Source organism: Staphylococcus sp. HMSC067F07 (assembly GCF_001837405.1).
In the GTDB taxonomy this organism is placed as follows: domain Bacteria; phylum Bacillota; class Bacilli; order Staphylococcales; family Staphylococcaceae; genus Staphylococcus; species Staphylococcus capitis.
The window spans coordinates 802,969-860,639 of sequence record NZ_KV832237.1 but is presented as its reverse complement, the minus strand read 5'-3'; the positions used below and the strand labels follow the sequence as shown (position 1 = coordinate 860,639).

Below are 57,671 nucleotides of genomic sequence, written 5' to 3'. Positions count from 1 at the left end.
CTATGATTCGTGTTGATATGAGTGAATTTATGGAGAAACATGCTGTGAGTCGTTTAGTTGGAGCACCTCCAGGCTACGTAGGTCATGATGATGGTGGTCAATTAACTGAAAAAGTTAGACGCAAACCTTACTCAGTTATTTTATTTGATGAAATTGAAAAAGCCCACCCTGACGTATTTAATATCTTGCTACAAGTATTAGACGATGGTCATCTAACTGATACTAAAGGTCGTACTGTAGATTTCCGTAACACAGTCATTATTATGACATCAAATGTTGGTGCGCAAGAATTACAAGACCAACGATTTGCAGGATTTGGCGGTGCTTCAGAGGGTAATGACTACGAAACAATTCGCAAAACAATGATGAAAGAACTCAAAAATTCATTCCGTCCTGAATTCTTAAACCGTGTGGATGATATCATCGTATTCCATAAACTATCTAAAGAAGAATTGAAAGAAATTGTTACTATGATGGTTAAGAAACTTACTGATCGATTATCTGAACAAAACATCAATATTTCTGTAACTGATAAAGCTAAAGAAAAAATCGCAGAAGAAGGTTACGATCCAGAATACGGTGCTAGACCATTAATTAGAGCCATCCAAAAAACTGTAGAAGATAATCTTAGTGAATTAATTTTAGATGGTAATCAAATTGAAGGTAAAGAAGTCACAATCGATCATGATGGCGATGAATTCAAATATGATATCCATGAAAAGTCAGATGATAAAGAAACCACTGAAGCTTAATTGATTATTACTAATATATTGAATAACTAAAGTAATGTTTGCTATTTGCATCATTAATAAATGACATCTCTCGCTGTTTGAGGGATGTCATTTTTTTACATATTTTTCAATTTGTTTAAAACTGATGATGGGATATTCATTTTCCGGAAAATAAAAAACAATACACTAGCGATTATACAAAATTGCAGAAATTAAAATAGACAAAAATAAAATTATTTATAAAAAATCATAGTTTAATAACCACATAAAAATAGACTATATCATAATCATTTACATTTAATTTGTCATAATCAAAATGTCAGTTTAAAATAGATTTGTTCATAATAATTTGGAGGTGCAGAAGTGGCCAAGAAAAAAGTAATATTTGAGTGTATGGCATGTGGCTATCAATCTCCTAAATGGATGGGGAAATGTCCAAACTGTGGTGCATGGAACCAGATGGAAGAAATTGTAGAGAAAGCTGCAAACCCTAAACATGGAGTGAAATCTAAAGAAGCAGCTGGAAAAGTTCAAAAATTGGATAATGTTAAACATGAATCTACCCCTAGAATTCTAACGGATTCTAAAGAATTTAACAGAGTCCTTGGTGGAGGGATTGTCAGTGGATCACTCGTACTTATAGGTGGCGATCCTGGTATTGGGAAGTCTACGTTGCTTCTTCAAATATGTGCGGCATTATCTCAAAATAAGAATGTCTTATATATTACAGGTGAGGAATCTATCAATCAGACTAAACTACGTGCCGATCGCTTAGAAGAAGATTCTAGTCAACTCAATGTATTAGCAGAGACTGATTTAGAAGTCATTCATCAAACAGTTAAGGATGAACGCCCAGATTTACTTGTAGTAGATTCAATTCAAACTATTTATCATCCTGAAATCAGTTCTGCACCGGGTTCTGTATCTCAAGTAAGAGAAAGTACCCAAAGTCTAATGAATATCGCAAAGCAAATGGATATCGCAACGTTCATCGTCGGTCATGTTACGAAAGAAGGACAAATTGCCGGTCCAAGATTACTTGAACATATGGTGGATACCGTGCTTTACTTTGAAGGTGATGAACATCATGCTTATCGAATTTTACGTGCGGTTAAAAACCGTTTTGGCTCCACGAATGAGATGGGTATTTTCGAAATGAAGCAAAGTGGTTTGAAAGGTGTCTTAAATCCGTCTGAAATGTTCTTAGAAGAACGTTCTACAAACGTGCCAGGTTCAACAATTGTACCGACTATGGAAGGTACAAGACCATTATTAATAGAGGTCCAAGCGTTAGTCACACCGACCACTTTCAACAATCCAAGACGTATGGCTACGGGCATAGATCATAATCGATTAAGTTTGCTTATGGCAGTTTTAGAGAAGAAGGAGAATTATTTACTTCAACAACAAGATGCTTATATCAAAGTTGCTGGTGGTGTGAAATTAACAGAACCAGCCGTTGACTTAAGTATTATTGTTGCGACAGCTTCAAGCTTTAAGGATAAAGCGGTAGACGGTTTAGATTGCTTTGTTGGAGAGGTTGGTCTAACAGGTGAAGTTCGACGTGTGTCACGCATTGAACAACGCGTGCAAGAGGCGGCTAAACTTGGATTCAAACGAGCGATTATACCTCAGACTAATATTGGTGGGTGGACTTTCCCGGAAGGTATTCAAGTCATAGGAGTGTCTTCTGTGCATGAGGCTTTAAAATATGCGCTTCATTCTTCATAATCCTCCCTCATAGTAGTTAGTGAGTTTTAAGATTTAAACGCATATAGTTTTTTAATTTAGTTTTCACAAATTTCATTATAATTATGTTAAATAAGTGATTTACATACAATGAATAGACAGCCATGAGAGGAGGATAAGATTGAATATCATTAGATTAATGGTGGTAATTATTTATATCATTATCGGTGCTGCACTAGGGATTATCATCATCCCAGAAGTAGTATCTGATTTAGGGATTAACACTTACCCAATTATCACTAATCATTACATAGATGGATTAATAGGGATCATATTGTTCTTCATTATATTTGGATTTTTCTTAAAAAAGGTCACATACGCTTTTAAAGAACTAGAACAAATTATAATGCGCCGCAGTGCGGTTGAAATCTTGTTCGCAACAATTGGTTTGATTATTGGATTATTTATTTCTGTGATGGTTTCTTTCATCTTAGAACTAATAGGAAATTCAATGCTCAATCATTTTATCCCAATTATAATAACAATTATTTTATGTTATCTTGGATTCCAATTTGGTTTAAAGAAACGTGATGAGATGTTAATGTTTTTGCCTGAAAATATGGCACGCTCAATGTCCTACAACACACGTAAAGCAATCCCTAAAATCATCGATACAAGCGCAATTATTGATGGGCGTATATTAGATATTATTCGTTGTGGATTTATTGATGGAGATATTCTTATCCCTCAAGGTGTTATAAATGAATTACAAGTCGTAGCTGATGCGAATGATAGTGTAAAAAGAGAAAAGGGTCAGCGTGGATTAGACATTCTTAATCAACTTTATGATTTAGACTATCCTACTCGAGTCATAAATCCAACGAAATCTCATAATGATATTGATACTTTATTAATCAAATTAGCACAACATTACCACGCTCACGTTATTACAACGGATTTTAATTTAAATAAAGTGTGTCATGTCCAAGGCATTATGGCACTTAATGTTAATGATTTATCTGAAGCTATTAAGCCTAACGTACATCAAGGTGACCACCTCAATATCCTTTTAACTAAAATGGGGAAAGAGCCTGGTCAAGGCGTTGGGTATTTAGATGATGGCACAATGGTCGTTGTTGATAACGCTAAGAAATTAGTGGGCCAACATGTTAACTTAGAAGTCATCAGTTTACTACAAACTTCATCTGGTAGAATCGTTTTTGCGAAACATGTCGATGACAATAGTTCTGATTTTGAAAATTAATTCTAAAAAGAGGTTTCATGTGAAACTACATATTTTATAATTAAGTATGTATTTTACATGAAACCTTTTCTCATATAAAAAACTATTAACTATGAAAGACTGTTAAAACAATAGACTTATCAAAGGCGTGTTTAAGTGCTACAATATTATTGAATGTTATGTAAGAATGAATAATCAATGTTTCACGAAAGTTATTCACAAAGTAATGGTTAAACACATCATAAACTTTTGAATAACTTTTTTTAAAATTGAATTAAACTACTGAAAACATGAAAGCTTACATGCTTAATGGTTTGAAACATGACTTGAAAATATTAAATGCGATTGCTTCATAAAATGAGTTATCATAGGTCATTTATTTTCAATCAGTTCATCAACCACATAAATAATAATCGTAGGAGTGAATATAATGAGTGAACGCATCAGAGTAAGATATGCGCCAAGTCCAACAGGCTACTTGCATATTGGTAATGCTAGAACAGCATTATTTAACTATTTATTTGCGAAACATTATGATGGAGATTTTGTAGTTCGTATAGAAGATACGGACAGTAAACGTAATTTAGAAGATGGTGAATCTTCACAATTTGATAACTTAAAATGGTTAGGTTTAGACTGGGATGAATCTATCGATAAAGATAAAGGTTTTGGTCCATATCGTCAGTCTGAACGTGCTGATATTTATAATCCACTTATTCAACAATTACTTGATGAAGATAGAGCATACAAGTGTTACATGACTGAGGAAGAATTAGAAGAAGAACGTGAAGCGCAAATTGCTCGTGGAGAAATGCCTCGTTATGGCGGACAACACGCACATTTATCAGAAGAACAACGCAAACAGTTCGAAGCTGAAGGACGTAAACCATCTATTCGCTTCCGCGTGCCTAAAGATAAAACTTATAGTTTCAAAGATATGGTAAAAGGTGAAATTTCTTTTGATTCAAATAATATGGGTGATTGGGTCATTGTTAAGAAAGATGGCGTTCCAACGTATAACTTTGCAGTTGCTGTAGACGATCATTATATGAAAATTTCAGATGTTATTCGTGGTGATGACCATGTTTCTAACACACCTAAACAATTGATGATATATGAAGCGTTCGGTTGGGAACCACCACGCTTTGGTCATATGTCATTAATCGTTAATGAAGAACGTAAAAAGTTAAGTAAACGTGACGGTCAAATTTTACAATTTATTGAGCAATACCGTGATTTAGGTTACTTACCAGAAGCACTATTTAACTTTATTACTTTATTAGGTTGGTCACCTGAAGGTGAAGAAGAAATCTTTTCTAAAGAAGAATTTATTAAAATCTTCGATGAAAAACGTTTATCTAAATCACCAGCTATGTTCGACAGACAAAAGTTAGCTTGGGTAAATAACCAATATATGAAAACGAAAGACACTGATACAGTATTTGAATTAGCATTACCGCATTTAATCAAAGCAAATCTTATCCCAGAAAATCCTTCTGAAGAAGATAAAGAATGGGGTAGAAAACTTGTTGCTTTATATCAAAAAGAAATGAGTTACGCAGGTGAAATTGTTCCATTATCAGAAATGTTCTTCCACGAAATGCCAGAACTTGGTGAAGAGGAGCAAGAAGTTATAAATGGTGAACAAGTTCCTGAGTTAATGAATCATTTATACGGTAAATTAGAAGCTTTAGAACCATTTGAAGCAGCAGAAATTAAGAAAACAATTAAAGAAGTTCAAAAAGAGACAGGTATTAAAGGTAAACAATTGTTCATGCCAATTCGTGTAGCCGTTACAGGTCAAATGCATGGACCAGAATTACCAAATACGATTGAAGTTTTAGGTAAAGAAAAAGTATTATCACGATTACAAAAGTATGTATAGTAAATTAATAACGAAGTTTAGCTTTATCTAGTGCAGTATGATTAAAAAACGTGTGTTTCGACTTGAAATTTCACAATTAACGACCTATTATTATAACTATAAAAATGAATCAAAGGATTAGTAATTAATTATTACATGACTCAGAGAGTGTGCGGTCGCTGTGAGCACATCATTAATATTAATGAATGCACCTTTGTTGAACTAAGATGAATAATACAAATGAGAGTAACGCTAACATTTTAAAGTTTCGTTACTAAATGAAGAGTGGAACCGTGCTAAGAGCGCCTCTAACATCAGTTGTTAGAGGTGCTTTTTTAATAACATTAATTTTAAAATTGTGCATGACGGTCGAAAAATTATTTCATGTAAAGAACAGATATCTTAATGATTGAACCAAGGGGGAGAAGATCTTGTTAAGAAGAATGAGAGACGATATAAAAATGGTGTTTGAACAGGATCCAGCAGCACGCTCAACTTTAGAAGTAGTTACTACCTATGCAGGATTACATGCGGTATGGAGTCATTTGATAGCCCATAAATTATATAATAAGAAACGTTATACAGCAGCGAGAGTCATCTCACAAGTGTCACGCTTTTTTACGGGTATAGAAATTCATCCCGGAGCAAAAATTGGTAAACGATTATTTATTGATCACGGTATGGGTGTTGTAATTGGTGAGACATGTACAATTGGGGATAACGTCACGATTTACCAAGGTGTTACTTTAGGTGGTACAGGTAAAGAAAAAGGTAAGCGTCACCCGGACATTGGAGATAATGTTTTAATTGCAGCTGGTTCTAAGGTGTTGGGGAATATTCAAATTGAATCAAATGTAAATATTGGTGCGAATTCAGTTGTACTACAATCTGTACCAAGCTATACCACTGTTGTAGGTATACCGGGTCATATCGTTAAACAAGAAGGTAAGCGTATCGGTAAAACATTTGACCATCGCAACTTACCTGATCCACTTTTCGAACAAATCAAACATTTAGAACGACAACTTGAAAAAGCTAAGAATGGAGAGATTCAAGATGATTACATTATATAATACGTTAACACGTCGGAAAGAAACATTTGAGCCGATTGAACCAGGCAAGGTGAAAATGTATGTTTGTGGTCCGACAGTTTACAATTATATACACATCGGAAATGCAAGACCTGCTATTAACTATGATGTTGTTAGAAGATATTTTGAATACAAAGGTTATGAAGTGATTTACGTTTCCAATTTCACTGATGTGGATGATAAATTAATTAATCGCTCTAAAGAACTAAATGAAAGTGTTCCTGAAATTGCAGAAAAGTACATCAAAGCATTCTATGAAGACGTAGGTGCATTGAACGTTAAGAAAGCAACATCCAATCCGCGTGTGATGAACCATATGCAAGAAATTATAGATTTCATTAAAGAATTAGTAGATGAAGGGTATGCTTATGAGAGTGATGGAGATGTGTACTTTAGAACGCGTCAATTTGATGGATATGGTAAATTAAGTCATCAATCTCTAGATGACCTCAAAGTAGGCGCGCGTATTGAAGCGGGAGAACAAAAAGAAGATGCGCTCGATTTTACTTTATGGAAAAAAGCGAAACCTGGCGAAATCAGTTGGGATAGTCCATTTGGTAAAGGTCGTCCAGGCTGGCATATCGAATGCTCAGTTATGGCTTATCATGAATTAGGAGCGACAATCGATATTCATGCAGGAGGGTCAGATTTACAATTCCCTCACCATGAAAATGAAATTGCCCAGTCAGAAGCACACAATCATGCACCATTTGCGAATTACTGGATGCACAATGGATTCATAAATATAGATAACGAAAAAATGAGTAAATCATTAGGTAACTTCATTTTAGTACACGACATTATTAAAGAAATAGATCCAGATGTACTACGTTTCTTTATGATTAGTGTCCATTACCGTAGCCCGATTAATTATAATTTAGAACTAGTAGGAGCTGCGAGAAGCGGTTTAGAACGTATACGCAATAGTTATAAATTGATTGAAGAACGTGAAGCCATTGCTACAGATTTAGAAGAACATTCTGAATACATTGATCAAATAGAAACGATTCTCCGACAATTTGAAGCGGTTATGGATGATGACTTTAATACAGCTAATGCTGTCACTGCTTGGTATGATTTAGCCAAACTTGCGAATAAATATGTTCTAGAGAACACAACGTCTACGAAGGTACTTCATAGATTTAAAGAAGTATATCAAATCTTCAGTGATGTTCTTGGCGTCCCACTTAAAGGTGAAAATGAAAACGAGTTACTAGATGAGGATATTGAAAAGCTTATAGAAGAACGTAATGAAGCTCGTAAAAATAAAGATTTCGCACGTGCTGATGAAATTCGAGACATGTTGAAAGAACGTAACATTATTTTAGAAGATACGCCACAAGGTGTCAGATTTAAGCGTGGCTAAATAATGAATGTTAAATTATTAAATCCATTGACGCTTGCTTATATGGGCGATGCCGTATTAGATCAACATGTACGAGAATATATTGTTCTTAAATTACAAAGTAAACCGAATCGTCTACACCAGGTATCAAAACAATATGTTTCTGCTAAAAGCCAAGCTCAGACATTAGAGTATTTAATATCTAATGATTGGTTTACTGAAGAAGAGTTAAATGTTTTGAGAAGGGGACGTAATGCTAAAAGCTATACCAAAGCTAAAAATACTGATGTTCAAACATATCGAAAAAGTTCAGCCTTGGAAGCAGTTATAGGTTTTTTATATTTAGATCATCAACATGCGCGTTTAGAAGAATTACTTCAAACTATTGTTGAAATAGTAAATGAAAGGTAGTGAGAACGTGGAAGATACTGTCATAGTAGGAAGACATGCAGTTAAAGAAGCGATTGTTTCGGGGCATGCTATAAATAAGATTTTGATTCAAGATGGTATAAAAAAACAACAGATTAATGAAATTTTAAAAAATGCAAAAGCTCAAAAATTGATAGTTCAAACCGTGCCAAAATCTAAATTAGATTTTTTATCAAATGCACCTCATCAAGGGGTTGCTGCATTAGTCGCTCCATATGAATATGAAGATTTTGATGAATTTTTACAAAGCCAGAAGAATAAAGATGGCTTTTCTACAATATTAATTTTAGATGGTCTAGAAGATCCGCATAATCTTGGTTCTATATTAAGGACTGCTGATGCAACTGGAGTAGACGGAGTCATTATTCCTAAAAGACGTTCAGTAGCGCTCACGCAGACTGTTGCAAAAGCTTCAACTGGAGCTATTCAACATGTTCCAGTTATACGCGTTACGAACCTTTCTAAGACAATCGATGAATTAAAAGAAAATGGTTTTTGGGTCGCAGGTACCGAAGCAAGTAATGCTACGGATTATCGTGACTTACAGGCGGATATGTCTTTAGCTATCGTGATAGGAAGCGAAGGACAAGGAATGAGTCGCTTAGTGAGCGATAAATGTGATTTTTACATTAAAATACCTATGGTTGGACATGTTAATAGTCTCAATGCTTCTGTAGCAGCAAGCTTGATGATGTATGAAGTATTTCGTAAAAGAGATGAGACTGGAGAGATGTCATGAAGGAAAGATATCTAATTATCGATGGCTATAATATGATAGGTCAATCTTCAGCATTAAGTGCGATTGCTAAAGAGAGTTTAGAAGAAGCAAGAGAGCAACTTTTGGATGCCATAGCAAACTATAATGCACTTATTGCTGATGAAATTGTGTGTGTATTTGATGCATATGAACAATCCGGAATTGAAAGAGAATACGTATACCATGGCGTTAGAACGGTGTTTACTAAAGAGAAAGAAACAGCAGATAGTTTTATCGAACGTTATGTATATGAGTTATATGATAAACATACAACGCATATCACCGTTGTTACGAGTGATATGAGTGAGCAACATGCCATTTTTGGATCTGGGGCATACCGCATATCTTCGAGGGAAATGTGGCGCGATTTAAAAGAAAATGAAATCACAGTGAGCAAATCAATTGATGATTTTAGTGAAAAGAAACCCAGAACTCGAATTCAGTTATCAAATGAGATACTAGAAGAATTTGAAAAAATCAGACGTGGAAACCATCGAAATGATTAATACAGTGGTATTGATAAATTTAATCTAAGTCATATAAACTAACCTAACAATAAAGGAAGGTTAGGTATACGTGATTGAATCAAAGACATCAAGATGAATTAACACAGTATCATTTCAACATCGAAACTGAAGATATCGAGCGTATATTTGAGACGCTACTTAGAGAGTTGAGACCACTCATTTTTAGAAAAATTGGATACATAACATCGAATCAATTTGATATTGAGGATATGTATCAAGAGATTATCATAAAAATGTATCGAGCACTTCAACATTATGACTTTAGTAGAGCAATTCCATTTAAAAGATATTTGTACTTTCTCATTCGCTCTGTTAAGTATGACTACTTAAGAAAGAGTAGAGCTGAACGTCATCGACATGTGATGCTTATCAACGAGTACGTTGTAGATTATCATTGTGCATTAGCACTTGATGAAGTTGAAAGGTCATTTTTAAGAGAAGAATTATCAAAGGAAATTATGAGCCAAGCATTTACATTAAGCGGATTGGAAAGAGACGTCTTAAAACTAATTATTAAAGAATATAAACCGAGAGAAATTGCACAAGCATTAGAAATTAAAGATAAAGACGTTTACAATGCCATACAACGTTGTAAAATGAAAATGAAACGACAATTAAGGAAATGAAATTGTCTGTATTATTCCCTAGTAATTAGGTGATTATAGCAAAGAATGTATGTTTGACATTTATTACGACATTTATGTATAGTATATTGGTATTATAATGAGTAAAGGTGAATAATCGTGAAGAAAGTACCTTTAAATTGTGAGGTTTGTGGCAATAGAAATTACAACGTCCCTAAAAAGGAAGGTTCGGCAACGAGATTAACACTGAAAAAGTATTGTCCGAAGTGTAATTCGCATACAGTTCATAAAGAATCGAAATAGATTATTAAGCTGAATGAGACTTTAAAGTTGAGGCTTAAAATGTGGAGGTCTAACTAATGGCTAAAAAAGAGAACTTCTTTAAAGGCGTTAAATCAGAAATGGAAAAGACAAGTTGGCCGACAAAAGAAGAACTATTCAAATACACTGTAATCGTTGTATTTACAGTTATATTCTTCTTAGTCTTTTTCTATGCCTTAGACGTAGGTATTAATGCATTGAAACAATTATTATTAGGTTAGGAGTGGAGACATGTCTGAAGAAGTTGGCGCAAAGCGTTGGTATGCTGTGCATACCTATTCTGGATATGAAAACAAAGTTAAAAAGAATTTAGAAAAAAGAGTAGAATCTATGAATATGACAGAGCAAATTTTTAGAGTTGTCATACCAGAAGAGGAAGAAACACAAGTTAAAGATGGTAAAGCTAAGAAACTTGTTAAAAAAACATTCCCAGGTTACGTGCTAGTTGAGCTTGTAATGACGGATCAGTCATGGTATGTCGTTCGTAACACACCAGGTGTTACAGGATTCGTAGGTTCTGCAGGTGCGGGTTCTAAACCTAATCCTCTACTTCCTGAAGAAGTGCGCTTCATTCTTAAGCAAATGGGTCTTAAAGAGAAAACTATTGATGTTGAACTTGATGTTGGTGAACAAGTTCGTATCAAATCAGGACCTTTTGCTAACCAAGTAGGCGAAGTTCAAGAAATCGAAGCGGATAAATTTAAATTAACTGTACTTGTAGATATGTTTGGTCGAGAAACACCGGTCGAAGTTGAATTCGATCAAATTGAGAAACTTTAATTTAAACGTCTATCAAAAATTTATTATAAAACTTCAACTAAAAGATGAAATTTTACTATTGATTTTTTAATAGAGCGAGTGTTAAAATAATGTGGTCGCGCTTTTAGAGCGTTCATTTCGTCACGAAATGTTTAAGAGTGGGAGGGCAAAACTGAGCCCTGTGACCACATCACGATATCAAGGAGGTGCACATCGTGGCTAAAAAAGTAGAAAAAGTAGTTAAATTACAAATTCCTGCAGGTAAAGCGAATCCAGCACCACCAGTTGGTCCAGCATTAGGTCAAGCAGGTGTGAACATCATGGGATTCTGTAAAGAGTTCAACGCACGTACGCAAGAACAAGCAGGTTTAATCATTCCGGTAGAAATCAGTGTATATGAAGATCGTTCATTTACATTCATTACTAAAACTCCACCGGCTCCAGTACTACTTAAAAAAGCAGCTGGCGTTGAAAAAGGTTCAGGTGAACCTAATAAAACAAAAGTTGCATCAGTAACTAAAGATCAAGTACGCGAAATTGCTCAAACTAAAATGCAAGACTTAAACGCTGCAGACGAAGAAGCAGCTATGCGTATTATCGAAGGTACTGCACGTAGCATGGGTATCACTGTAGAATAATTAAGCGTATTAACGAATTTAATTTTAAAAATGAACTTAATTTAGACGATAAAAGCAGGTAACAGAGAAGGTAAACAATTGATATTGTCTATGAGTAAGAGGACGGGACATAAATTATATTTCTGGACCACTCTCTTTCCACTGTTATCTGCTCTTAACTTGCGATAGGCAAGTAAATGTGGGAGGAAATTCCGCTAAAACCACTAAAGGAGGAACAATAAATGGCTAAAAAAGGTAAAAAGTATCAAGAAGCAGCTAGCAAAGTTGATCGTACTCAACACTATAGTGTTGAAGAAGCAATTAAATTAGCTAAAGAAACTAGCATTGCTAACTTTGACGCGTCTGTTGAAGTAGCTTTCCGTTTAGGAATTGATACACGTAAAAATGACCAACAAATCCGTGGTGCAGTTGTTTTACCTAACGGTACTGGTAAATCTCAACGTGTATTAGTTTTCGCTAAAGGCGATAAAATCACTGAAGCTGAAGAAGCAGGTGCAGATTATGTAGGAGAATCAGACTACGTACAAAAAATCCAACAAGGTTGGTTTGATTTCGACGTAGTTGTTGCTACTCCTGACATGATGGGCGAAGTTGGTAAATTAGGTCGTGTATTAGGACCTAAAGGTTTAATGCCTAACCCTAAAACAGGTACAGTAACAATGGATGTTAAAAAAGCTGTAGAAGAAATCAAAGCTGGTAAAGTTGAATACCGTGCTGAAAAAGCAGGTATCGTACATGCTTCAATCGGTAAAGTTTCATTCGACGATGAAAAATTAGTTGAAAACTTTAAAGCTTTACAAGACGTTTTAGCAAAAGCTAAACCATCTTCTGCTAAAGGTACTTACTTCAAATCTGTTGCTGTAACTACAACAATGGGCCCTGGAGTTAAAGTTGATACTTCATCTTTCAAACTATAAATTTTAAATAATGCAACATGATTACAGACTGAAGGAAGCAATCTTTCAGTCTGTAAATTTTTTGTTGACTTATTACAACAAAGCAGTTATATTATTAATTGTGATTATTTTACCTAAGACAGTAGGAGTTATTTATAACTTAAAACTCATCCTACCGAGGCTAAAATTGACTTGAACGTGATGATTAATGATCTTTCAAGCACTTTTTGCCGTGGGTAGAAAGTGCTTTTTTTATTGCTATTAAAAAAAGCACCGAAAAAATTTAAATGGAGGTGTCTGAATGTCTGCTATCATTGAAGCAAAAAAACAACAAGTAGATACTATTGCTGAACAACTTAAAAATTCAGTATCAACAGTTATCGTTGACTACCGTGGTTTAACAGTAGCAGAAGTTACTGAATTACGTTCACAATTACGTGAAGCAGGTGTTGAGTACAAAGTTTACAAAAACACTATGGTTCGTCGTGCAGCTGAACAAGCAGGTATCGAAGGCTTAGATGAATTCTTAACAGGTCCTACAGCTATCGCAACTTCAACTGAAGATGTTGTAGCTCCAGCGAAAGTTATCGCAGGATTTGCTAAAGAACACGAAGCTTTAGAAGTTAAAACAGGCGTTATGGAAGGTAGCGTAATCTCAGCTGAAGAAGTTAAAACTGTTGGTTCATTACCTTCACACGATGGTCTTGTATCAATGCTTTTATCAGTATTACAAGCTCCAGTACGCAACTTCGCTTATGCAGTTAAAGCCGTTGGTGAACAAAAAGAAGAAAGCGCTGAATAATCGCGCATAAAAAATTAAATTAAATGGAGGAATTTTAAAATGGCTAATCAAGAACAAATCATTGAAGCAATTAAAGAAATGTCAGTATTAGAATTAAACGATTTAGTAAAAGCAATTGAAGAAGAATTTGGTGTAACTGCAGCAGCTCCAGTAGCAGCAGCAGGTGCAGCTGGTGGCGGCGACGCAGCAGCTGAAAAAACTGAATTTGATGTTGAATTAACTTCAGCTGGATCTTCAAAAATCAAAGTTGTTAAAGCAGTTAAAGAAGCAACTGGCTTAGGATTAAAAGATGCTAAAGAATTAGTAGACGGAGCTCCTAAAGTAATTAAAGAAGCTATGCCTAAAGAAGATGCAGAAAAACTTAAAGAACAATTAGAAGAAGTTGGAGCTACTGTAGAATTAAAATAGTTTCTACTCTCTAATTAAATAGTTAGGTTGAAGAGATTTGTTCGACCAACTTTATAAGTTTTGTCGAGTCAAATACAACCTGAATTCTTTGAGAAATTAAAACCCCGTTATTGCGATAACGGGGTTTTTAATTACCTTGTAATTATATTTAGTATTATAGATTAACTAACTTAAGCATACGAATAAATTTTAATTGAGGTGTGGACATGAGTCACTACTATGATGAAAATCCTGAAGTGAAAAGCAATCAAAAGAAAATAAGTTATCATTTTGATAAGGTGCATTTAGAGTTCACGACTGACACAGGTGTGTTCTCAAAAGATAGAGTAGATTATGGTTCGGATTTGTTAATTAAAACATTTTTAAAGGTACATCCGCCTGGACCTAGTAAATATATTGCCGATGTTGGTTGCGGATATGGGCCTATCGGATTAACTATTGCTAAAGTTTCACCACATCATCAATTATATATGTTAGATGTAAATAATAGAGCATTGGCTCTTACTGGAATGAATAAAACTAAAAATCAAATTGAAAATGCTGAAATAATAGAAAGTGACTGCTTGTCAGGTGTAAGTGATCAACAATTTGATTACATTCTGACAAATCCACCTATTAGAGCTGGTAAAGATGTAGTGCATAGAATTTTTGAAGAGGCTTATGGCAAATTAAAAGATCAAGGTGCACTCTATGTTGTGATACAAAAGAAACAAGGTATGCCATCTGCAAAGAAGAAAATGCAAGAATGCTTTAACCATGTAGAAGTCGTTAATAAGAGTAAAGGATATTATATTTTGAAAAGTTTAAAAGGTTGATTTCAAAATCGTATTCTGATATAGTTATAAAATGTAAAAATTTATGTTCAATAAGTGTGTACTTTTACGTAAAAGGATAAATAAATTAAGTATAAATATAAATCGAAAATGGTGTCATCATAAGTGTTGCCGTTTTCTTTTTGTCTTTTATATTCTTTATTGTGTCCTATTTCAATGTATAAGTAAAACACACAATTTTTGAGGGGTGAATCTGTTTGGCAGGTCAAGTTGTCCAATATGGAAGACATCGTAAACGTAGAAATTACGCGAGAATTTCAGAAGTATTAGAATTACCAAACTTAATAGAAATTCAAACAAAATCTTACGATTGGTTCCTTAAAGAAGGTTTATTAGAGATGTTCAGAGACATTTCTCCAATTGAAGATTTCACAGGTAACCTATCTTTAGAATTTGTAGATTATAGATTAGGTGAACCAAAATACGATTTAGAAGAATCAAAAAATCGTGACGCTACTTATGCTGCACCTCTTCGTGTCAAAGTACGTCTTATTATTAAAGAAACAGGCGAAGTTAAAGAACAAGAAGTCTTCATGGGTGATTTCCCATTAATGACAGACACAGGTACATTTGTAATCAATGGTGCTGAACGTGTTATCGTATCTCAATTGGTACGTTCACCATCCGTTTACTTCAATGAAAAGATTGATAAAAATGGACGTGAAAACTACGATGCAACTATTATTCCTAACCGTGGTGCTTGGTTAGAATATGAAACTGACACAAAAGATGTAGTGTACGTTCGTATCGATAGAACTCGTAAATTACCATTAACTGTATTATTACGTGCACTTGGTTTTTCAAGTGATCAAGAAATCATTGATTTACTAGGAGAAAGTGAATATTTACGTAATACATTAGAAAAAGATGGTACTGAAAACACAGAACAAGCTTTATTAGAAATTTATGAACGTTTACGTCCTGGCGAACCACCAACAGTAGAAAATGCTAAAAGCTTATTATACTCACGTTTCTTTGACCCTAAACGTTATGATTTAGCAAGCGTAGGTCGTTATAAAGCTAATAAGAAATTACACTTAAAACATCGTTTATTCAATCAAAAATTAGCAGAGCCTATTGTTAACAGTGAAACAGGCGAAATTGTAGCTGAAGAAGGCACAGTACTAGATCGTCGTAAGATTGATGAAATTATGGAAGTTCTAGAAACAAACGCTAATAGCGAAGTCTTTGAACTTGAAGGTAGCGTTATTGACGAACCAGTTGAAATTCAATCAATCAAAGTATACGTACCTAATGACGAGGAAGGTCGTACAACTACTGTTATCGGTAATGCATTACCAGACTCAGAAGTTAAATGTATAACTCCAGCTGATATCATAGCTTCAATGAGTTACTTCTTTAACTTATTAAATGGCATTGGTTATACAGATGATATCGACCACTTAGGTAATCGTCGTTTACGCTCAGTTGGTGAATTATTACAAAACCAATTCCGTATCGGTTTATCAAGAATGGAACGTGTCGTGCGTGAAAGAATGTCAATCCAAGACACTGATTCAATTACACCACAACAATTAATCAATATTCGTCCAGTTATTGCATCAATTAAAGAATTCTTTGGTAGTTCTCAATTATCACAATTCATGGATCAAGCTAACCCATTAGCTGAGTTGACTCACAAACGTCGTTTATCAGCATTAGGACCTGGTGGTTTAACTCGTGAACGTGCTCAAATGGAAGTACGTGACGTTCATTACTCACACTATGGTCGTATGTGTCCAATTGAAACACCAGAGGGTCCAAATATTGGTTTAATTAACTCATTATCAAGTTATGCACGAGTAAATGAATTTGGTTTCATTGAGACACCGTATCGTAAAGTTGATTTAGATACGAACTCTATTACAGATCAAATCGATTACTTAACTGCTGATGAAGAAGATAGCTATGTAGTTGCCCAAGCCAACTCACGTTTAGACGAAAATGGTCGTTTCTTAGATGACGAGGTTGTTTGTCGTTTCCGTGGTAATAACACAGTTATGGCGAAAGAAAAAATGGATTACATGGATGTATCACCTAAACAAGTTGTATCAGCAGCTACAGCATGTATTCCATTCTTAGAAAACGATGACTCTAACCGTGCATTAATGGGTGCGAACATGCAACGTCAAGCGGTACCATTGATGAACACTGAAGCACCATTTGTTGGTACTGGTATGGAACATGTGGCTGCACGTGACTCTGGTGCTGCAATCACTGCTAAACACAGAGGTCGTGTTGAGCACGTTGAATCTAGTGAAATTTTAGTGCGTCGTTTAGTTGAGGAAAATGGCACTGAACACGAAGGTGAATTAGACCGTTATCCATTAGCTAAATTCAAACGTTCTAACACAGGTACTTGTTATAACCAACGTCCAATTGTTTCAGTTGGTGACGTGGTTGAATATAATGAAATCCTTGCCGATGGTCCTTCAATGGAATTAGGTGAAATGGCATTAGGACGAAATGTAGTTGTTGGTTTCATGACTTGGGACGGTTACAACTACGAGGATGCTGTAATTATGAGTGAACGTTTAGTTAAAGATGACGTTTACACTTCTATTCACATAGAGGAATATGAATCAGAAGCTCGTGATACTAAATTAGGACCTGAGGAAATCACTCGAGATATCCCTAACGTATCTGAAAGTGCACTTAAAAACCTAGATGATAGAGGTATCGTCTATGTAGGTGCTGAAGTTAAGGATGGCGACATTTTAGTTGGTAAAGTGACGCCTAAAGGTGTAACTGAGTTAACAGCTGAAGAAAGATTATTACATGCAATTTTCGGCGAAAAAGCTCGTGAAGTTCGCGATACTTCATTACGTGTGCCACACGGTGCAGGTGGTATTGTACTAGATGTTAAAGTGTTTAATCGTGAAGAAGGAGACGACACATTATCTCCAGGTGTAAACCAATTAGTAAGAGTTTATATTGTTCAAAAACGTAAAATTCATGTTGGGGACAAAATGTGTGGTCGTCACGGTAACAAAGGTGTTATTTCTAAAATCGTTCCTGAAGAAGATATGCCTTACTTACCAGATGGACGCCCAATTGATATCATGTTAAACCCACTTGGTGTACCATCACGTATGAACATCGGACAAGTCCTTGAGTTGCACTTAGGTATGGCTGCTAAAAACCTAGGCATCCACGTTGCATCTCCAGTATTTGATGGTGCTAACGATGAGGATGTATGGTCTACTATCGAAGAAGCAGGCATGGCTCGCGATGGTAAAACTGTATTATATGATGGACGTACAGGTGAACCATTCGATAACCGTATTTCTGTAGGTGTTATGTATATGCTTAAACTTGCTCACATGGTTGATGACAAGTTACACGCACGTTCAACTGGTCCATACTCACTTGTTACACAACAACCACTTGGTGGTAAAGCACAATTCGGTGGTCAACGTTTTGGTGAGATGGAGGTATGGGCACTTGAAGCTTATGGTGCTGCATATACTTTACAAGAAATCTTAACTTATAAATCTGACGATACTGTAGGTCGTGTAAAAACTTACGAATCTATCGTTAAAGGTGAAAACATCTCTAGACCAAGTGTTCCTGAATCATTCAGAGTATTGATGAAAGAACTACAAAGTTTAGGATTAGATGTTAAAGTGATGGATGAGCAAAACAACGAAATTGAAATGGCGGACGTTGATGATGAAGATGCAACAGAACGCAAAGTAGATTTACAACAAAAAGATGCTCCTGAATCACAAAAGAAAACAACTGATTAAAAAGCACTTAAGATAAAAGGATTCTTAAAGAGGTAATGAAATGTGAATCATTTCAACCTCTTTAAGGTATTCGATTTCAATGAAGATAAATCAATCAAATAGCACAGCTAATCTAAATTGAAGGAGGTAGGCTCCTTGATTGATGTAAATAATTTCCATTATATGAAAATAGGATTAGCTTCACCTGAAAAAATTCGTTCATGGTCTTATGGTGAAGTTAAGAAACCTGAAACAATTAACTATCGTACTTTAAAACCAGAAAAAGATGGTCTTTTCTGTGAGAGAATTTTTGGACCTACGAAAGACTGGGAATGTAGTTGTGGTAAGTACAAACGTGTACGCTACAAAGGTATGGTATGTGACAGATGTGGCGTTGAAGTAACTAAATCAAAAGTGCGTCGTGAAAGAATGGGACACATTGAATTAGCAGCACCTGTATCACATATTTGGTATTTCAAAGGAATTCCAAGTCGTATGGGTCTATTGCTAGACATGTCTCCAAGAGCATTAGAAGAAGTCATCTACTTCGCTTCTTATGTTGTAGTAGATCCAGGCCCTACTGGATTAGAGAAGAAAACATTATTATCTGAAGCAGAGTTCAGAGAATATTATGACAAATATCCTAATCAATTCGTAGCTAAAATGGGTGCTGAAGGTATTAAAGACCTATTAGAAGAAATTGATTTAGATGAAGAACTAAAACTGTTAAGAGATGAGTTAGAGTCTGCTACTGGTCAAAGACTAACTCGTGCAATTAAACGTTTAGAAGTGGTTGAATCATTCAGAAATTCAGGAAACAATCCTTCATGGATGATTTTAGATGTACTTCCAATCATCCCACCTGAAATTCGTCCAATGGTTCAATTAGACGGTGGACGTTTTGCTACAAGTGATTTAAACGACTTATATCGTCGTGTAATCAACCGTAACAATCGTTTGAAACGTTTATTAGACTTAGGTGCACCTGGCATCATCGTTCAAAACGAAAAACGTATGTTACAAGAAGCTGTAGACGCTTTAATTGATAACGGACGTCGTGGTCGTCCAGTTACTGGACCAGGTAACCGTCCATTAAAATCACTTTCACACATGTTAAAAGGTAAACAAGGTCGTTTCCGTCAAAACTTACTTGGTAAACGTGTTGACTATTCAGGTCGTTCGGTTATCGCCGTTGGGCCAAGCTTAAAAATGTATCAATGTGGATTGCCTAAAGAAATGGCACTTGAACTATTTAAACCATTCGTTATGAAGGAATTAGTTCAACGTGAAATTGCTACAAATATCAAAAATGCGAAAAGTAAAATCGAACGCATGGATGATGAAGTTTGGGATGTATTAGAAGATGTTATCACTGAACACCCAGTATTACTTAACCGTGCACCAACGCTTCATAGACTTGGTATCCAAGCATTTGAACCAACATTAGTTGAGGGTCGTGCAATCCGTCTTCATCCACTTGTAACAACAGCTTACAATGCGGACTTTGACGGTGACCAAATGGCGGTTCACGTACCATTATCAAAAGAAGCACAAGCTGAGGCACGTATGTTAATGCTTGCGGCACAAAACATCCTTAACCCGAAAGATGGTAAACCAGTTGTTACACCATCTCAGGATATGGTATTAGGTAACTACTATTTAACATTAGAACGTAAAGATGCTGTTAATACTGGTGCGATTTTCAATGACACTAATGAAGTATTAAAAGCTTATGCGAACGGTCATGTACACTTACACACTCGTATTGGTGTGCATGCAAGCTCATTCAACAACCCAACGTTCACAGATGCTCAAAATAGTAAAATCTTAGTTACTTCAGTAGGTAAAATTATTTTCAATGAAATCATTCCTGATTCATTTGCATATATTAATGAACCTAGTCAAGCAAATTTAGAAGATACTACGCCAGATAAATACTTCATAGATCCGACTCAATTAGGTGAGGGTGGCTTAAAAGAATACTTTGAAAATGAAGAACTTATTGAGCCATTCAATAAGAAATTCTTAGGAAACATCATTGCTGAAGTATTCAATAGATTTAGTATTACTGACACATCTATGATGTTAGATAGAATGAAAGACTTAGGTTTCAAATTCTCATCTAAAGCTGGTATTACTGTTGGTGTATCTGACATCGTGGTACTTCCAGACAAACAAGATATCTTAGATGAACATGAAAAATTAGTTGAACGTGTAACTAAACAATATAATCGTGGTTTAATCACTGAAGATGAACGTTATAACGCTGTTGTTGAAATTTGGACTGACGCAAAAGACCAAATTCAAGGCGAATTAATGCAATCTCTTGAGAAAACAAACCCTATTTTCATGATGAGTGATTCTGGTGCCCGTGGTAACGCATCTAACTTCACGCAATTAGCAGGTATGCGTGGATTAATGGCTGCACCATCAGGTAAAATTATCGAATTGCCAATCACATCTTCATTCCGTGAAGGTTTAACAGTATTAGAATACTTCATCTCAACTCACGGTGCTCGTAAAGGTCTTGCCGATACAGCTCTTAAAACAGCTGACTCTGGTTACCTTACTCGTCGTCTTGTTGACGTTGCGCAAGATGTTATCGTACGTGAAGAAGACTGTGGCACTGACCGTGGTTTATTAGTTTCTGATATCAAAGAAGGTACAGAAATGATTGAACCATTTATTGAACGTATCGAAGGTCGTTATTCTAAAGAAACAATTCGTCATCCTGAAACTGATGAAGTAATCATTCGTCCAGACGAATTAATTACTGCAGATATCGCTAAGAAAATTACTGATGCTGGTATTGAACAAATGTACATCCGCTCAGCGTTTACATGTAACACTCGTCACGGTGTTTGTGAAAAATGTTACGGTAAAAACCTTGCTACAGGTGAAAAAGTTGAAGTCGGTGAAGCAGTTGGTACGATTGCCGCTCAATCAATCGGTGAGCCAGGTACACAGCTTACAATGCGTACATTCCACACTGGTGGGGTAGCAGGAAGCGATATCACTCAAGGTCTTCCACGTATCCAAGAAATCTTTGAAGCACGTAACCCTAAAGGACAAGCGGTTATTACTGAAATCGAAGGTGTAGTAGAAGACATTAAATTAGCTAAAGATCGTCAACAAGAAATTGTTGTTAAAGGTGCTAACGAAACTAGATCATATCTAGCTTCAGGTACTTCAAGACTTAAAGTTGAAGTTGGTCAATCAGTGGCACGTGGTGAAGTTCTTACTGAAGGTTCAATTGAGCCTAAAAACTACTTAGCAGTAGCAGGACTTAATGCGACTGAAAGTTACCTATTAAAAGAAGTTCAAAAAGTTTACCGTATGCAAGGTGTTGAAATCGACGATAAACACGTTGAAGTTATGGTTAGACAAATGTTACGTAAAGTTCGTATCATTGAAGCTGGTGACACTAAATTATTACCAGGTTCTCTTGTGGACATTCACAGCTTTACTGATGCTAACAGAGAAGCCTTTAAACACCGTAAACGTCCAGCAACTGCTAAACCAGTATTGCTTGGTATTACAAAAGCTTCTCTTGAAACTGAAAGCTTCTTATCAGCTGCGTCATTCCAAGAAACAACACGCGTTCTTACAGATGCAGCAATTAAAGGTAAACGCGATGACTTACTTGGACTTAAAGAAAACGTTATTATCGGTAAGCTAATCCCAGCAGGTACTGGTATGAGACGTTACAGTGATGTTCAATATGATAAAACATCAGCTCCTGTAGCAGATGTAACTGAAGATGTTGAGATTACTGAATAAATTTTAACTTGAGAGTGAGGAGTTAATACCTCACTCTCTTATATATTTATTTTTAAAAGCTTAGAGTTATTGTTGACTATGTGTATTAAAAAATGTTAATATATTAAAGGTTGATGCAAGCAGAACTTTGGAGGATATGTACATGTCTAATGAAAAAGTTGCACGCTTTAACAAACAACACTATGTAGTTGGTCTTAAAGAAACGCTTAAAGCGTTAAAGAAAGATCAAGTTGCATCATTGATTATCGCTAAAGACGTTGAAGTTCATTTATTAACTCGCGTGTTAAGCTATATCAATCAAGAAAATATACCAGTGACATTTTTTTCTAGCCAGCGGGCTTTAGGAGAATATGTAGGTATCAATGTTAATGCAACTATTGTTGCGTTATTGAATGAGAATTAGTAAGTATGATGCTTACTAAATTTTATTTAACCTTAAAATGAACCACCTGGATGTGTGGGATTAAAAAATGAAGAGAGGAGGACACATTCAATGCCAACTATTAACCAATTAGTACGTAAACCAAGAAAAAGCAAAACTAAGAAATCAGATTCACCAGCTTTAAACAGAGGTTTCAATAGTAAAAAGAAACAATTTACTAACTTAAACTCACCTCAAAAACGTGGTGTTTGTACTCGTGTAGGTACTATGACACCTAAAAAACCTAACTCAGCGTTACGTAAATATGCGCGTGTGCGTTTATCAAATAACATTGAAATCAACGCATACATCCCTGGTATCGGACACAACTTACAAGAACACAGTGTAGTACTTGTACGTGGTGGACGTGTTAAAGACTTACCTGGTGTGCGTTATCATATTGTACGTGGTGCACTTGATACTTCAGGTGTTGATGGACGTAGACAAGGTCGTTCATTATACGGAACTAAAAAACCTAAAAATTAAGTTTAAGATTACGTAAATTTTAAATACATTTTTAAAGATTATACTATAATAGGAAGGGAGGATTTACATTATGCCTCGTAAAGGATCAGTACCAAAAAGAGACGTATTACCGGATCCAATTCATAACTCTAAGTTAGTTACTAAATTAATTAACAAAATTATGTTAGACGGTAAACGCGGAACAGCTCAAAGAATTCTTTATTCTGCATTCGACTTAGTTGAACAACGTAGTGGTCGTGATGCATTAGAAGTATTCGAAGAAGCAATCAATAACATTATGCCAGTATTAGAAGTTAAAGCTCGTCGTGTGGGTGGTTCTAACTACCAAGTACCAGTTGAGGTACGCCCAGAACGTCGTACTACTTTAGGATTACGTTGGTTAGTAAACTACGCTCGTCTTCGTGGTGAGAAAACTATGGAAGATCGTTTAGCTAACGAAATCTTAGACGCTGCAAATAATACAGGTGGTGCAGTCAAAAAACGTGAGGACACTCACAAAATGGCTGAAGCAAACAAAGCATTTGCTCACTACCGTTGGTAAGATGAAAGCTTTTACCCTGAGTGTGTTCCGTTATAAGGTTTACCAATAATGGCTCATGCTTAGGGCATCGCCATATCTATAGTACTTATTCAGTAAATACTGGAAGGAGAAAAACACATGGCAAGAGACTTTTCTTTGAAAAATACTCGTAACATCGGTATCATGGCTCACATTGATGCTGGTAAGACTACTACGACTGAACGTATTCTTTATTACACAGGTCGTATCCACAAAATTGGTGAAACACACGAAGGTGCTTCACAAATGGACTGGATGGAACAAGAACAAGACCGTGGTATCACAATCACATCTGCTGCAACAACAGCACAATGGGATGGCCACCGTGTCAACATTATCGATACACCTGGACACGTAGACTTCACTGTTGAAGTTGAACGTTCATTACGTGTACTTGACGGTGCGGTTACTGTACTTGATGCTCAATCAGGTGTAGAACCTCAAACTGAAACAGTTTGGCGTCAAGCAACTACTTATGGCGTACCACGTATCGTATTCGTAAACAAAATGGATAAATTAGGTGCTAACTTCGAATATTCAGTAAGCACTTTACATGATCGTTTACAAGCAAATGCTGCACCTATCCAATTACCAATTGGTGCCGAAGATGAATTCGAAGCAATCATTGACTTAGTTGAAATGAAATGCTTTAGATATACTAACGATTTAGGTACAGAAATCGATGAAATTGAAATTCCTGACGATCACAAAGAAAGAGCTGAAGAAGCTCGTGCTCAATTAATCGAAGCTGTTGCAGAAAGCAACGACGAATTAATGGAGAAATATCTTGGTGACGAAGAAATTTCTATCGATGAATTAAAAGCTGCTATCCGTAAAGCAACTACTGACGTAGAATTTTACCCAGTACTTTGTGGTACAGCATTCAAAAACAAAGGTGTTCAATTAATGCTTAATGCAGTAATTGACTACTTACCTTCACCATTAGACGTTAAACCAATCATTGGTCACCGTGCTAATGACCCTGAAGAAGAAGTTGTTGCTAAACCAGACGATTCAGCTGAATTCGCTGCATTAGCATTCAAAGTTATGACTGACCCTTATGTTGGTAAATTAACATTCTTCCGTGTGTACTCAGGTACATTAACTTCAGGTTCATACGTGAAGAACTCTACTAAAGATAAACGTGAACGTGTAGGTCGTTTATTACAAATGCACGCAAACTCACGTCAAGAAATCGATACTGTTTACTCAGGTGATATCGCTGCTGCGGTAGGTCTTAAAGAAACAGGTACTGGTGATACTTTATGTGGTGAGAAAAACGACATTATCTTGGAATCAATGGAATTCCCAGAGCCAGTTATCCACTTATCTGTTGAACCAAAATCTAAAGCTGACCAAGATAAAATGACTCAAGCTTTAGTTAAATTACAAGAAGAAGACCCAACATTCCATGCACATACTGATGAAGAAACTGGACAAGTTATCATCGGTGGTATGGGTGAATTACACTTAGACATCTTAGTTGACCGTATGAAGAAAGAATTCAACGTTGAATGTAATGTAGGTGCTCCTATGGTTTCATACCGTGAAACATTCAAGCAATCTGCACAAGTTCAAGGTAAATTCTCTCGTCAATCTGGTGGTCGTGGTCAATACGGTGATGTTCATATCGAATTCACACCTAACGAAACAGGTGGAGGTTTCGAATTCGAAAACTCTATCGTTGGTGGTGTAGTTCCACGTGAATACATTCCATCAGTTGAACAAGGTCTTAAAGATGCTATGGAAAATGGTGTCTTAGCTGGTTATCCATTAATCGATGTTAAAGCAAAATTATTTGATGGTTCTTACCACGATGTCGATTCATCTGAAATGGCCTTCAAAATTGCTGCATCATTAGCGCTTAAAGAAGCTGCTAAAAAATGTGATCCAGTTATCTTAGAACCAATGATGAAAGTAACTATCGAAATGCCTGAAGAATACATGGGCGATATCATGGGTGACGTAACTGCTCGTCGTGGACGTGTAGATGGTATGGAACCTCGTGGTAATGCACAAGTTGTAAATGCCTTTGTACCACTTTCAGAAATGTTTGGTTACGCAACTTCATTACGTTCTAACACTCAAGGTCGCGGTACTTACACTATGTACTTTGACCACTATGCAGAAGTTCCTAAATCAATCGCTGATGAAATCATCAAGAAAAATAAAGGTGAGTAATTTAACTTGTTAAGACTAGCCATGCTAGGTTAAAATACAGGTTGAGCTTATTGTTAAGCTATCACTTTTATGATTTGATTTTTAAGGGTAAATGCATTATAAAAGAATTATAAATTCTTTTAGGCTTAACTCAATCAATTATCTTCTCATGATGGTGAGAAACTATCATGAGAGATAAATTTGAAATAACTTTTACTAAGAATAGGAGAGATTTAATAATGGCAAAAGAAAAATTTGATCGCTCAAAAGAACATGCCAATATTGGTACTATCGGTCACGTTGACCATGGTAAAACAACTTTAACAGCTGCTATCGCAACTGTATTAGCTAAAAATGGTGACACTGTTGCACAATCATACGACATGATTGACAACGCTCCAGAAGAAAAAGAACGTGGTATTACAATCAATACTGCACACATCGAGTATCAAACTGACAAACGTCACTATGCTCACGTTGACTGCCCAGGACACGCTGACTATGTTAAAAACATGATCACTGGTGCTGCTCAAATGGACGGCGGTATCTTAGTAGTATCTGCTGCTGACGGTCCAATGCCACAAACTCGTGAACACATCTTATTATCACGTAACGTTGGTGTACCAGCATTAGTTGTATTCTTAAACAAAGTTGACATGGTAGACGACGAAGAATTATTAGAATTAGTTGAAATGGAAGTTCGTGACTTATTAAGCGAATATGACTTCCCAGGTGATGATGTACCTGTAATCGCTGGTTCAGCATTAAAAGCTTTAGAAGGCGATGCTCAATACGAAGAAAAAATCTTAGAATTAATGCAAGCAGTTGATGATTACATTCCAACTCCAGAACGTGATTCTGACAAACCATTCATGATGCCAGTTGAGGACGTATTCTCAATCACTGGTCGTGGTACTGTTGCTACAGGCCGTGTTGAACGTGGTCAAATCAAAGTTGGTGAAGAAGTTGAAATCATCGGTATCCACGAAACTTCTAAAACAACTGTTACTGGTGTAGAAATGTTCCGTAAATTATTAGACTACGCTGAAGCTGGTGACAACATCGGTGCTTTATTACGTGGTGTTGCTCGTGAAGACGTACAACGTGGTCAAGTATTAGCTGCTCCTGGTTCAATCACACCACACACTAAATTCAAAGCGGAAGTTTACGTTTTATCTAAAGACGAAGGTGGACGTCACACTCCATTCTTCAGTAACTACCGCCCACAATTCTATTTCCGTACTACTGACGTAACTGGTGTTGTTAACTTACCAGAAGGTACTGAAATGGTTATGCCTGGCGACAACGTTGAAATGACAGTTGAATTAATCGCTCCTATCGCTATTGAAGACGGTACTCGTTTCTCAATCCGTGAAGGTGGACGTACTGTTGGATCAGGCGTTGTAACTGAAATCTTCGAATAATATTTATTATTCATTATTTCTAAGGACTCCCAGTTTGGGAGTCTTTTTTTATTCCAATTTTTACATATATTTCCTATTTTTTTATTCAGAAAAGCTCGTTTAGCTGATAGTAAGTCAACTTAGTATTAAATTTTTAATTTTTTCTCACACAAAAAGCGTGTTCTATCTTACTTATTTAAAAGTAAGGTAGAACACGCTCTATATATTATAAATCGTTAAAATACATGTTCAATTTCTAGTATTTTAAGAAATTCGCTTGCAGCATATTTAAAAGATGATTCATCTATATCAAAGTATGGATTATGATGTGGCGCGGATATACCTTTATCCCCATTACCACAACCTGTTAAGAAAAAGGCACCTGGACGTACTTTAAGATAATGTGAAAAATCTTCGCCAATCATCATCAAATCTGATTCATTAAATCTTAAATGTAAATCATTCGCTGCTTGTTTAACAACCTCATAAGATTGCGGATGATTGTGTACAGGTAAATAGCCTTTAATATAATTCATGTCATAAGTAATATCATTAGCAACAGCTAAGCCCTGTAATAGTTTATCCATTTTATTCTTAATATGGTTTTGTAGCTCGGTGTCAAATGTACGAACAGTTCCTTTACAAAAGGCGGTATCCGGAATAACACTATCTGTTGATCCAGCTTGTACCATCCCAAATGTCACAACAGCTTCTTTAACTGGGTCTATCGTCCTAGAGACAATCTTTTGTGCACTTAAAATAAATTCAGCCATAATGACTATAGGATCAATGGTTTCATGGGGTTTAGCCCCATGTCCACCGCTACCTTTGATCGTGATACTAAACTCATCAGGTGATGCCATGATCGCACCAGGTCTAGAGTAAATAGTACCTGAAGGATAACCACTCCACAAATGTGTACCATAGATTTTATCAACATCTTGAAGACAGCCATCATCAATCATTTCCTGAGAGCCACCAGGCATAATTTCTTCCCCATATTGGAAGATGAATACAACGTTTCCTTTTAATAAATGGCGGTGTTCATTTACTATTTCAGCAACTCCAAGTAATATTGCCGTGTGACCATCATGACCACATGCATGCATACAGCCCTCGTTTTTAGAACGGTATGGGACGTCGTTTAATTCTTGAACAGGTAGGGCATCAAAGTCTGCACGAAATGCTATAGTTGGGACGTTTTCACTACCTTTAAATGTAGCTTTGATACCATTACGGCCAACTGGAGTAACAATATCACATGACAACTGGCTTAATTGATTCACGATAAAGTCATGCGTACGCTTTTCCTCAAAAGAGAGTTCGGGATATTGATGCAAATATCGTCGTAGTTGTACCATTCTTTTCTCTTTTTTGCTAGCCAATTGGAACCAATCAAACACATTTATCACTTCTTCCTTCTTATTATCGTAATTAGTATATCATTATTGATTAAGCTAAAGTAGGCTTTCATATTAATTATTTTTCAATAAAACAAGGTGATAACACCTATAAATGATAAGGCTTTCATGATTCTGAAAATTAAGGTATGATTAAAGAAAATAGACAACACAAGGGGGATTTAATTGTGGTTCAATCACTAAATGAGTTTTTAGATGAAAATATACAATATTTAAAAGACAATGGCTTATATAACGAAATTGACTCAATTGAGGGAGCAAATGGTCCTGAAATCAAAATTAATGGTAAAAACTACGTCAATTTATCATCAAATAACTACTTAGGACTTGCTACGAATGAAGATTTAAAAGAAGCAGCTAAAAAAGCAATTGATTCACACGGAGTGGGTGCAGGTGCAGTACGCTCAATTAATGGTACATTGGACTTACATGATGAGTTAGAAGATACACTTGCACAGTTTAAAGGTACTGAAGCAGCTATTGCATATCAATCAGGGTTTAATTGTAATATGGCTGCTATATCAGCTGTTATGAATAAAAATGATGCTATTTTATCTGACGAATTAAACCATGCCTCTATTATTGATGGTTGTCGCTTATCTAAAGCTAAAATTATTCGAGTAAATCATTCAGATATGGAGGATTTACGTACAAAAGCTAAAGAAGCTGTTGAGTCTGGACAATACAATAAAGTAATGTATATTACTGATGGTGTATTTAGTATGGATGGGGATGTTGCTAAGCTACCAGAAATTGTAAAAATTGCTGAAGAATTTGGTTTATTAACTTATGTTGATGACGCTCATGGTTCAGGTGTTATGGGTAAAGGTGCAGGTACAGTTAAACATTTCGGTTTACAAGATAAAATTGACATCCAAATTGGCACATTATCTAAAGCCATTGGTGTTGTAGGTGGTTATGTAGCAGGCTCTAAACAATTAATTGATTGGTTAAAAGCACAATCAAGACCGTTCTTATTCTCGACTTCATTAGCACCTGGAGATACTAAGGCTATTACTGAAGCTGTTAAAAAATTAATGGCATCTACAGAATTACATGATCAATTATGGGATAACGCACAATATTTAAAAGATGGACTCTCTAAATTAGGTTTTAATACTGGGGAATCTGAAACACCAATTACTCCAGTCATTATTGGAGATGAAAAAGATACGCAAGAGTTTAGTAAACGTCTTAAAGAAGAAGGAATCTATGTTAAGTCAATAGTATTCCCAACAGTTCCTAGAGATACCGGTCGTGTAAGAAATATGCCTACAGCTGCTCATACTAAAGATATGTTAGATAAAGCCCTTAATGCTTATGAGAAGGTTGGAAAAGAATTAAATATTATATAGATTGTTATTCTTAAGGCACTTGTCTCTTAGAGAGTGAGTGCCTTTAATTTTTCTGATTTAAAATACTTTAATATAGTGGTTTATTCATTTTACAATAATAGTGAAATGAATGGATGAGAAGAGGTATAACGGAGTGGAAGAATTAAGACAACTTACGTATAAAGATGAAGAAACATTCAACGTTTATATTCAAGAATGGTATGACAATAATGAAAAAGTTGTACCAGGAAATACGAATTTAAAAGAATATCAGTCCTTCAAAGATATGGTTGATTTTCTTAATCAAGAAAGACCAAGTAAAGATTGGGTTCCCACCACAACATTATTTTATTTTGTTGATGGAAATATTGTGGGTGCGGTGGATATTAGACACGAACTCAATCATCGATTAAGAAACATTGGGGGTCATATTGGGTATGGCGTAGCTCGATCATATAGAGGTAAAGGATATGCCTCAACCTTATTAGGACAAGCCCTTGACTACTTAAAAATACGAAATGTTGAAACAATTCTTATGACTACAAATCCATTCAATTACGCATCTCAAAATGTCATAAAAAAATATGGTGGTTATGAAATCGAACCCTATATTAAAAAGAATGGGAAAGTTGTTAATCGATATCAAATTTTGAATAAATAAAAATCACCCTTCAAAAGAAGGGTGATAGTTGTCAAAAGTTAATTAAATAGTTTTGCTAAAAAGAAGCAAAATCGCAAGGTAATGTGTTAATGCACATTGCCTTTTATTTATAAATAATAGAATAGCACGGAATTTACATTGTCACAACAAAAATTTAATAAATCCGACATTTTAGCTTCATTTATCGGATTACTTATTATTTTAATCAGAGTGTATTATTATATGAGTGAAAGTAACAATGTAAATTATAATTCAAATTTGAAACGATAGTAAAAAATATATTTAAATAATCGGGTGGTATTAATGAAGTATGTAATATATGGAATGAACCTATTTAATTATATTATTTTAATCACTTGGATCAGCCTATCTTTAAATCGTATAAGTGAAGTAGGACCAGATATAGTCTCATTTTTTGCTTTATTTAGCATTTTCTTACTTATCATTTCATTGATATTTAGTTTTATATCAAGAACTCAAGACGATATTAAGGATACGCTTAATATAAGTATTTTTATCAATTTATTTAATTTAGTGGTACTCACATCGATACTTTTAGCAATACTATTTTAATCATTCAATTATGTTAGATACTAAAATCTAAGGGAATGTTATTTAAAAGCGTCATGGTATAAAGGAGAGTTTAAAATGCGATATTTAGATGAACAAACTCAATCAGAGTTATTAAATATGAATGAAGTTATTGAAGAGGTTGGACAAGCGCTAAAAGCATTTTCAGAAGATAAAACTGAAACCCCATTGCGACATGTGTTGCCATTTAATAAACACAATCGATACTTAGTGATGCCAGCATTATCAGATGAATTAAAAATTGTCGGATTAAAAACCGTTTCATTTGCTCCTGATAATCCTAAAAAAGGTAAAGCAACAATTACAGGCTCAGTAATACTAAGCGATTATGAAACGGGGGAAACACTAGCAGTACTAGATGGTGGTTATTTAACTAAAATTAGAACAGGCGCGATTTCTGGTGTGGCTACAAAATATTTGTCTCGTGAAGATGCTAAAGTATTAACTGTCATTGGTGCCGGAGTACAAGCTGAAGGTCTCATAGAAGCTGTCATGGCTGTGAGAAATATTGAGGAAGTTCACTTTTCAAGTAGAACTAAGGAAAAAGCTGAAAAGCTTGCTGAAGCAACTCAACAAAAATATGGAGTTAAAGCCAAAACGTATGATCAAGCAGATGAAGCAATGGAGGCTGCGGATATTATAGTTACCGCTACAAATGCTTCAGAACCAGTATATTCACACACGTTACACCCAGGCGTCCATCTTAATGCAGTAGGTTCATTCAAACCTGATATGCAAGAATTACCGTCAGAGTCTATGATGATCGCTAATAAGATTGTTGTTGAATCGACCGAAGCGGCAATGGAAGAGACAGGCGATTTAAAAGTGCCTCAGGAAGAGGGTATATTAACTCACAATATGTTATATGGTGAGTTAGGTGATATTGTCTCAGGTAAGAAAGCAGGACGTGAGGACGAAAAAGAGGTAACTTTATTTAAATCAGTGGGTCTAGCCATTGTTGATATTGTAGTAGCTCAGTATTTCTATAAAAAAGCACTTGAAAGTGATAATTAATCATATTATTAATCCCGTTAAAATTAACTAGCGGGATTTTATATGGGTTCTATCATGGTCGATGTCTATAATTATATATAACCTGTTTAACACAAAGTGTAGCTAAAATTAGAAAAACGAGTAGGCTAAATGTACTTAGCATCTCAGGCACTAACTCATGTTTAGTTACAAGTACATAAATATTTTGAAAGATAAATGCTAAAAAGATTAATAAGCTAGATAGCAAACCTACTTGTCGTTGTTTATACGTTTTCAAACCACCATTCATTACGATCACCTACATTATATTTAACTTAAATTAATGATAACGTTTGCCTTTATGAATTGCAAACGTAGTTGAAGTAGTAGGAGGGCACTGTAACCTCGCACAAACGGCAGACTGCTATAAGTGGATGGAGAATTATTTCCCAAGAAATATGACTGTCACCTTTCAATGCCATCTTTTGGACTAATAGTCTCAGTATTTGAACCCCTTTTCGGGACTTACTCTAATCATTTTGATTATCTGCGATAAGCGTGAGTATCTTTTAATTTGGACTAAATTAAAAATCAACTTTGTCTTATTTAATATTTTCCGTAAGTAAATAATCTTTATGCGTTTGATTAACTATATATGTTTCTTAATAAAATAGAGTTTAATCATAAAAAAGTGACTCTGAGAATGACTATTTTATCTCAGAGTCTCTTGTATATTTAGGCTGACTTTTTGTGAGTATGATTGCTTGATTGTTTACCATTGTCTGATTTATGTGTTGATTTTTTCACTGAATCTAATTTTCCATTAATGATTCTTTCAGGATTATTAGTATTATATTCATTTAAATTGTGCTTTTGAATATAATTTCCTACGACTTCATCAAGCGAAATACCTTCCTCACGTTGTCCTCCAAACATATCGTAGCCATCACCTTTGTTAGCGGTAAAATCATTGGTAGCAACATAATATGTTTTATTAGGATTTAATTTTTCAAATTTTCCGGTCTCGCGATTACGAACTTGAATATCTCGAACTCTTGAGCCAGATTTTTGATTCATATCATAATAAACACGTATTGATTTCGAAACTTGTAAGAAACCGCCATTTGGTGATAGTTGTTTCTTACCATCTTTTGTTTCAGTAGGAGAACCTAGACTATGTTCAAATGCTTTCTTCACATTCGTACCTTTAACTTTAATCTGTGAAATTAAATTACCGAAAGGCAGCACTGTAATAATATCGTTTTGAGTGACTTTGCCTTTAGAGATGGAAGCGCGAATACCACCGCCATTAGTCACTGCGAAATCTGGCTTATGTTTAAAGTTTTTCGCTGCGTAATCCTCCATCGCATCTGTAATTAGATTTCCTAAATTCGTTTCTTGAGTACGAGCTATATTTTTATCGCCTTTAAATTCAACTTTATTATTAGGAATAATCACTTTAGATGTTTCTTTTTTAAATTCATTATTCGCTTTATTTACTTGTTTTTCTATTGAGGGATCAGCTTTTATTTTATTTGTATCTTTGACGTTAATCAGACTCGCTTTTAAATCTGACACTTTATGATGGTTAAAAAGAAAACTAATTTTGCCTACATTTTCCAAAGCAGTACCCGTTTGAGCTAAGATACCATGATTATACTTTTTGCCATGTTTTATAACAGAATGTGAGTGACCATCTAAAACTATGATTGGTTTTTTTATTGAGTTATCTTTGGATAATTGTTCAATTAGATAATCTCCACGCCATTCTTTTTTAGTATTTTTATCGATGCCAAGATGAGATAAAACAACATATACATCTGCTTTACCATCCATTTCTTTAATAGCACCTTTCACACTGCTCAATGGATCTTTAAATTCTACATCTTTCACAGCATCAGGAGAGGTTTTAATTTTAGTTTCGGGAGTTGTAACACCTACTAAACCGTATCGCACACCATTACGTTTAATTATAGTTGAAGGTTTGAAAATGCGCTTCCCGTTTTTATAAATATTTGATGAGATCATTGGAAAATGAAGCTGTTTTTGTAATTTTAATAATTGGTTATAGCCAAAATCAAATTCATGATTACCAATTGTCATAGCGTCATAGCCTACTTTATTCATTGCTTTAGCCATTTCTTCACCTTTTGAATGGTTAGAAACTGGCAATCCTTGAAAGGCATCCCCAGAGTCTAAAACTAAATCAGGTTTTTCTTTATTTTTGAGACCTTTTAATTTAGGCATGCCAATAACACGTCCTTTTTCTTCTACGAAGCGACCATGAATATCATTAGTATGTAATATTGTGTGTTCAGTTTTACTTTGATTGTCATTTGAGTGCGTGTGTTGTTCTGAAGCATTAACGAGGTTAAAGTTTAGTATCGTACCAAGGGTTATAAATAAAGTGATAATAGTGATTATGATTTTTTTCATATAGTTCCTCCTTTTGAAAAATTATATACATTGCAATATTAGCATATAAAAAGAATAAATAATTCTTTTATTTAAAATATTTACTTCGAATTTAAATTTAATTAATAAAACGTCATAGTCTAATGACCAAATAGCAATACAACTAACGCGCTCATACAAAAATCATAAATTAAAAACTACTTATTAAACCCTATAATGTGTTTACTGCATATACAAGAAAGCGCTTTTATTATATAATATTGATGTAAATTAAGAATATGTACATACTAGAAGGACAACGCACTTATGAAATAAACAAGGGGAGATTTTGTAATGAAAAAGATAATGATTACAGGGGCACTTGGCCAAATTGGAACCGAGTTAGTAGTGAAATGTCGAGAAATTTACGGTACAGAAAATGTATTAGCTACAGATATTAGAGAACCTGAAGCAAATTCACCAGTTCAAAATGGTCCATTTGAAATTTTAGATGTTAAAGACAGAGAGCGTATGTATAAGCTTATCGAAGATTTTGGGGCAGACACTTTAATGCATATGGCAGCATTATTATCCGCAACTGCTGAGAAGAATCCATTATTCGCTTGGGATTTAAATATGGGAGGATTAATGAACGCTCTTGAAGCTGCACGTACGTATGAACTACAATTCTTTACACCAAGCTCTATTGGTGCTTTTGGCACGTCAACGCCTAAAGTAAATACACCACAAGTAACAATCCAACAACCTACTACAATGTACGGTGTTAATAAAGTTGCGGGTGAATTACTGTGTCAGTATTATTATGTTAAGTTTGGCGTAGATACTCGCAGCGTAAGATTCCCAGGACTTATTTCACATGTGAAGGAGCCAGGGGGCGGCACGACTGACTACGCTGTTGAAATTTATTTTAAAGCAGTAAGAGAAGGTCGTTATACAAGCTATATCGATAAGAACACATATATGGATATGATGTATATGGATGATGCCATCGACGCTATTATAAAATTAATGGAAGCAGATGGTGCCAAATTAGAAACTCGTAATGGTTATAATTTAAGTGCAATGAGTATAGAACCTGAAATGGTTAAAAAAGCCATTCAAGAGTACTACCCTAATTTCGAACTAGACTATGATGTTGATCCAGAACGTCAAAATATTGCTTCAACATGGCCTGATAGTATCGATACGAGCTGTTCACGTGGTGAGTGGGGATTTAATCCAAAATATGATTTAGCCTCAATGACTAAGTTGATGCTCGCAGCAATTGAAGAAAAAGAAAAGGTTGCTAAATAGAAAATCTTATATAATTAATAACGTAGTTTAGCTAAAACTTATTCCTTTTAAAATTAAAACTTTTAAAAGGAGTTTTTTTATATTTTAAATCCAATGTATCTATAACATACGTAAATAACTAAACTTGTAAGTTTAATATGGTAATGTTTAACTAATAAAGAGTACATAATTACATTTGTATATTTATTTTGAATATTTAGAAAACTCATTGAATAGTATAAATGCGATTGATATAATTTAGAGTAACTATTCAATTCGGAGAAATTACTAGGAGGCTATATTCATGTCAGAAAAGGTAAAATTTGAACAACGAGATACATTGAAAGAAAAACCAGACACATCGAAATTAGGATTCGGTCAATATTTTTCAGACTATATGCTAAGTTTGGATTATGATGCGGATAAAGGTTGGCATGATATGAAGATTGTACCTTATGCACCATTTGAAATTTCACCAGCAGCACAAGGTTTACATTATGGTCAAGCGGTATTTGAAGGGCTTAAAGCATATAAACACAACGGTGAAGTGGTATTATTCCGACCAGACCAAAACTTTAAACGTATTAATAATTCTTTAGCGCGTTTAGAAATGCCAGAAGTTGACGAAGAAGCATTATTAGAGGGATTAAAACAACTTATTGATGTTGAACGTGACTGGGTACCAGAGGGTGAAGGGCAATCATTATATATTCGTCCATTCGTATTTGCTACGGAAGGTATTCTAGGTGTACGTGCATCTCAACAATATAAGTTATTAATCATTTTATCGCCTTCAGGTGCGTATTATGGTGGAGACACGTTAAAAACTACTAAAATTTATGTTGAAGACGAATATGTTCGTGCCGTACGTGGAGGAGTAGGATTTGCGAAAGTTGCCGGTAACTATGCTGCTAGTCTACTTGCACAAACTAATGCTAACAAATTAGGTTATGACCAAGTATTATGGCTAGATGGTGTGGAACAAAAATATGTCGAAGAAGTTGGAAGTATGAATATCTTCTTCGTTGAAAATGGAAAAATAGTCACACCTGCATTAAATGGAAGTATCTTACCAGGTATTACTAGAAAATCAATTATTCAATTAGCTGAAGACTTAGGTTATGAAGTTGAAGAAAGAAAAGTTTCAATTGACGAATTATTCGACGCTTACGACAAAGGTGAACTTACAGAAGTATTTGGTGCAGGTACTGCAGCGGTTATTTCTCCAGTTGGTACATTACGCTATGAAGACAGAGAAATTGTTATTAATAATAATGAGCCAGGTGAAATCACTCAAAAATTATATGACACATATACTGGTATTCAAAGCGGTAAATTAGAAGATAAATATGGTTGGAGAGTTGAAGTCCCTAACTATTAATGTGTTATATACTGAAAGAGCTTTCTCATTCGAGAAAGCTCTTTTTTGTGAAATAAAGAAACCATAATCCACTTTTCTATAATTATTGAAGTCTCTATATTACAATAATATGTAAATGAATGTACTACAAAAAATCATTTTCAGGAGAGAAGTAAAAATGGAATGGATATTATTTGATAAAGATGGCACGCTAATAGAATTTGATAAGAGTTGGGAAAAAATCGGTGTGCGCCTTGTTGATAAACTATTAGAGACATTTCCTGTACACGACAAAGAAGTAGCACACCGCCAACTTGGAATTATTGACGATAAAATTGTTCCTGATTCAATTATGGGTTCAGGATCATTAGGAGATATGATTAAATCTTTTAATAAAGTTACTGGAGAAGATACATCTGATTGGGCAAGAAATACTAGCCAAGAACTTGTTGATACTCGTGTTCCTGAAAATAATTGGATTGAAGGTGTGCAAGAGACTATTCAGGAACTTAGAAACGAAGGTTATAAAATTGGTATTGTCACTAGTGATACCAAAAAAGGCGTAGATCAATTTCTAGAAGAAACGCAATCTAAAGAATTATTTGATTTAATTATTTCTACAGAAACTCATGCTGAAGAAAAACCCAATCCAAAAGTGTTGAATCCTTTATTTGACGCTTATGATGTTTCACCAGATCAAGTTGCCATCATTGGTGACACTACAAATGATATGAAAACTGCGGTAAACGCTAAATTAGGTTTAAGTATAGGTGTATTAACTGGTATCGCAAAAAGAGAGGAACTTCATGAAGCGGATGCGGATGTCATTATTGACAGTGCTAAAGATGTAAAACAAATTTTAGATCAATATAAAAAATAACAAAATTAATTAAAAAGCATGGATATTTGAGTGAGTTCAAGTAACCATGCTTTTATTATATTTGTCTTTAAAAAAAGAGGTTTCACTCTACATTTAATTTTAGATGTAAGTTTTAATCGATATTTTCTATTAACATCATACATTAATTCATTGTTAACCCACCATCAACAGTTAAATTCTGACCAGTGATACCACTTGCTTCATCAGAAGCTAGATAAGCAACCATATTTGCTACATCTTGTGGCGTAGTCACTTTTTTGAGCGGTGTCGTTTGAGCGATTAAGTCGAATACCTCAGGCGTCGTTACTGCACTAGCATCAGTAGTTTTTAATAATCCTCCAGAAACCACATTGGCTGTTATACCATATTGGCCTAGCTCTGCAGCGATATTACGGGTAAAACCTATTAAGCCAGCTTTAGCAGTCGTGTATTCATGATAGGGGACGACTGGGTTTTGATATAGATTTGTTCCGATATTAATAATTCTGCCTTCCTGTTTTTCAATAAATTGAGGTATGACACTTTGTGTAACATTAAATGCAGCTTTTAAAGTGCCATCAAGTTGTTGTTGATAATCTTCCCAAGTTAAATCTTTGAAGTTCTTTTGTTGGTTTGGATCAAACTTAAAATTAACTAGTGCATTATTAATAACAATGTCTATATTACCAAAATGTTCCTTTGCAACTTTGACCATTCGGTTAACTTCGGCACGTTCTGTCACATCAGCTTGAATTGCAATTGCTTTTTCATGACTAATATTCTCAATCAATTTTTCAGCTTTTTCTCTGCTATGTTTATAATTCACAACAACGTTATAACCTTTATTAATTAATGTTTGAGCAATTACCGCTCCTAAACCACGGCTACTTCCAGTAATAATTGCAGTTTTTGACATTTTTAATCCTCCTAAAATTTTTTAAAAAAAGAAGCACAACTTCCGTAAAAAAGTTGTGCTTCTTAGTCATCACATATTATGACAAATTAATATTAAGAGCGTCATCACACTTTCCTACGCTAGTTTAAACTAGATTCAGGTTCAAAGGGTTTGGATAGATTCCATCTCAGTTAAAAACACCCCTAGTGTAAATCATTAACTTGTAGTATTAACCTATATATAATTAGATCGTTTGTCAAAAAATAGAATATAAGCAAAGTTTCAATTCACTTTAAGGTCTTGTATCAACTTGGCGATGAGTCTGGATGATATGAGCTATTTTATCGATAATTGGGTCTAGTGAATCCAGATTTTCGTGAATATCATACTCATTAATATTGACGCGCACCACTGGACAAGCATTAAAATTATTAATCCAATCATCGTAACGTTTGAATAATTTTTTCCAATATTCAGGGTCTGTATTAATTTCCATATCACGACCACGTTGCTTAATACGATCAATCACTTCATCATAATCACATTCTAAATAAATTAACACATCTGGTTTAGGAAAATAAGGTGTCATTACCATAGCGTTAAATAATTCTGAATACGTGTGAAAATCTTCCGGGCTCATTGTACCTTGTTCTTCATGCATTTTCGCAAAAATATCAACATCTTCATAAATAGAACGGTCCTGTACGAAGCCACCACCATATTCAAACATACGCTTTTGTTCTTTAAAGCGTTCCGCTAAAAAGTATATTTGTAGATGAAAACTCCAACGCTCAAAATCATGATAGAATTTATCTAAATAAGGATTATGATCAACATTTTCAAAAGAAGTTTTAAAATTTAATTTATCAGCAAGCGCCTGTGTTAATGTTGACTTTCCGACGCCCACAGTACCTGCAATAGTGATAATTGCATTTTGAGGAATACCAAAATTATTCATCTATATTATCTCCAATCATTGGTTTTATTAATTCTAAAATTTCTTTATAGTCGTCACTATTGTTAACAAAATCTTTCTCAGTTGTGTCAATACGTATGACATTCGCGCCCTCATTTTTTAAGGATTCATAATAAGCTTTATAATCTTGTTTCAGCTTTAATAAATAATCATCTTCAATAGTATGTTCAAAATCGCGATTGCGTTTAGCTATTCTAGTTTTGAGAACATCTAAATCTGCATCTAAAAAGATAATCATATTAGGCATTTCAAGATCTTCAGTCAAAATATCATAAATGCGACTGAATTTATCGAACTCTTTCGAATCTAATGTGTTATTTGCAAATATTTTATTTTTATGTATGTGGTAATCACTTACAACGCCTTGTTCTAACGCCTCAATATCTTGAATTTGTTTATATCTGTTACATAAAAAGAACATTTCTGTTTGAAAGCTCCACTTTTCTATGTCGTCATAAAAGTCTGATAGAAAAGGATTTTCGTCAACAATTTCTTTCTCTTCGTAATAACCAAGCGTTTGACTTAGCATTCGTGCAAGTGAAGATTTACCAACACCTATAGGTCCTTCAATTGCAATAAATGGTTTATTCATATTCACTTCTCCAAATGTTAAAATAGACAATGAGTATTGTACCATAAGTGAGGTATTGCAACACATATGAGAACTGATAAAGATTATATGCGTTTAGCAATCAAAGAAGCTCAGAAAGCACAAGCTCTAGGGGAGGTGCCCATTGGAGCTGTCATTGTTAAAAATGATCAAGTCATTGCACACGCTCATAATTTAAGAGAATCCTTACAACTACCTACTGCACACGCTGAACACATTGCGATTGAACGTGCATCTAAGGTAGTGGGTAGTTGGCGTTTAGAAGAATGTACTCTTTATGTCACCCTTGAACCCTGCGTGATGTGTGCAGGAGCCATCGTGATGAGTCGAATACCACGAGTGGTTTATGGTGCTGTTGATCCTAAGGGAGGATGTACCGGCAGTTTGATGAACTTGTTAGAGCAGCCTCAATTCAACCACAGAGCTATTGTTGAGTCGGGTATTTTGGAAAATGAATGCAGCACACTTTTACGTGATTTCTTCAAAAATATTCGCCAACAAAAGAAGGCACTCAAACAAGCAAAGATACAAAATGACACAAATTTGTTAGAATAATTGTGTATGAAAAGAGTGACAATACATGCTAACCTTTTCAAAAATTAAATTTAAAAACCTAAATTAAAAATAAATAACTACAAACGGGAAGAAACGAGGTCAACGAATGATAAAGCTAATTGCAACAGATATGGATGGAACGCTCCTTAATGCTGCACACGAAATTTCTCAAGAGAACCAAGAAGCGATTAAATTTGCACAAGAACATGGTATCACTGTTGTTATCGCGACAGGGCGTGCATTTTACGAAGCGAATACACCAGTTGCTGAAACAGATTTAAAAGTACCATATATCTGCTTGAACGGAGCCGAAGTTCGCGATGAAACGTTCAATATTATGAGTACATCTCATCTTAATCATTCTTTAGTGAGTAAGATAACGTCTACATTGAAAGAAAAAGACATATATTATCAAGTTTACACAAATAGAGGGATTTATACGGAAAATCCTCAAAGAGACTTAGAAATTTATATTGATATCGCTGAACGTGCTGGTCAAAAAGCAGATGTTGAGAAAATCGAGAACAGTATTCAAAAACGTATAGATAATGGAACTTTAAAAATTGTTGATAATTATGACAAAATTGAAGATATTCCTGGTGAATTAATCATGAAAATTTTAGCGTTCGATTCTGATTTAGGAAAAATTGATCTTGTAGGTCAAGAATTAGCTCAATCACCAAACCTTGCAGTTTCTTCATCTTCAAGAGGTAATTTAGAAATTACACATTCAGATGCGCAAAAAGGCATAGCTTTATCTACTATTGCGAAACAACTCGGCATTGATTTAAAAGATGTCATGGCACTAGGGGATAACTTAAATGATGTCTCTATGCTTGAAAGAGTCGGTTATTCGGTCGCAATGGATAATGCTGCACCAGAAGTTAAGACAGTCGCTAAGTATGTGACTGATTCAAATGAAAACAGCGGAGTCGGTAAAGCAATTAAGAAATTTTTAAAAGAAGAGAATCAATTAACATAATTAAGAGGTGTAAAAGATGAAAGGATTAATAATTGTAGGCAGTGCTAGAGTAGGTTCTCATACAAATGCTTTAGCTAAATACCTTATAGGTCAATTAGATGAACATGATGTTGATGTAGATATATTTGATTTAGCTGAGAAACCAATTCATCAATTGGACTTTTCTGGTACAACACAAGCTGCTGAAGATATTAAAAAAAATGTTAAAGAGCTTCAGGATAAAGCAATGGAAGCGGATTTCTTTATTCTTGGAACGCCTAATTATCATGGCTCATTTTCTGGCATACTTAAGAACGCTCTAGATCATTTGAATATGGATTATTTCAAAATGAAACCGGTGGGTCTCATTGGAAATAGTGGAGGTATTGTAAGTTCAGAACCATTATCACATTTAAGAGTGATTATACGCAGTTTATTAGGTATTGCAGTTCCTACACAAATTGCTACACATGATTCAGATTACGCAAAATTAGACGATGGCACATTATACCTAGAGGATAGTGAATTCCAATTACGTGCAAAATTATTCGTAGATCAAATCGTTTCATTTGTAAATAACAGTCCTTATGAACACTTAAAATAAAACGTACAGTTATACAATATAATTTTAAATAAAAGTAGCAGTAAGAAGGTTCTTAATTAAAACCGACTTACTGCTATTATTTTTATGGGCTGATATTCTAAAATCTATGTATTGATATCATTTATTAATTGTTGCCATCTATTTATAATGGCATCCTTACTAAAATTTTTGGATGATTCAATACTATTTTGAGCATATTTTTGTTGTAATTCCGGTTCTTCTAGTAGAGCCTTCACAGTTTCATATAGTTGATCTTCATTGTTAAATTCTACTAATGAGCCATTATAATCAGGAATAATTAATTCACCTGGTCCATATTTAATATTATAGCTAATAGAAGGAACACCATGCGATTGAGCTTCTAATAATGCTAATGAGAATCCTTCCATATTACTTGTAATTAAATTAACATATGCTGTTTTAAATTCTTCTGTTAAGTCATTAAGAAATCCTCTTAGAAATACATGATTTTCTACATGATAATCATTAATTAATGTTTTAAGCTTACTTTCTTCAGGCCCAAAACCATATAAATGTAATTCAATTTTGGGGAATAACCCTTTTAATTTACTAACCAGCTTAATTTGTTGTTCTAATTGCTTTTCAGGGGAGTATCTTGCTACAGAAATTAATTTTTGAGATGTATATCCTATATTATGTTGTGATGTACTTTCAGAGAAACCTACAGGTATCGCATAAACTGGAATACAGTCCTTAATTCTATGACGTACATCTTCGGCTTGTTGTTCCGTTGAAACTACAATGGCTTTGTAGCGTTTTAAATGATCGAAGACGCCTTTATAGACATTTTTAATCCTTGAATGCATCAAATCATTAATATCTTTGACATGAGTACTATGTAAAACGGCTACAACCGGTATTGTATGAATTGTAGAATTAAAAACATGTGATGAAATTAAATTTCTGTCACTAAAGAAAAGATCACCACTGCAATAAATTTGTTCTATGAAAAATGCACTTAACTCAGTATCATTATTGAAGAAATACGTTCTCCCCTGATGATGTAATAGTATTTTCTTAGCTATATTAGGTTCATTTGAATCAATATCATAATATTTCTCTAATTTAACTTCTTTTTGAGGAGAATAGTAAAACTCCGATTGAATTTTTTGATCAGTTGATAAAATTCTAGTACAACTTAAGAATCCTCGAGTATCATACAGCACTCTTTTGATTTTCCTACGAGATGTATCGAAATAATTAAGATAATCAAGTTTTTTATAAGTCTCATCTGTAAAATGGGCATACATTATAAAGTTGTTACCATCATAAACGCGTACATCATTAGAATGTTCAACATACTTAATTGTGTATCCACAATCATGCTGCCAATCATGTAACCAATTTTTACTATTTATCGATTCAATATTTATAGTTACTTGCGTAGCTTCTTGAAAATAATCGTACATATTTATGTAATCTTCATGCATTAAATAATTTGATGCTGTATCAGTTAAGTAACGATTCCATGCTAATAGAATAACTTTTGATGAATATTTATTTTCTTTAAAAAGGTTTAAACGATTAATAATAGCTTTTTCAATACCTGTGATTTTTTGACCAATATTGTTTCCTACAAAATAAAACATTCGATACCTCATCTGTTTAATTTATTTTACAAATATTATAACATAATAAAATCTTCAAATATTAAATAAACTAAAAATAAAAATTCAATAATATTAAAAACATTCCTATTCTACTTAGTCCGAAATTATTAACCTCCTTATCTATAGCACTTTTTTAACACCTTAACATTCTGAATATTTAAAATAATGTTAGCGCTTACACTCAACTTTGTGATAAACTTACACGGTAGAGATGTTTAGAACAAAGGGGTGGGGATGACTATGAAACGTTATCGTTATTTTATCATTACCATGATTGTTATTATGACGATGATTAATTACATCGATCGTGGTGCAATCTCATATGCTCAAGAAGATATTATTAAAGAATTTGGTTTTGATACGATTGCTTGGGGATCTATACTAGGATACTTTGGCTATGGTTACATGTTTGGTTCATTGCTTGGTGGAATTACTTCCGATAAAAAGGGACCTAAATTTGTTTGGATATTGGCTGGGACGGCTTGGTCTTTAGTTGAAATTGCAATGGCTTTTGCAGGTGAACTTGGTATGGCAATATTTGGAGGTTCAGCTATTGCTGGATTTGGTTTACTTCGAGTGCTTTTCGGTATTTCAGAAGGTCCTATCTTTTCAACGATTAGTAAAACTAATGCGAACTGGGCGGCACCTAGAGAACGTGGTTTATTATCAGCTCTTGGTTTAATTGGCGTACCTTTAGGAGCACTTATTACTGCACCTATCGTATCTGGTTTCTTAACTATAGCAAGTTGGCGTTTACTCTTTGTCCTATTAGGCATACTTGGGTTAGTCTGGGTAATTATTTGGGCAAAGGTATTTACAGATTATCCCGAGGACAATAAAAAAGTTTCAGAAGAAGAATTAAATGATATTCGCTCTACAAATGAGAGTTTAAATGTTGAAAAAACAGTAGAAACAGAAGATTCAAGTGAAAAGTGGTATCATTTCTTTAAAAGTCCAACACTCGTAGGAAACATGATTGGTTATTTTGGTTTCCAATATGTTAATTTTCTTATATTAACATGGACACCGAAATACTTGCAGGATGAATATCATTTTGAAATCCATTCACTTTGGTATTTGGGGATGATTCCTTGGATCGGTGCTTGTTTTACAGCATATTTTGGTGGTCAAATGTCTGACTGGCTACGTAAAAAGACTGGTAGCTTACGTATCGCACGTTCATACTTTGCGATTGCAGGCATGATTTGTGCAGCAATATGTTTCCTAATCATTCCATTCACACATAGTATCGTTGCAGTCATGATATTAATGATGATAGGGAATGCGTTTATCTTCTTACCTAACGCAGTTTACTGGTCAGTGATTATTGATACAGCACCAAATAAAACTGGTACCTATGGTGGTATAACTCACTTCTTTGTTAATACAGCGACAGTGATTGCGCCTACACTTACAGGTATTTTAGTCGCTACTCACGGTTATTCAACAATGTTTATTTCAGCGGTTGTAGCTTCATTGATTAGTATTATTGCAATGTGTTTCGTTAGACCAGGGGAGAAGAATATGAGTAGACATTAACTTAATATTAATTTATTTTTGAAAATGTCTATGTAATACGCACACGATATATTAAAATTTTATATCGCATAAAAAAAGAGAGTTGCTTTAAAGAAGTGTGGAGCAACTCTCTTTTTTCTATCATTTTCTATATTTTAAACGAGCAAACGCATCGTGTTGGTGAATAGATTCTTCATTGCGACATTCAATATCAAAGCCATCAATCCAGTCGAATTCAACTAAATCAGCAGCAATGAGTCGAATTAAATCTTCTACGAAACGTGGGTTTTCATAAGCACGTTCTGTGACACGTTTTTCATCTGGACGTTTCAAGATAGGGTATAATATGGAACTCGCGTTAGCTTCCATAGCGTCTAAAATTTTATCTTTATAATCATCCACGACTTTAGCATCTTTATCTAAATAAGTTTTAACTGTAACGATTCCACGTTGGTTATGCGCTGAGTATTCACTGATTTCTTTAGAACAAGGACAAAGTGTTGTAACAGTAGCTTCAATCGTTAGTTCTTTACGTGTTACTTTCTCGCCATCAATTGCAAGTCCGTACGTGACGTCTGCGTTACCTACAGCTTTAATATTAGTCACTGGACTAAAGCGATCAAAGAACCATTTTCCTGAGACATCCACCCCAGCAGCATTTTGATTCATTTTTTCTTGAAGTGTGCGTAATACTTGATAAAGTGTATTAAATTCAAGCTCAATTCCATTATTATAATGCTTTTCAACACTCTCTAATATACGACTCATATTAATGCCTTTTTCATCTTTATTTAAACTTGTTGAAAAGCTAAATAATCCTGCAGTTTGATACTGATCAATCAATACAGGATACGTTAAATTTTTAATTCCTACTTCTTCTATTTCAAATAGGAAATTTTTATGAGTGCTTTGTAAATCAGTCATTTCATTTTTAGTTGTAGGTTTCGTACCTTCGATAGGATCTACAGAACCGAAGTGTTTCCAACGACCCTCTCGAGTAGATAAATCAAATTCTGTCATGTTTTACCTCCATTTAAGATTCGAAGTGATAAGTCCAAAATGGCTCAACCTTTAAGAAACTTTGTGCTTGTCCATCAATGTCAGGGCTCGCAATTTGTTTTAAGAATGGTCCTGTTTGAGAAGCATGCGCTTCAAAGGCTTTAAGTTTTAAATCACTATATTTAGAAATGTCATTTTGAATGTCTGGTTGACCAAGTATTTCTGGTGCATCATTACTAAATGCTACAAGTGTGAGTCGTGGACGTTCTGATTCTGGCATACGTCCTACTGTACGTACAACAGCTTCTGCTGTAGCTTCATGGTCTGGATGCACGGCGAATTTAGGATAAAATGAAATAATTAACGACGGGTTAGTTTCATCAATGAGATTTTTTACCATATCGTCCATTTGATCATGTGGTTCAAACTCAACCGTTTTATCTCGTAACCCCATCTTTCTTAGGTCTGTAATTCCAATTGCTCGGCAAGCATCTTCAAGTTCTCGTTCTCGAATATTAGGTAAAGATTCCCTTGTCGCAAAAGGAGGGTTACCCAAGTTACGTCCCATTTGTCCTAGTGTTAAGCATGCGTACGTGACTGGCACGCCTGCGTCAATATAACTTGCAATGGTTCCAGCAGATGAGAAGGTTTCATCATCTGGATGTGGAAAGATTACAAGTACGTGTCTTTCATCAGTCATGATTCATAACCTCCTCTATATTGTGAATGGCTTAACGCTAATTTCTATTGTAGCTGCCAATTGTCCTTCATAATTAAATCCGGCGATGAGGAATTCGTTGTCGTGATTAACTTCATAGTGCGTTAATCCTTGTACATAAACCCAACCACCTTCTCGTAATTTTAATCCGACACGATATGGATCTTTTTCGCCACCTTTAAGTTGTGCGTGTTCATATGTGACTTGTATATTTCTTAAAAAGGTACCTGCGTTAAAAACGCGTTCGTCGAAATGGTTAGCGTATGCGCCATTTGTAGTTTCGACATGTAAGTACACGGGTTTATTTGCATAAGAAGTAAGTAAGTTAAGTACTTCTTGTTCATTAATCGGTTCCAACACGTTCACTCCCTTGTATTTTGCAGTGTGTTGATTGTAAACTGTCGAAATTTTAAACATTAGTTAAAGACTTTATCATATTACATCAATAGTAATAGAGCGTTTATAACTCGATGAGTTACGACGCCTTTATGCGTAGCCGAGTTGTGTGAGTCTTCACAGGTTTTGTAGTTATTAAAATTAGAGATGTTTATTTTAGTGTTAAGTACTTCACTAAAAAGATTCCAAAGTCGCGATTTTTTACGCTTTATTATTAGTGACTACTTATATTATCTCTTTAATATTTTACAACGTGTACTAATGTGTTTATAAAAAATCAGTAAATGTGTTTATCTATATATTTTACTAGAAAGCGATGTATATTTGTACACGAATGCTTGAAATAATTAGGAAAATTTTTTAGTTATAGATAAAAAGATAGATAATGAAGTTTGTTAAATTTCTTTAAATTAAGAATTAAATTTTGTTAAATATGTATTTGAAGGGTATATTATATAAGTGGAGTTGGAAAGGTGTAAGAACATAGATTTAAAAATCGAGGTGTTTAAAAATTGAAAATCATCAACTTAGGTTCTAAGAAACTTGCGTCATTTTATGTTGCATGTGAATTATATAAAGAAATGAGTTGCCAACCTACAAGTAAATTAGGTTTAGCTACTGGTGGCACAATGACTGAGGTATACAAATATTTAGTTGAGTTATTAGAAAAGAATCAATTAGATGTTTCTCATGTTGAAACATTTAATTTAGATGAATATGTTGGATTAAAAGCTGAACACCCTCAAAGTTATCATTATTATATGAATGAGGTATTATTTGATCAATATCCGAACTTCAATAAAGAAAATATTCATATACCAAATGGTTACAGCTCTCAATTAGAGGATGAGGCTGAACGTTATAACCAATTGCTTAATGATAGAGGTCCTGTTGATATACAAATATTAGGTATAGGTGAAAATGGTCATATTGGATTTAATGAACCTGGTACTGATTTACATAGTGAAACGCACATTGTTGATTTGACAGAGAGTACGATACGTGCAAACAGTCGTTATTTTGAAAGTGAATCAGATGTTCCACAACAAGCTGTTTCAATGGGATTAGCAAGTATTTTAAAGGCTAAACGTATTATTTTGCTTGCATTTGGAGAAAAGAAAAAAGAAGCGATTCATCAATTAATGAATAACCAGGTTACTAAAGACATCCCTTCTACAATTTTACATGCCCATCCAAATGTGGAAGTGTATGTTGATGATGAGGCTGCACCTCCTCATATTGATAAAGTCTAATTGTGGTGATAGCATTTTCAGCTCAGTTTAAAAAATGAAATGCCGGGTAAACACCTTTATATAATAGAAATTGACTGTCATATGAAAGGATGTATTTCATTGGAACTACAATTAGCAATTGATTTATTAAATAAAGAAGAAGCAGCAAAATTAGCGAAAAAAGTTGAAGAATATGTAGATATTGTTGAAATTGGTACGCCGATTGTTATTAACGAAGGTTTACCATCAGTTCAACATTTAAATGAGAATATTAGTAATGCGAAAGTATTAGCAGATTTAAAAATCATGGATGCAGCAGATTATGAAGTAAGCCAAGCTGTTAAATTTGGTGCTGATGTTGTAACTATTTTAGGTGTAGCAGAAGACGCATCAATTAAAGCTGCTGTTGAAGAAGCACATAAACATGGTAAAGAATTATTAGTAGATATGATTGCGGTACAAGATCTTGAAACACGCGCAAAAGAATTAGACGAAATGGGCGCTGATTATATCGCTGTACACACTGGTTATGATTTACAAGCTGAAGGTCAATCACCATTAGATAGTTTACGTACAGTGAAGTCAGTAATTAAAAATTCTAAAGTCGCTGTAGCTGGCGGTATTAAACCAGATACAATTAAAGATATTGTGGCTGAAGAACCTGATTTAGTTATCGTAGGTGGAGGAATCGCAAACGCTGACGATCCTGTTGAAGCTGCAAAACAATGTCGCGATGCGATTGAAGGTAGATAGGATGACAGAATTTAATAACTATCGTCTTATACTTGATGAATTAGATCATACGTTGTCGCATGTTGATGATACGTCGTATGAAAGATTTGCTAATGACGTTGTTGGTGCGGATAGAATATTTGTAGCTGGTAAAGGGCGTTCTGGATTTGTTGCAAATAGTTTTGCAATGCGTTTAAACCAACTAGGTGAACACGCTTATGTTGTAGGAGAGTCCACGACTCCATCAATAAAAGAGCACGACCTTTTCATTATTATTTCTGGGTCAGGTTCAACAGAACACTTAAGATTGTTAGCTGAAAAAGCGCAAAAGATTGGCGCTAAAGTTGTACTTATTACAACGCAAACAGATTCGCCAATCGGAGAGCTTGCTGAAACTATTATAGAATTACCAGCTGGCACTAAACACGATATTGAAGGTTCTAAGCAACCACTAGGAAGCTTGTTTGAACAAGCGTCACTAGTTTTCCTCGACAGTGTTGTATTGCCTTTAATGGAAGCATTTCATATCAATGAAGAAACAATGCAACAAAATCATGCTAATTTAGAATAGTAAGAAATACTACCAGAGATTCCATGAAGTCCATGAAATCTCTGGTTTTTTAATATATCGCAGTTTTAACCAAAAAAGTGTATATTTATAATGTAATTACTATCTAAGAGGTGTAACATCATGAATTTTGACAACTATATTTTTGATTTTGATGGTACTTTAGCAGACACAACATTATGTCACGTTTATGCAACTGAGCAGGCTTTTAAGGAATTAAATTTAAAGAATCCTGGTAAAGAAGAAATTTTAAGTGCACAAAGCCAACCGTTAGAGGAAGGTTTGAGAAGTTTAACTAGTATCGGTATAGATGAGGAAAAAGTTGAATTATTCATTAGGGCTTATCATAAATATTATAGTCAATATGAAATACATAATATAAAAGAGTTTGCGGGAATAAGTGAAATGCTCCAATTACTACATAATAAAAAGAAAAATATCTTTGTAATATCAAGTAATGAAACAGCTGTAGTAACAAGACAATTAGATTATTTAGGGCTTAATCGATTTATAAAAGATGCACTAGGTTTACATATTAAGGAGTTGCGAAAGCCTCATTATAAAATCTTACAATCCATCATACAGAATAATCATTTAAATCAAGGACGTACAGTATATATCGGAGATACAAAGCATGATGTTAAAAGTGCGAGTTTATCAGATATTAGATCCTGTGTAGTGACTTGGGGCGCGCAATCTGCACATGATTTACTTCAAGAAAATCCGTATTATGTCGTGAATGAACCAGAGGAAATTTTTACTATAATATAAATTAATAACGTCTTACTTCCATATCATTGGTAGTGGGGCGTTAATTTTAGCATGAGGAATTTTAAGATTAATGTTAACATATTTATAAATAAAGTTTACATATGGTGATGGCATGTTAGAGGTAATTAAAAATATTTATGATTTTGGTGAGCATCAACCTAAGCGATTGGCTTTGGTATTTGATCATCAACGAATAACTTACGATGAATTGATTCATGAGATAGATAAAGCAAGTTCTCAATATTCTATGATTAACGAGGGAGAAAAAGTTGGTTTATTAAGTAATCATCCGATAAAAAATCTGATTCATTATTTCGCTATTCATAGAGTTGGAGGTATTCCGTGCTTTTTTAGTAGTAAATGGAATAAAGTTACAATAAACCAGCTGATTGAAAAATATAAAATTCAATGGTTAAAGAGTGACCAGCACTTAATTAAAACAGGGTATAATAGGATTTCTCATTCTATTAATGGTACATTACTGCATATTGGATTTACTTCGGGAACATCTGGCTTGCCCAAGGCTTATTATAGAAATGAACATTCATGGTTAATTTCTTATAAAGAGAATGAGAAATTAATAAAGCATGATTCAAAAGTGATTGTTGCTCCTGGCCCTTTATCACACTCACTCTCCTTATACGCATGTATATATGCTTTGTTTACAGGACGCACATTTGTAGGTCAAAAAGAGTTTAATGCAGAAGTACTCGTGAAGACTATACAGTCTATACATCAGCCTGCTTCATTGTTTGTAGTACCCACGATGCTTTATCAGTTCATTTTAAAAGGTTTATATACTGCGGAAATTAAAAGTATTTTCAGCAGTGGAGCAAAGCTTTCAAAAGAACAATTTAGGGCTATCGCTCAACTTTATCCAGATTCGAATTTAATAGAATTTTTTGGCACCTCTGAGGCAAGTTTTATTAGCTATAATTTCAATCAAACAGCACCAAGACAATCAGTAGGCAAATTGTTTCCAAACGTGGAAGCCAAACTATTTGAGAAAGATTCAAAACATATTGGACTACTAAAAGTTCGAAGTGAAATGACTTTTAGTGGATATGTTGGTGAAGAACAAATTTCAAATGAGTGGATTGAGACAGGAGATTATGCACTAATTAGAAATAGAAATTTATATCTAGTAGGAAGGAAAAGTGACCGTCTAATTATAGGTGGCGTTAACGTATATCCTAGTGAGATAGAACAGCGCGTGATGAATATTGAAGGTGTCAGTGAAGCAATAATAATAGGTGAGCCACATCATAAGTTTGGAGAAATAGCAGTTCTTTTGTATACAGGAATAAAAGAATTAAAATATTCAGAAGTAAAAACGTGTTTAAAGAATCATCTATCAAGATATGAGGTTCCGTCTAAAATTAGGAAAATTAACGGTATGCATTACACTGAATCTGGAAAAATTGCTAGAGGAAAAATGAAAACTAAATATTTGAATGGAGAGATTTAAATATGAAGCAACCAGTCATTGTAGCAGCTAAACGAATTGCATTTGGCAAGTATGGTGGATATTTAAAGCATTTGGAACCAGAACAACTACTAGAACCTTTATTCAATTACTTTCAAGCAGAATATCCTGGAGCGATGGAATACTTGGAAGACGTTATTATCGGCAACACAGTTGGCAATGGTGGTAACATCGCAAGGAAATCTTTGCTAGAAGCAGGCCTTAAAAACTCCGTTCCAGGCGTTACTATTGATCGACAGTGTGGCTCAGGACTAGAAACTATTATACAAGCTTGTAGAATGATACAAAGCGGCGCTGGAAATGTATACCTTGCAGGTGGTGTTGAGAGTATAAGTAGAGCACCTTGGAAATTAAAACGACCTCAATCAGTGTATGAAACAGAATTTCCTCAATTCTTCGAAAGAGCGCCATTTGCTCCAAAAGGTCAAGATCCTTCAATGATAGAAGCTGCTGAAAATGTGGCGCGAAAATACGGTATTTCGCGAGTAATGCAAGATAAGTTCGCTTATAGAAGCCATCAATTGACTCAAGATCACTATGATAATGGGAATATTTCCCGAGAAATATTGCCTATTAAAGTTAAAGGAGTATCGTTTGATAGAGATGAAAGTGTTAAGTCTCGTTTAACTACTGAGAAATTAAGTAGATTTAAACCATTATTAAATCAAGGTTCAATTACAGTTGGTAACAGTTGTATGAAAAATGATGGTGCCGTATTAATCCTTGTAATGGAAGAGAAACTCGCTAAAAACTTAGGTTTTGCTAAAGGATTAAAATTTATTGAAAGTTGTACAGTTGGGGTTGATCCTAATTATTTAGGTATAGGTCCTGTGCCAGCAGTTAGAAAGCTGTTAAAAAGAGCTAAAGTTAAAATAGAAGATATTGATACTATAGAATTAAATGAAGCATTTAGTTCACAGGTTTTAGCTTGTCAGAAGGAACTTAGTATTTCTGATGATAAGCTAAACCGATGGGGCGGCGCAATCGCTTCTGGTCACCCATATGGAGCAAGTGGCGCTGCTCTAGTTACACGATTATTTCATATGAATGTGCAAAATAAATCCATTGCAACAATGGGAATCGGTGGAGGGCTCGGTAATGCAGTATTATTTGAGAGATGGTGAAGAACATCAAAGAGTCATTTTTAAAGAAGAAGACGTGCGTAAGTATTGCTATTTATTAAATAAAGATTTCAATTATCAAGTCCCTACTTTAATGTGTGCAAAGCTTTGGTCGGAATTTAAAAGTTATAAAAAATTTGTAAAGAAACCTTTAATTTTAAAGGAGACATATGTTAAAGAATTTAATAAATTAGTAACGGATGAAGTATATGACGCGACTTTAAGCAAAATTTCAGTTAAAAATATAAAAGATTTTATCAAGCACACCTATAGTTTGAAAATAAATAAAAATAACCATAAATGTATATATATAGAACAAGTTTTTATTGAGGTAAAGCGTTAAAATGAAGATTTCAATCGAGATTATTAAAGAATACTTAGTATTAGTGAATGATATGAATCCAATACACAATGACATTGTACCAGGTCAATTAGTATGTGAAATCGCCTTCGAAGAACTCAATATACAATGGGAGAATTATAAAATAAAATACCTTAAACCTATTGATATACATGACGATATACGATTTTTTGTTGAAGACGAAACAATTATAAAAGTTTCGGATGATTTATACGGGGTAAAACTAATGGTATTAAAAAATTAGATGAAAAATTATTTTTTAGTTTTTTTATTTTCGTTGCCAATAATTAATGGAAGCAATTTCAAATGTTAAATTTAAATATCTGTAAAATGAATAAACTTAAAAAATTGAAAATTATGTAAACTGAATTAATTTGACATTAAAGTTTAACTACGTATAATTATGTAACATATCACAAGGGAGTGTTGTTGTAATGAAGTTCAACAAAAATCATATTAACGTGGTAGACGGTCAAGAAGCGAAAAAAACCGTTGTAGCTACCGGTATTGGTAACGCCATGGAATGATTTGACTTTGAGGTTTATGCTTATACAACTGCATACATAGGAGCGAATTTCTTCTCTCCAGTACATAATCCTCAAATCCAACAAATTTTTACATTTGCAGCATTAGCAATCGCGTTCTTATTAAGACCTATTGGCGGTATCGTATTTGGTATCATCGGTGACAAATATGGACGTAAAGTTGTATTAACTACAACAATTATTTTAATGGCATTATCTACACTTACTATTGGGTTACTACCCAATTACAATACAATAGGAATATGGGCGCCAATACTGTTATTACTTGCTAGGGTGCTACAAGGCTTTTCTACAGGTGGGGAATACGCAGGTGCAATGACTTACGTTGCTGAATCATCACCGGATAAACGTCGTAATAGTTTAGGTAGTGGCCTTGAAATTGGTACACTTTCAGGTTATATTGCGGCTTCAATTATGATTGCATTATTAAGTTTCTTCTTAACTCATGATCAGATGCAAGCATGGGGTTGGAGAATTCCATTTATTCTAGGTTTATTCCTTGGATTATTTGGTCTTTATTTACGTCGTAGACTGGAAGAGTCTCCTGTTTATGAAAATGATGTAGCTTCCACTCCTCAAAGAGATAACATAGGGTTCTTCACTATTATTCGATATTATTATAAAGATATTCTCGTTTGCTTCGTAGCGGTAGTATTCTTTAATGTAACGAACTATTCTGTAACAGCTTATCTACCAACGTATCTTGGTCAAATTGTTAAACTGGATGCCACGACTACAAGTGTACTTATTACATGTGTAATGGCAGTTATGATTCCATTAGCACTAATGTTTGGTAAAATGGCCGATAAAATTGGTGAGAAAAAGGTATTCTTGATTGGTACAGGAGGACTTACTTTATTAAGTATTGTCGCATACAGTTTACTAAGTACTAAATCATTACCATTAATAATTATCGGTGTCTTCATATTAGGATTCTTCCTTTCAACATATGAAGCAACAATGCCAGGATCTTTACCAACAATGTTCTATACACATATCAGATATCGTACATTATCAGTAACATTTAACATATCTGTTTCTTTATTTGGTGGTACTACGCCTTTAATTGCATCATGGTTAGTAGAATCAACTGGAAATGCTTTAGCTCCAGCATATTATTTAACTGCAATTAGTTTAATTGGATTCTTAGTTATTACTTTATTTCATGCAAGTACAGCAAGTAAGTCACTTAAAGGTTCTTATCCAAATGTTGATAATGAAGAAGATAGAAAATACTATGAAGAAAACCCTAAAAAAGCTTTATGGTGGGTTAAAGAGAGAAAAGAAAAAGAAAACTTCTAAATATAAAAACTTAGAACATAACTTTCATTAAAGTAATAGCAGTAAAATGATCTCAATTAGAAATCTTTTTACTGCTATTTTTTTATTCACTAGACGTTCTTTTAATTAGAAAAAATAAACGCTAATGTTAGCAACGCTCAAAGGTTCTCTCCGAGCTACAAAAGGGGACAATTTTGGCTAACATTAGCGTTTTATACATTTTAAGGTGAGTATTTTTAGGGATGATTGAATGGCTTTTAAAGTTTATAGTTTAGGGGACAGAAAACTTTAAAAAACACATTATGTTAGGGAATAATTAGAACATAAATTCTAATTCTCAAATTCTCAATTGGATTTTGTGCAATGTCTTGTTTGGATGTGAAAATAACATCGACACGGTTTAGTAACTCATTTTCATTGTGTCTACGTCATTTTCTAGTAGAGAGAGCAATTTATAGATTTCGAATTCACTGAAAGTTTCATCACATTTTACTGTAATAGTCTTGAAAGTTTTAGTTATGATTTCGTAAATAGGTACTCCGTTCTCTATATTTTGCCTGTAGATAATCATGTTGTTCGATTCCTCCTTTGTCTCTCTACACTCTATATAGTAAATGAGTTTCTTTAAAAATACATGGGGCTATGGTATCAACTTTGAATACTACGAACATCGGAGAGATATCTCAGACTTTATGCCTAGAAATTTAGAGAAGTATTTGAAACCTCATTCAACAAAATATTTTAATTTCAATGATGATCTAAAAAACTGGCTTACACTTAAAGTAAGCCAGTTTCATTTACATATTTATTAAATATTACCTTTAAAGAGTTCAACTAGACGATGTGGACTGTCCTCACCTAGACATATATCCAATAATTCATGTGATTCTCTAGCTTCTTCTTCGCTTCTAGGGAACATGGTTTCTTCATAATCTTTAATAACGCTATTTAAATCTCCATTCATTTTTGCAATGCTTTCTGCTAATTCCGCGGCATCTAACATAGCTAAGTTTGCGCCTTCACCTGAAGGAGCCATTAAATGAGCCGCATCTCCGATTAAAGTAACGCCTTGTCGTCTTTGCCAACGATGTTCATCAGGCAATGCATTAATTTTTCTTGGAGTAATTGAGGATTCAGCTTCCATAATCAATGCAGTAATTTCATTAGGCCAACCTTTAAATTCATTAGCTATAGTTTGTGTAGCTTCCTTTTTATTTGAGAAATCAATGTTGTCAATCCACTCTGAAGAGCATTGCATCTGTACATAAGTATGAATAATACCCCCATATTCACGATGTGCTACGATACCTTTTCCTGGAGATAATGCAAACATTTGGCCTTGTCCTACAACTTTTGCAGTTTCAGGATATTG

The 57,671-nt window shown here is 34.4% G+C and carries 56 protein-coding genes, 1 pseudogene, 1 riboswitch and 1 other annotated feature (2 of these 59 only partly in view); of the genes and pseudogenes, 45 read left to right on the top strand and 12 right to left on the bottom strand.

The features are described from left to right. The 25 genes from HMPREF2706_RS11105 to tuf form a co-directional block, all read left to right on the top strand. Window positions 1–752, top strand: partial view of an ATP-dependent Clp protease ATP-binding subunit gene (locus HMPREF2706_RS11105; RefSeq protein ID WP_002433302.1) — the 3' end only. 1,702 nt of this gene lie to the left of the window's left edge; 752 of the gene's 2,454 nt are visible here — the last part of the coding sequence; the start codon falls outside the window, past its left edge; its stop codon occupies window positions 750–752. 342 nt (window positions 753–1,094) lie between these two features. Further along, on the top strand, window positions 1,095–2,462 hold the full coding sequence (radA, locus tag HMPREF2706_RS11100) for a DNA repair protein RadA (RefSeq protein ID WP_002433170.1): 1,368 nt from the start codon (window positions 1,095–1,097) through the stop codon (window positions 2,460–2,462). 157 nt (window positions 2,463–2,619) lie between these two features. Beyond that, window positions 2,620–3,684: a PIN/TRAM domain-containing protein gene (locus tag HMPREF2706_RS11095; protein ID WP_161799216.1), complete on the top strand. Its 1,065-nt coding sequence runs from the start codon at window positions 2,620–2,622 to the stop codon at window positions 3,682–3,684. 409 nt (window positions 3,685–4,093) lie between these two features. Then, the gene (gltX, locus tag HMPREF2706_RS11090; protein WP_002433261.1) at window positions 4,094–5,548 is read left to right on the top strand and encodes a glutamate--tRNA ligase; all 1,455 of its coding nucleotides are present in this window, start codon (window positions 4,094–4,096) and stop codon (window positions 5,546–5,548) included. A 422-nt stretch (window positions 5,549–5,970) separates the two neighbouring features. Then, window positions 5,971–6,600 carry a serine O-acetyltransferase gene (cysE, locus tag HMPREF2706_RS11085; RefSeq protein WP_171002259.1) on the top strand — a complete coding sequence of 210 codons (630 nt, stop codon included), beginning with the start codon at window positions 5,971–5,973 and terminating at the stop codon, window positions 6,598–6,600. Next, the gene (cysS, locus tag HMPREF2706_RS11080; RefSeq protein ID WP_002452474.1) at window positions 6,584–7,984 is read left to right on the top strand and encodes a cysteine--tRNA ligase; all 1,401 of its coding nucleotides are present in this window, start codon (window positions 6,584–6,586) and stop codon (window positions 7,982–7,984) included. Before cysE ends, cysS begins: the two co-directional genes overlap by 17 nt. Window positions 7,985–7,987: 3 nt before the next feature. After that, window positions 7,988–8,374, top strand: a complete 387-nt coding sequence (locus HMPREF2706_RS11075) for a Mini-ribonuclease 3 (protein WP_002433421.1) — start codon at window positions 7,988–7,990, stop codon at window positions 8,372–8,374. 7 nt (window positions 8,375–8,381) lie between these two features. Continuing rightward, window positions 8,382–9,131 (top strand): 23S rRNA (guanosine(2251)-2'-O)-methyltransferase RlmB, encoded by a 750-nt coding sequence (gene rlmB, locus HMPREF2706_RS11070; RefSeq protein WP_002452475.1) that lies wholly within the window; start codon window positions 8,382–8,384, stop codon window positions 9,129–9,131. After that, entirely contained in the window at window positions 9,128–9,655 is a 528-nt protein-coding gene (locus tag HMPREF2706_RS11065) for an NYN domain-containing protein (RefSeq protein WP_002433453.1), read from the top strand. Before rlmB ends, HMPREF2706_RS11065 begins: the two co-directional genes overlap by 4 nt. A gap of 74 nt (window positions 9,656–9,729) precedes the next feature. Further along, the gene (locus tag HMPREF2706_RS11060; RefSeq protein WP_023350793.1) at window positions 9,730–10,302 is read left to right on the top strand and encodes a sigma-70 family RNA polymerase sigma factor; all 573 of its coding nucleotides are present in this window, start codon (window positions 9,730–9,732) and stop codon (window positions 10,300–10,302) included. A 117-nt stretch (window positions 10,303–10,419) separates the two neighbouring features. After that, the gene (gene rpmG, locus HMPREF2706_RS11945; RefSeq protein ID WP_002452476.1) at window positions 10,420–10,563 is read left to right on the top strand and encodes a 50S ribosomal protein L33; all 144 of its coding nucleotides are present in this window, start codon (window positions 10,420–10,422) and stop codon (window positions 10,561–10,563) included. 56 nt (window positions 10,564–10,619) lie between these two features. Then, window positions 10,620–10,802 (top strand): preprotein translocase subunit SecE, encoded by a 183-nt coding sequence (gene secE, locus HMPREF2706_RS11055; RefSeq protein WP_049428874.1) that lies wholly within the window; start codon window positions 10,620–10,622, stop codon window positions 10,800–10,802. Between the two features lie 10 nt (window positions 10,803–10,812). After that, a complete protein-coding gene (gene nusG, locus HMPREF2706_RS11050) occupies window positions 10,813–11,361 on the top strand; it encodes a transcription termination/antitermination protein NusG (protein WP_002432993.1) in 549 nt (182 codons plus the stop codon). Window positions 11,362–11,555: 194 nt separating this feature from the next. Then, the gene (gene rplK, locus HMPREF2706_RS11045) at window positions 11,556–11,978 is read left to right on the top strand and encodes a 50S ribosomal protein L11 (protein ID WP_002433084.1); all 423 of its coding nucleotides are present in this window, start codon (window positions 11,556–11,558) and stop codon (window positions 11,976–11,978) included. 221 nt (window positions 11,979–12,199) lie between these two features. After that, on the top strand, window positions 12,200–12,895 hold the full coding sequence (gene rplA / locus HMPREF2706_RS11040; protein WP_002452478.1) for a 50S ribosomal protein L1: 696 nt from the start codon (window positions 12,200–12,202) through the stop codon (window positions 12,893–12,895). A 94-nt stretch (window positions 12,896–12,989) separates the two neighbouring features. Beyond that, window positions 12,990–13,136, top strand: a sequence feature (ribosomal protein L10 leader region). A gap of 39 nt (window positions 13,137–13,175) precedes the next feature. Continuing rightward, on the top strand, window positions 13,176–13,676 hold the full coding sequence (gene rplJ, locus HMPREF2706_RS11035) for a 50S ribosomal protein L10 (RefSeq protein WP_002433246.1): 501 nt from the start codon (window positions 13,176–13,178) through the stop codon (window positions 13,674–13,676). A 39-nt stretch (window positions 13,677–13,715) separates the two neighbouring features. After that, window positions 13,716–14,084: a 50S ribosomal protein L7/L12 gene (gene rplL, locus HMPREF2706_RS11030; RefSeq protein WP_002433406.1), complete on the top strand. Its 369-nt coding sequence runs from the start codon at window positions 13,716–13,718 to the stop codon at window positions 14,082–14,084. A gap of 206 nt (window positions 14,085–14,290) precedes the next feature. After that, window positions 14,291–14,899, top strand: coding sequence for a class I SAM-dependent methyltransferase (locus tag HMPREF2706_RS11025; protein WP_070862377.1), 609 nt, complete (start codon window positions 14,291–14,293; stop codon window positions 14,897–14,899). 215 nt (window positions 14,900–15,114) lie between these two features. Further along, a complete protein-coding gene (gene rpoB / locus HMPREF2706_RS11020) occupies window positions 15,115–18,666 on the top strand; it encodes a DNA-directed RNA polymerase subunit beta (protein WP_049428871.1) in 3,552 nt (1,183 codons plus the stop codon). A 162-nt stretch (window positions 18,667–18,828) separates the two neighbouring features. Continuing rightward, a complete protein-coding gene (gene rpoC, locus HMPREF2706_RS11015) occupies window positions 18,829–22,425 on the top strand; it encodes a DNA-directed RNA polymerase subunit beta' (protein ID WP_161799215.1) in 3,597 nt (1,198 codons plus the stop codon). 142 nt (window positions 22,426–22,567) lie between these two features. Then, on the top strand, window positions 22,568–22,828 hold the full coding sequence (locus HMPREF2706_RS11010) for a ribosomal L7Ae/L30e/S12e/Gadd45 family protein (protein WP_002433271.1): 261 nt from the start codon (window positions 22,568–22,570) through the stop codon (window positions 22,826–22,828). 90 nt (window positions 22,829–22,918) lie between these two features. Beyond that, window positions 22,919–23,332 carry a 30S ribosomal protein S12 gene (rpsL, locus tag HMPREF2706_RS11005; RefSeq protein ID WP_002433334.1) on the top strand — a complete coding sequence of 138 codons (414 nt, stop codon included), beginning with the start codon at window positions 22,919–22,921 and terminating at the stop codon, window positions 23,330–23,332. 70 nt (window positions 23,333–23,402) lie between these two features. Beyond that, window positions 23,403–23,873 carry a 30S ribosomal protein S7 gene (rpsG, locus tag HMPREF2706_RS11000; RefSeq protein ID WP_001137495.1) on the top strand — a complete coding sequence of 157 codons (471 nt, stop codon included), beginning with the start codon at window positions 23,403–23,405 and terminating at the stop codon, window positions 23,871–23,873. A 117-nt stretch (window positions 23,874–23,990) separates the two neighbouring features. Continuing rightward, complete coding sequence (gene fusA / locus HMPREF2706_RS10995) at window positions 23,991–26,072, top strand: elongation factor G (RefSeq protein WP_002469900.1); 2,082 nt, start codon at window positions 23,991–23,993, stop codon at window positions 26,070–26,072. A 218-nt stretch (window positions 26,073–26,290) separates the two neighbouring features. Continuing rightward, entirely contained in the window at window positions 26,291–27,475 is a 1,185-nt protein-coding gene (gene tuf / locus HMPREF2706_RS10990) for an elongation factor Tu (RefSeq protein WP_002432994.1), read from the top strand. A 215-nt stretch (window positions 27,476–27,690) separates the two neighbouring features. Here tuf and HMPREF2706_RS10985 read toward each other — a convergent pair whose 3' ends face one another. Further along, the gene (locus tag HMPREF2706_RS10985) at window positions 27,691–28,857 is read right to left on the bottom strand and encodes a M20 family metallopeptidase (RefSeq protein ID WP_049428866.1); all 1,167 of its coding nucleotides are present in this window, start codon (window positions 28,855–28,857) and stop codon (window positions 27,691–27,693) included. Between the two features lie 185 nt (window positions 28,858–29,042). Between HMPREF2706_RS10985 and HMPREF2706_RS10980 the strand changes: the two genes are divergently transcribed. The 4 genes from HMPREF2706_RS10980 (at window position 29,043) to HMPREF2706_RS10965 (ending at window position 32,475) form a co-directional block, all read left to right on the top strand. Beyond that, window positions 29,043–30,230 carry a glycine C-acetyltransferase gene (locus HMPREF2706_RS10980; RefSeq protein WP_070862376.1) on the top strand — a complete coding sequence of 396 codons (1,188 nt, stop codon included), beginning with the start codon at window positions 29,043–29,045 and terminating at the stop codon, window positions 30,228–30,230. 133 nt (window positions 30,231–30,363) lie between these two features. Next, window positions 30,364–30,870: a GNAT family N-acetyltransferase gene (locus tag HMPREF2706_RS10975; RefSeq protein ID WP_030059895.1), complete on the top strand. Its 507-nt coding sequence runs from the start codon at window positions 30,364–30,366 to the stop codon at window positions 30,868–30,870. A gap of 303 nt (window positions 30,871–31,173) precedes the next feature. Then, window positions 31,174–31,443 (top strand): hypothetical protein, encoded by a 270-nt coding sequence (locus HMPREF2706_RS10970; RefSeq protein ID WP_030059897.1) that lies wholly within the window; start codon window positions 31,174–31,176, stop codon window positions 31,441–31,443. A gap of 75 nt (window positions 31,444–31,518) precedes the next feature. Continuing rightward, on the top strand, window positions 31,519–32,475 hold the full coding sequence (locus HMPREF2706_RS10965) for an ornithine cyclodeaminase family protein (protein ID WP_030059899.1): 957 nt from the start codon (window positions 31,519–31,521) through the stop codon (window positions 32,473–32,475). 52 nt (window positions 32,476–32,527) lie between these two features. On the opposite strand, the gene HMPREF2706_RS10960 is transcribed toward HMPREF2706_RS10965, so the two are convergent. Continuing rightward, complete coding sequence (locus HMPREF2706_RS10960; protein ID WP_002433257.1) at window positions 32,528–32,743, bottom strand: hypothetical protein; 216 nt, start codon at window positions 32,741–32,743, stop codon at window positions 32,528–32,530. 425 nt (window positions 32,744–33,168) lie between these two features. Then, window positions 33,169–34,869, bottom strand: a complete 1,701-nt coding sequence (locus tag HMPREF2706_RS10955; protein ID WP_030059901.1) for a 5'-nucleotidase C-terminal domain-containing protein — start codon at window positions 34,867–34,869, stop codon at window positions 33,169–33,171. Between the two features lie 312 nt (window positions 34,870–35,181). On the opposite strand from HMPREF2706_RS10955, the gene HMPREF2706_RS10950 reads away from it, so the two are divergent. From HMPREF2706_RS10950 to HMPREF2706_RS10940, 3 genes are all read left to right on the top strand, one after another. Continuing rightward, complete coding sequence (locus tag HMPREF2706_RS10950; protein WP_070862375.1) at window positions 35,182–36,141, top strand: NAD-dependent epimerase/dehydratase family protein; 960 nt, start codon at window positions 35,182–35,184, stop codon at window positions 36,139–36,141. A 283-nt stretch (window positions 36,142–36,424) separates the two neighbouring features. Continuing rightward, complete coding sequence (locus HMPREF2706_RS10945) at window positions 36,425–37,501, top strand: branched-chain amino acid aminotransferase (RefSeq protein WP_030059905.1); 1,077 nt, start codon at window positions 36,425–36,427, stop codon at window positions 37,499–37,501. A 157-nt stretch (window positions 37,502–37,658) separates the two neighbouring features. Then, entirely contained in the window at window positions 37,659–38,360 is a 702-nt protein-coding gene (locus tag HMPREF2706_RS10940) for an HAD family hydrolase (protein WP_002433489.1), read from the top strand. 142 nt (window positions 38,361–38,502) lie between these two features. Here HMPREF2706_RS10940 and HMPREF2706_RS10935 read toward each other — a convergent pair whose 3' ends face one another. From HMPREF2706_RS10935 to HMPREF2706_RS10925, 3 genes are all read right to left on the bottom strand, one after another. After that, a complete protein-coding gene (locus HMPREF2706_RS10935) occupies window positions 38,503–39,255 on the bottom strand; it encodes a 3-oxoacyl-ACP reductase (RefSeq protein WP_030059908.1) in 753 nt (250 codons plus the stop codon). A 94-nt stretch (window positions 39,256–39,349) separates the two neighbouring features. Next, window positions 39,350–39,449, bottom strand: a riboswitch (TPP riboswitch). 77 nt (window positions 39,450–39,526) lie between these two features. Next, a complete protein-coding gene (locus tag HMPREF2706_RS10930; RefSeq protein WP_002433233.1) occupies window positions 39,527–40,192 on the bottom strand; it encodes a deoxynucleoside kinase in 666 nt (221 codons plus the stop codon). Then, on the bottom strand, window positions 40,185–40,802 hold the full coding sequence (locus tag HMPREF2706_RS10925) for a deoxynucleoside kinase (protein WP_030059909.1): 618 nt from the start codon (window positions 40,800–40,802) through the stop codon (window positions 40,185–40,187). The genes HMPREF2706_RS10930 and HMPREF2706_RS10925 overlap by 8 nt, the downstream gene beginning before the upstream one ends. Before the next feature lie 66 nt (window positions 40,803–40,868). On the opposite strand from HMPREF2706_RS10925, the gene tadA reads away from it, so the two are divergent. The 3 genes from tadA to HMPREF2706_RS10910 all read left to right on the top strand — a co-directional run bounded on the left by tadA (window position 40,869) and on the right by HMPREF2706_RS10910 (window position 42,940). Beyond that, window positions 40,869–41,375 carry a tRNA adenosine(34) deaminase TadA gene (gene tadA / locus HMPREF2706_RS10920; RefSeq protein WP_030059911.1) on the top strand — a complete coding sequence of 169 codons (507 nt, stop codon included), beginning with the start codon at window positions 40,869–40,871 and terminating at the stop codon, window positions 41,373–41,375. A 106-nt stretch (window positions 41,376–41,481) separates the two neighbouring features. Then, a complete protein-coding gene (locus HMPREF2706_RS10915) occupies window positions 41,482–42,357 on the top strand; it encodes a Cof-type HAD-IIB family hydrolase (RefSeq protein ID WP_002452494.1) in 876 nt (291 codons plus the stop codon). A 16-nt stretch (window positions 42,358–42,373) separates the two neighbouring features. Continuing rightward, window positions 42,374–42,940, top strand: a complete 567-nt coding sequence (locus HMPREF2706_RS10910) for an NADPH-dependent FMN reductase (RefSeq protein ID WP_023350765.1) — start codon at window positions 42,374–42,376, stop codon at window positions 42,938–42,940. A gap of 104 nt (window positions 42,941–43,044) precedes the next feature. Here the strand turns inward: HMPREF2706_RS10910 and HMPREF2706_RS10905 are convergent, their stop codons facing one another. After that, window positions 43,045–44,550 carry a glycosyltransferase family 4 protein gene (locus HMPREF2706_RS10905; protein ID WP_049428862.1) on the bottom strand — a complete coding sequence of 502 codons (1,506 nt, stop codon included), beginning with the start codon at window positions 44,548–44,550 and terminating at the stop codon, window positions 43,045–43,047. A 261-nt stretch (window positions 44,551–44,811) separates the two neighbouring features. Between HMPREF2706_RS10905 and HMPREF2706_RS10900 the strand changes: the two genes are divergently transcribed. After that, window positions 44,812–46,110, top strand: a complete 1,299-nt coding sequence (locus HMPREF2706_RS10900) for an MFS transporter (protein ID WP_049428860.1) — start codon at window positions 44,812–44,814, stop codon at window positions 46,108–46,110. Between the two features lie 120 nt (window positions 46,111–46,230). Here HMPREF2706_RS10900 and folE2 read toward each other — a convergent pair whose 3' ends face one another. Genes folE2 through HMPREF2706_RS10885 form a run of 3 tightly spaced genes read right to left on the bottom strand, consistent with a single transcriptional unit; the run spans window position 46,231 to window position 48,166 of the window. Next, window positions 46,231–47,109, bottom strand: coding sequence for a GTP cyclohydrolase FolE2 (gene folE2 / locus HMPREF2706_RS10895; RefSeq protein WP_002433461.1), 879 nt, complete (start codon window positions 47,107–47,109; stop codon window positions 46,231–46,233). Between the two features lie 13 nt (window positions 47,110–47,122). Further along, window positions 47,123–47,788, bottom strand: a complete 666-nt coding sequence (gene bshB2 / locus HMPREF2706_RS10890) for a bacillithiol biosynthesis deacetylase BshB2 (protein ID WP_002433272.1) — start codon at window positions 47,786–47,788, stop codon at window positions 47,123–47,125. Window positions 47,789–47,803: 15 nt separating this feature from the next. Continuing rightward, entirely contained in the window at window positions 47,804–48,166 is a 363-nt protein-coding gene (locus HMPREF2706_RS10885) for a YojF family protein (RefSeq protein WP_172969464.1), read from the bottom strand. A 548-nt stretch (window positions 48,167–48,714) separates the two neighbouring features. Here HMPREF2706_RS10885 and nagB point away from each other — a divergent pair. The 9 genes and pseudogenes from nagB (at window position 48,715) to HMPREF2706_RS10840 (ending at window position 56,320) form a co-directional block, all read left to right on the top strand. Continuing rightward, a complete protein-coding gene (nagB, locus tag HMPREF2706_RS10880) occupies window positions 48,715–49,455 on the top strand; it encodes a glucosamine-6-phosphate deaminase (protein WP_002433147.1) in 741 nt (246 codons plus the stop codon). Window positions 49,456–49,554: 99 nt separating this feature from the next. Continuing rightward, window positions 49,555–50,187 carry a 3-hexulose-6-phosphate synthase gene (gene hxlA, locus HMPREF2706_RS10875; protein WP_023350759.1) on the top strand — a complete coding sequence of 211 codons (633 nt, stop codon included), beginning with the start codon at window positions 49,555–49,557 and terminating at the stop codon, window positions 50,185–50,187. 1 nt (window position 50,188) lies between these two features. Then, complete coding sequence (gene hxlB, locus HMPREF2706_RS10870; protein WP_002433290.1) at window positions 50,189–50,737, top strand: 6-phospho-3-hexuloisomerase; 549 nt, start codon at window positions 50,189–50,191, stop codon at window positions 50,735–50,737. Between the two features lie 120 nt (window positions 50,738–50,857). Next, complete coding sequence (locus tag HMPREF2706_RS10865) at window positions 50,858–51,505, top strand: HAD family hydrolase (protein WP_030059916.1); 648 nt, start codon at window positions 50,858–50,860, stop codon at window positions 51,503–51,505. A 112-nt stretch (window positions 51,506–51,617) separates the two neighbouring features. Next, window positions 51,618–52,973, top strand: a complete 1,356-nt coding sequence (locus tag HMPREF2706_RS10860) for an AMP-binding protein (protein ID WP_030059918.1) — start codon at window positions 51,618–51,620, stop codon at window positions 52,971–52,973. Window positions 52,974–52,975: 2 nt separating this feature from the next. Next, window positions 52,976–54,115: a thiolase family protein gene (locus HMPREF2706_RS10855; protein WP_049428858.1), complete on the top strand. Its 1,140-nt coding sequence runs from the start codon at window positions 52,976–52,978 to the stop codon at window positions 54,113–54,115. Then, on the top strand, window positions 54,090–54,455 hold the full coding sequence (locus HMPREF2706_RS10850; RefSeq protein WP_002452507.1) for a hypothetical protein: 366 nt from the start codon (window positions 54,090–54,092) through the stop codon (window positions 54,453–54,455). Before HMPREF2706_RS10855 ends, HMPREF2706_RS10850 begins: the two co-directional genes overlap by 26 nt. 1 nt (window position 54,456) lies before the next feature. Beyond that, the gene (locus tag HMPREF2706_RS10845; protein ID WP_002432996.1) at window positions 54,457–54,717 is read left to right on the top strand and encodes a hypothetical protein; all 261 of its coding nucleotides are present in this window, start codon (window positions 54,457–54,459) and stop codon (window positions 54,715–54,717) included. Window positions 54,718–54,907: 190 nt separating this feature from the next. Continuing rightward, a pseudogene (locus HMPREF2706_RS10840) lies at window positions 54,908–56,320 on the top strand (MFS transporter). Between the two features lie 379 nt (window positions 56,321–56,699). Here the strand turns inward: HMPREF2706_RS10840 and vraX are convergent. Together vraX and HMPREF2706_RS10835 are read right to left on the bottom strand one after the other, a co-directional pair. Then, a complete protein-coding gene (gene vraX / locus HMPREF2706_RS12250) occupies window positions 56,700–56,870 on the bottom strand; it encodes a C1q-binding complement inhibitor VraX (RefSeq protein WP_016898722.1) in 171 nt (56 codons plus the stop codon). A 237-nt stretch (window positions 56,871–57,107) separates the two neighbouring features. Beyond that, window positions 57,108–57,671, bottom strand: partial view of an FAD-dependent oxidoreductase gene (locus HMPREF2706_RS10835; RefSeq protein ID WP_070597725.1) — the 3' end only. Its footprint extends 588 nt past the window's final position; the window shows 564 of its 1,152 coding nt (coding positions 589–1,152); the start codon falls outside the window, past its right edge; it ends in the stop codon at window positions 57,108–57,110.

What these genes read in the sequence shown, in the direction of transcription:
- cysE (WP_171002259.1), top strand. Translation starts at nt 5,971, where the DNA reads ATGAGAGACGATATAAAAATGGTGTTTGAACAGGATCCAGCAGCACGC.
- HMPREF2706_RS10850 (WP_002452507.1), top strand. Translation starts at nt 54,090, where the DNA reads ATGCAGTATTATTTGAGAGATGGTGAAGAACATCAAAGAGTCATTTTT.
- HMPREF2706_RS10965 (WP_030059899.1), top strand. Translation starts at nt 31,519, where the DNA reads ATGCGATATTTAGATGAACAAACTCAATCAGAGTTATTAAATATGAAT.
- rpoC (WP_161799215.1), top strand. Translation starts at nt 18,829, where the DNA reads ATGAAAATAGGATTAGCTTCACCTGAAAAAATTCGTTCATGGTCTTAT.
- HMPREF2706_RS10945 (WP_030059905.1), top strand. Translation starts at nt 36,425, where the DNA reads ATGTCAGAAAAGGTAAAATTTGAACAACGAGATACATTGAAAGAAAAA.
- folE2 (WP_002433461.1), bottom strand. Translation starts at nt 47,109, where the DNA reads ATGACAGAATTTGATTTATCTACTCGAGAGGGTCGTTGGAAACACTTC.
- HMPREF2706_RS11075 (WP_002433421.1), top strand. Translation starts at nt 7,988, where the DNA reads ATGAATGTTAAATTATTAAATCCATTGACGCTTGCTTATATGGGCGAT.
- HMPREF2706_RS11095 (WP_161799216.1), top strand. Translation starts at nt 2,620, where the DNA reads ATGGTGGTAATTATTTATATCATTATCGGTGCTGCACTAGGGATTATC.
- cysS (WP_002452474.1), top strand. Translation starts at nt 6,584, where the DNA reads ATGATTACATTATATAATACGTTAACACGTCGGAAAGAAACATTTGAG.
- bshB2 (WP_002433272.1), bottom strand. Translation starts at nt 47,788, where the DNA reads ATGACTGATGAAAGACACGTACTTGTAATCTTTCCACATCCAGATGAT.
- HMPREF2706_RS10865 (WP_030059916.1), top strand. Translation starts at nt 50,858, where the DNA reads ATGAATTTTGACAACTATATTTTTGATTTTGATGGTACTTTAGCAGAC.
- fusA (WP_002469900.1), top strand. Translation starts at nt 23,991, where the DNA reads ATGGCAAGAGACTTTTCTTTGAAAAATACTCGTAACATCGGTATCATG.
- gltX (WP_002433261.1), top strand. Translation starts at nt 4,094, where the DNA reads ATGAGTGAACGCATCAGAGTAAGATATGCGCCAAGTCCAACAGGCTAC.
- HMPREF2706_RS10905 (WP_049428862.1), bottom strand. Translation starts at nt 44,550, where the DNA reads ATGTTTTATTTTGTAGGAAACAATATTGGTCAAAAAATCACAGGTATT.
- tadA (WP_030059911.1), top strand. Translation starts at nt 40,869, where the DNA reads ATGAGAACTGATAAAGATTATATGCGTTTAGCAATCAAAGAAGCTCAG.
- hxlB (WP_002433290.1), top strand. Translation starts at nt 50,189, where the DNA reads ATGACAGAATTTAATAACTATCGTCTTATACTTGATGAATTAGATCAT.
- HMPREF2706_RS11025 (WP_070862377.1), top strand. Translation starts at nt 14,291, where the DNA reads ATGAGTCACTACTATGATGAAAATCCTGAAGTGAAAAGCAATCAAAAG.
- tuf (WP_002432994.1), top strand. Translation starts at nt 26,291, where the DNA reads ATGGCAAAAGAAAAATTTGATCGCTCAAAAGAACATGCCAATATTGGT.
- HMPREF2706_RS10910 (WP_023350765.1), top strand. Translation starts at nt 42,374, where the DNA reads ATGAAAGGATTAATAATTGTAGGCAGTGCTAGAGTAGGTTCTCATACA.
- vraX (WP_016898722.1), bottom strand. Translation starts at nt 56,870, where the DNA reads ATGATTATCTACAGGCAAAATATAGAGAACGGAGTACCTATTTACGAA.
- HMPREF2706_RS10900 (WP_049428860.1), top strand. Translation starts at nt 44,812, where the DNA reads ATGAAACGTTATCGTTATTTTATCATTACCATGATTGTTATTATGACG.
- HMPREF2706_RS10915 (WP_002452494.1), top strand. Translation starts at nt 41,482, where the DNA reads ATGATAAAGCTAATTGCAACAGATATGGATGGAACGCTCCTTAATGCT.
- HMPREF2706_RS10970 (WP_030059897.1), top strand. Translation starts at nt 31,174, where the DNA reads ATGAAGTATGTAATATATGGAATGAACCTATTTAATTATATTATTTTA.
- HMPREF2706_RS10860 (WP_030059918.1), top strand. Translation starts at nt 51,618, where the DNA reads ATGTTAGAGGTAATTAAAAATATTTATGATTTTGGTGAGCATCAACCT.
- rplA (WP_002452478.1), top strand. Translation starts at nt 12,200, where the DNA reads ATGGCTAAAAAAGGTAAAAAGTATCAAGAAGCAGCTAGCAAAGTTGAT.
- secE (WP_049428874.1), top strand. Translation starts at nt 10,620, where the DNA reads ATGGCTAAAAAAGAGAACTTCTTTAAAGGCGTTAAATCAGAAATGGAA.
- HMPREF2706_RS11010 (WP_002433271.1), top strand. Translation starts at nt 22,568, where the DNA reads ATGTCTAATGAAAAAGTTGCACGCTTTAACAAACAACACTATGTAGTT.
- rplL (WP_002433406.1), top strand. Translation starts at nt 13,716, where the DNA reads ATGGCTAATCAAGAACAAATCATTGAAGCAATTAAAGAAATGTCAGTA.
- HMPREF2706_RS10845 (WP_002432996.1), top strand. Translation starts at nt 54,457, where the DNA reads ATGAAGATTTCAATCGAGATTATTAAAGAATACTTAGTATTAGTGAAT.
- HMPREF2706_RS10935 (WP_030059908.1), bottom strand. Translation starts at nt 39,255, where the DNA reads ATGTCAAAAACTGCAATTATTACTGGAAGTAGCCGTGGTTTAGGAGCG.
- HMPREF2706_RS11065 (WP_002433453.1), top strand. Translation starts at nt 9,128, where the DNA reads ATGAAGGAAAGATATCTAATTATCGATGGCTATAATATGATAGGTCAA.
- nusG (WP_002432993.1), top strand. Translation starts at nt 10,813, where the DNA reads ATGTCTGAAGAAGTTGGCGCAAAGCGTTGGTATGCTGTGCATACCTAT.
- rplJ (WP_002433246.1), top strand. Translation starts at nt 13,176, where the DNA reads ATGTCTGCTATCATTGAAGCAAAAAAACAACAAGTAGATACTATTGCT.
- HMPREF2706_RS10955 (WP_030059901.1), bottom strand. Translation starts at nt 34,869, where the DNA reads ATGAAAAAAATCATAATCACTATTATCACTTTATTTATAACCCTTGGT.
- HMPREF2706_RS10930 (WP_002433233.1), bottom strand. Translation starts at nt 40,192, where the DNA reads ATGAATAATTTTGGTATTCCTCAAAATGCAATTATCACTATTGCAGGT.
- HMPREF2706_RS10950 (WP_070862375.1), top strand. Translation starts at nt 35,182, where the DNA reads ATGAAAAAGATAATGATTACAGGGGCACTTGGCCAAATTGGAACCGAG.
- HMPREF2706_RS10855 (WP_049428858.1), top strand. Translation starts at nt 52,976, where the DNA reads ATGAAGCAACCAGTCATTGTAGCAGCTAAACGAATTGCATTTGGCAAG.
- HMPREF2706_RS10940 (WP_002433489.1), top strand. Translation starts at nt 37,659, where the DNA reads ATGGAATGGATATTATTTGATAAAGATGGCACGCTAATAGAATTTGAT.
- rpsG (WP_001137495.1), top strand. Translation starts at nt 23,403, where the DNA reads ATGCCTCGTAAAGGATCAGTACCAAAAAGAGACGTATTACCGGATCCA.
- HMPREF2706_RS10925 (WP_030059909.1), bottom strand. Translation starts at nt 40,802, where the DNA reads ATGAATAAACCATTTATTGCAATTGAAGGACCTATAGGTGTTGGTAAA.
- rpsL (WP_002433334.1), top strand. Translation starts at nt 22,919, where the DNA reads ATGCCAACTATTAACCAATTAGTACGTAAACCAAGAAAAAGCAAAACT.
- HMPREF2706_RS10960 (WP_002433257.1), bottom strand. Translation starts at nt 32,743, where the DNA reads ATGAATGGTGGTTTGAAAACGTATAAACAACGACAAGTAGGTTTGCTA.